General features: G+C 40.2%; 48 protein-coding genes and 1 riboswitch (1 of these 49 running past the window's edge). Of the genes, 32 read left to right on the top strand and 16 right to left on the bottom strand.

Translation table 11 applies throughout. The features are described from left to right. From JF53_RS02415 to lhgO, 5 genes are all read left to right on the top strand, one after another. Positions 1–815, top strand: partial view of a TAXI family TRAP transporter solute-binding subunit gene (locus JF53_RS02415; protein WP_047981814.1) — the 3' portion only. 169 nt of this gene lie to the left of the window's left edge; the window shows 815 of its 984 coding nt (coding positions 170–984); its start codon lies beyond the left edge, outside the window; the stop codon is at positions 813–815. Between the two features lie 19 nt (positions 816–834). Further along, the gene (locus JF53_RS02410) at positions 835–1,326 is read left to right on the top strand and encodes a DUF1850 domain-containing protein (protein ID WP_053071953.1); all 492 of its coding nucleotides are present in this window, start codon (positions 835–837) and stop codon (positions 1,324–1,326) included. 20 nt (positions 1,327–1,346) lie between these two features. Continuing rightward, positions 1,347–3,317, top strand: a complete 1,971-nt coding sequence (locus JF53_RS02405) for a TRAP transporter permease (protein ID WP_047981813.1) — start codon at positions 1,347–1,349, stop codon at positions 3,315–3,317. A 116-nt stretch (positions 3,318–3,433) separates the two neighbouring features. Next, complete coding sequence (locus JF53_RS02400; RefSeq protein ID WP_047981812.1) at positions 3,434–4,879, top strand: SLC13 family permease; 1,446 nt, start codon at positions 3,434–3,436, stop codon at positions 4,877–4,879. Between the two features lie 37 nt (positions 4,880–4,916). Continuing rightward, positions 4,917–6,116, top strand: coding sequence for an L-2-hydroxyglutarate oxidase (gene lhgO, locus JF53_RS02395; RefSeq protein WP_047981811.1), 1,200 nt, complete (start codon positions 4,917–4,919; stop codon positions 6,114–6,116). A gap of 59 nt (positions 6,117–6,175) precedes the next feature. Here lhgO and JF53_RS02390 read toward each other — a convergent pair whose 3' ends face one another. From JF53_RS02390 to JF53_RS02380, 3 genes are all read right to left on the bottom strand, one after another. Then, the gene (locus JF53_RS02390; RefSeq protein WP_047981810.1) at positions 6,176–6,967 is read right to left on the bottom strand and encodes an SDR family oxidoreductase; all 792 of its coding nucleotides are present in this window, start codon (positions 6,965–6,967) and stop codon (positions 6,176–6,178) included. A 230-nt stretch (positions 6,968–7,197) separates the two neighbouring features. Next, positions 7,198–7,458, bottom strand: coding sequence for a DUF3006 domain-containing protein (locus JF53_RS02385; protein WP_047981809.1), 261 nt, complete (start codon positions 7,456–7,458; stop codon positions 7,198–7,200). Between the two features lie 18 nt (positions 7,459–7,476). Next, complete coding sequence (locus JF53_RS02380; protein ID WP_047981808.1) at positions 7,477–8,847, bottom strand: MBL fold metallo-hydrolase; 1,371 nt, start codon at positions 8,845–8,847, stop codon at positions 7,477–7,479. Positions 8,848–9,135: 288 nt separating this feature from the next. Here JF53_RS02380 and JF53_RS02375 point away from each other — a divergent pair, with 288 nt between their 5' ends. Continuing rightward, complete coding sequence (locus tag JF53_RS02375) at positions 9,136–9,549, top strand: DUF3006 family protein (protein ID WP_047981807.1); 414 nt, start codon at positions 9,136–9,138, stop codon at positions 9,547–9,549. Positions 9,550–9,630: 81 nt separating this feature from the next. On the opposite strand, the gene JF53_RS02370 is transcribed toward JF53_RS02375, so the two are convergent. From JF53_RS02370 to corA, 6 genes are all read right to left on the bottom strand, one after another. Next, on the bottom strand, positions 9,631–10,857 hold the full coding sequence (locus JF53_RS02370; RefSeq protein WP_047981806.1) for an EAL domain-containing protein: 1,227 nt from the start codon (positions 10,855–10,857) through the stop codon (positions 9,631–9,633). Between the two features lie 246 nt (positions 10,858–11,103). Then, positions 11,104–11,970 carry a YitT family protein gene (locus JF53_RS02365; RefSeq protein WP_047981805.1) on the bottom strand — a complete coding sequence of 289 codons (867 nt, stop codon included), beginning with the start codon at positions 11,968–11,970 and terminating at the stop codon, positions 11,104–11,106. A 348-nt stretch (positions 11,971–12,318) separates the two neighbouring features. Beyond that, complete coding sequence (locus JF53_RS17400; protein ID WP_157052445.1) at positions 12,319–12,771, bottom strand: hypothetical protein; 453 nt, start codon at positions 12,769–12,771, stop codon at positions 12,319–12,321. Between the two features lie 465 nt (positions 12,772–13,236). After that, the gene (locus JF53_RS02355; protein ID WP_047981803.1) at positions 13,237–13,845 is read right to left on the bottom strand and encodes a queuosine precursor transporter; all 609 of its coding nucleotides are present in this window, start codon (positions 13,843–13,845) and stop codon (positions 13,237–13,239) included. 52 nt (positions 13,846–13,897) lie between these two features. Beyond that, entirely contained in the window at positions 13,898–14,395 is a 498-nt protein-coding gene (queF, locus tag JF53_RS02350; RefSeq protein WP_047981802.1) for a preQ(1) synthase, read from the bottom strand. A 76-nt stretch (positions 14,396–14,471) separates the two neighbouring features. Then, a riboswitch (PreQ1 riboswitch) is annotated at positions 14,472–14,517 on the bottom strand. Positions 14,518–14,636: 119 nt separating this feature from the next. Beyond that, on the bottom strand, positions 14,637–15,587 hold the full coding sequence (gene corA, locus JF53_RS02345; protein WP_047981822.1) for a magnesium/cobalt transporter CorA: 951 nt from the start codon (positions 15,585–15,587) through the stop codon (positions 14,637–14,639). Positions 15,588–15,824: 237 nt separating this feature from the next. Here corA and JF53_RS02340 point away from each other — a divergent pair, with 237 nt between their 5' ends. From JF53_RS02340 to JF53_RS02330, 3 genes are all read left to right on the top strand, one after another. Next, the gene (locus JF53_RS02340; protein ID WP_047981801.1) at positions 15,825–16,415 is read left to right on the top strand and encodes an REP-associated tyrosine transposase; all 591 of its coding nucleotides are present in this window, start codon (positions 15,825–15,827) and stop codon (positions 16,413–16,415) included. A gap of 307 nt (positions 16,416–16,722) precedes the next feature. Further along, positions 16,723–25,863 carry a carboxypeptidase regulatory-like domain-containing protein gene (locus JF53_RS02335; protein WP_047981800.1) on the top strand — a complete coding sequence of 3,047 codons (9,141 nt, stop codon included), beginning with the start codon at positions 16,723–16,725 and terminating at the stop codon, positions 25,861–25,863. Between the two features lie 63 nt (positions 25,864–25,926). After that, the gene (locus tag JF53_RS02330; RefSeq protein ID WP_047981799.1) at positions 25,927–26,325 is read left to right on the top strand and encodes a hypothetical protein; all 399 of its coding nucleotides are present in this window, start codon (positions 25,927–25,929) and stop codon (positions 26,323–26,325) included. A 54-nt stretch (positions 26,326–26,379) separates the two neighbouring features. On the opposite strand, the gene JF53_RS02325 is transcribed toward JF53_RS02330, so the two are convergent. Then, the gene (locus tag JF53_RS02325; protein ID WP_047981798.1) at positions 26,380–26,838 is read right to left on the bottom strand and encodes a DUF2512 family protein; all 459 of its coding nucleotides are present in this window, start codon (positions 26,836–26,838) and stop codon (positions 26,380–26,382) included. 123 nt (positions 26,839–26,961) lie between these two features. Between JF53_RS02325 and JF53_RS02320 the strand changes: the two genes are divergently transcribed. Then, complete coding sequence (locus JF53_RS02320) at positions 26,962–27,222, top strand: YciI family protein (RefSeq protein ID WP_047981797.1); 261 nt, start codon at positions 26,962–26,964, stop codon at positions 27,220–27,222. 271 nt (positions 27,223–27,493) lie between these two features. Here the strand turns inward: JF53_RS02320 and JF53_RS02315 are convergent, their stop codons facing one another. Then, entirely contained in the window at positions 27,494–27,955 is a 462-nt protein-coding gene (locus JF53_RS02315) for a CoxG family protein (protein ID WP_047981796.1), read from the bottom strand. A gap of 326 nt (positions 27,956–28,281) precedes the next feature. Here JF53_RS02315 and JF53_RS17930 point away from each other — a divergent pair, with 326 nt between their 5' ends. The 3 genes from JF53_RS17930 to JF53_RS02305 all read left to right on the top strand — a co-directional run bounded on the left by JF53_RS17930 (position 28,282) and on the right by JF53_RS02305 (position 31,667). Next, the gene (locus JF53_RS17930) at positions 28,282–28,413 is read left to right on the top strand and encodes a hypothetical protein (protein ID WP_269083292.1); all 132 of its coding nucleotides are present in this window, start codon (positions 28,282–28,284) and stop codon (positions 28,411–28,413) included. A gap of 294 nt (positions 28,414–28,707) precedes the next feature. Next, positions 28,708–30,573: an asparagine synthase (glutamine-hydrolyzing) gene (asnB, locus tag JF53_RS02310; protein ID WP_047981795.1), complete on the top strand. Its 1,866-nt coding sequence runs from the start codon at positions 28,708–28,710 to the stop codon at positions 30,571–30,573. A gap of 53 nt (positions 30,574–30,626) precedes the next feature. Continuing rightward, positions 30,627–31,667, top strand: a complete 1,041-nt coding sequence (locus JF53_RS02305) for a C39 family peptidase (RefSeq protein WP_047981794.1) — start codon at positions 30,627–30,629, stop codon at positions 31,665–31,667. A gap of 125 nt (positions 31,668–31,792) precedes the next feature. On the opposite strand, the gene JF53_RS02300 is transcribed toward JF53_RS02305, so the two are convergent. Next, positions 31,793–32,107: a hypothetical protein gene (locus JF53_RS02300; protein ID WP_047981793.1), complete on the bottom strand. Its 315-nt coding sequence runs from the start codon at positions 32,105–32,107 to the stop codon at positions 31,793–31,795. Between the two features lie 217 nt (positions 32,108–32,324). Here JF53_RS02300 and JF53_RS02295 point away from each other — a divergent pair, with 217 nt between their 5' ends. The 3 genes from JF53_RS02295 (at position 32,325) to JF53_RS02285 (ending at position 35,266) form a co-directional block, all read left to right on the top strand. Next, the gene (locus JF53_RS02295; RefSeq protein ID WP_047981792.1) at positions 32,325–32,816 is read left to right on the top strand and encodes a hypothetical protein; all 492 of its coding nucleotides are present in this window, start codon (positions 32,325–32,327) and stop codon (positions 32,814–32,816) included. Between the two features lie 89 nt (positions 32,817–32,905). Further along, a complete protein-coding gene (locus JF53_RS02290) occupies positions 32,906–33,757 on the top strand; it encodes a hypothetical protein (RefSeq protein ID WP_047981791.1) in 852 nt (283 codons plus the stop codon). Positions 33,758–33,982: 225 nt separating this feature from the next. Further along, positions 33,983–35,266: an FAD-binding oxidoreductase gene (locus tag JF53_RS02285; protein ID WP_047981790.1), complete on the top strand. Its 1,284-nt coding sequence runs from the start codon at positions 33,983–33,985 to the stop codon at positions 35,264–35,266. Between the two features lie 37 nt (positions 35,267–35,303). Here the strand turns inward: JF53_RS02285 and JF53_RS02280 are convergent, their stop codons facing one another. After that, positions 35,304–37,334, bottom strand: a complete 2,031-nt coding sequence (locus tag JF53_RS02280) for an ATP-binding protein (protein WP_047981789.1) — start codon at positions 37,332–37,334, stop codon at positions 35,304–35,306. Positions 37,335–37,517: 183 nt separating this feature from the next. Between JF53_RS02280 and JF53_RS02275 the strand changes: the two genes are divergently transcribed. After that, positions 37,518–37,715 (top strand): alpha/beta-type small acid-soluble spore protein, encoded by a 198-nt coding sequence (locus tag JF53_RS02275; RefSeq protein ID WP_047981788.1) that lies wholly within the window; start codon positions 37,518–37,520, stop codon positions 37,713–37,715. A 337-nt stretch (positions 37,716–38,052) separates the two neighbouring features. Here JF53_RS02275 and JF53_RS02270 read toward each other — a convergent pair whose 3' ends face one another. After that, positions 38,053–39,057 carry a hypothetical protein gene (locus tag JF53_RS02270; RefSeq protein ID WP_047981787.1) on the bottom strand — a complete coding sequence of 335 codons (1,005 nt, stop codon included), beginning with the start codon at positions 39,055–39,057 and terminating at the stop codon, positions 38,053–38,055. A gap of 163 nt (positions 39,058–39,220) precedes the next feature. Between JF53_RS02270 and JF53_RS02265 the strand changes: the two genes are divergently transcribed. The 9 genes from JF53_RS02265 (at position 39,221) to dhaM (ending at position 49,684) form a co-directional block, all read left to right on the top strand. Continuing rightward, positions 39,221–39,934, top strand: a complete 714-nt coding sequence (locus JF53_RS02265; RefSeq protein WP_047981786.1) for a gamma-glutamyl-gamma-aminobutyrate hydrolase family protein — start codon at positions 39,221–39,223, stop codon at positions 39,932–39,934. A 421-nt stretch (positions 39,935–40,355) separates the two neighbouring features. Next, positions 40,356–41,315 carry a dipeptidase gene (locus JF53_RS02260; protein ID WP_047981785.1) on the top strand — a complete coding sequence of 320 codons (960 nt, stop codon included), beginning with the start codon at positions 40,356–40,358 and terminating at the stop codon, positions 41,313–41,315. A 257-nt stretch (positions 41,316–41,572) separates the two neighbouring features. Continuing rightward, positions 41,573–43,417: an asparagine synthase (glutamine-hydrolyzing) gene (gene asnB, locus JF53_RS02255; protein WP_047981821.1), complete on the top strand. Its 1,845-nt coding sequence runs from the start codon at positions 41,573–41,575 to the stop codon at positions 43,415–43,417. 324 nt (positions 43,418–43,741) lie between these two features. Continuing rightward, positions 43,742–44,989: a formaldehyde dehydrogenase, glutathione-independent gene (fdhA, locus tag JF53_RS02250; RefSeq protein WP_047981784.1), complete on the top strand. Its 1,248-nt coding sequence runs from the start codon at positions 43,742–43,744 to the stop codon at positions 44,987–44,989. A 234-nt stretch (positions 44,990–45,223) separates the two neighbouring features. Beyond that, positions 45,224–46,054: an MIP/aquaporin family protein gene (locus JF53_RS02245; protein ID WP_047981783.1), complete on the top strand. Its 831-nt coding sequence runs from the start codon at positions 45,224–45,226 to the stop codon at positions 46,052–46,054. Between the two features lie 30 nt (positions 46,055–46,084). Next, positions 46,085–47,581 carry a glycerol kinase GlpK gene (gene glpK / locus JF53_RS02240; protein ID WP_047981782.1) on the top strand — a complete coding sequence of 499 codons (1,497 nt, stop codon included), beginning with the start codon at positions 46,085–46,087 and terminating at the stop codon, positions 47,579–47,581. A gap of 95 nt (positions 47,582–47,676) precedes the next feature. Next, positions 47,677–48,666 carry a dihydroxyacetone kinase subunit DhaK gene (gene dhaK / locus JF53_RS02235; protein ID WP_047981781.1) on the top strand — a complete coding sequence of 330 codons (990 nt, stop codon included), beginning with the start codon at positions 47,677–47,679 and terminating at the stop codon, positions 48,664–48,666. Positions 48,667–48,681: 15 nt separating this feature from the next. Beyond that, entirely contained in the window at positions 48,682–49,299 is a 618-nt protein-coding gene (gene dhaL / locus JF53_RS02230) for a dihydroxyacetone kinase subunit DhaL (RefSeq protein ID WP_047981780.1), read from the top strand. 1 nt (position 49,300) lies between these two features. Beyond that, positions 49,301–49,684, top strand: a complete 384-nt coding sequence (gene dhaM, locus JF53_RS02225; RefSeq protein WP_047981779.1) for a dihydroxyacetone kinase phosphoryl donor subunit DhaM — start codon at positions 49,301–49,303, stop codon at positions 49,682–49,684. 284 nt (positions 49,685–49,968) lie between these two features. Here dhaM and JF53_RS02220 read toward each other — a convergent pair whose 3' ends face one another. Further along, the gene (locus tag JF53_RS02220; protein WP_047981778.1) at positions 49,969–51,336 is read right to left on the bottom strand and encodes a trypsin-like peptidase domain-containing protein; all 1,368 of its coding nucleotides are present in this window, start codon (positions 51,334–51,336) and stop codon (positions 49,969–49,971) included. A gap of 345 nt (positions 51,337–51,681) precedes the next feature. Between JF53_RS02220 and ggt the strand changes: the two genes are divergently transcribed. From ggt to JF53_RS02205, 3 genes are read left to right on the top strand one after another with little or no spacing between them, the layout of a single operon-like run. Further along, entirely contained in the window at positions 51,682–53,295 is a 1,614-nt protein-coding gene (gene ggt / locus JF53_RS02215) for a gamma-glutamyltransferase (protein WP_047981777.1), read from the top strand. Positions 53,296–53,325: 30 nt separating this feature from the next. Beyond that, complete coding sequence (locus JF53_RS02210) at positions 53,326–53,886, top strand: chromate transporter (RefSeq protein WP_047981776.1); 561 nt, start codon at positions 53,326–53,328, stop codon at positions 53,884–53,886. Continuing rightward, positions 53,886–54,416, top strand: a complete 531-nt coding sequence (locus tag JF53_RS02205) for a chromate transporter (RefSeq protein WP_047981775.1) — start codon at positions 53,886–53,888, stop codon at positions 54,414–54,416. The genes JF53_RS02210 and JF53_RS02205 overlap by 1 nt, the downstream gene beginning before the upstream one ends. Before the next feature lie 48 nt (positions 54,417–54,464). Here the strand turns inward: JF53_RS02205 and JF53_RS02200 are convergent, their stop codons facing one another. After that, positions 54,465–55,247 (bottom strand): Cof-type HAD-IIB family hydrolase, encoded by a 783-nt coding sequence (locus JF53_RS02200; protein ID WP_047981774.1) that lies wholly within the window; start codon positions 55,245–55,247, stop codon positions 54,465–54,467. 176 nt (positions 55,248–55,423) lie between these two features. Here JF53_RS02200 and JF53_RS02195 point away from each other — a divergent pair, with 176 nt between their 5' ends. Genes JF53_RS02195 through JF53_RS02185 form a run of 3 tightly spaced genes read left to right on the top strand, consistent with a single transcriptional unit; the run spans position 55,424 to position 57,448 of the window. After that, positions 55,424–56,299, top strand: coding sequence for a GNAT family N-acetyltransferase (locus JF53_RS02195; RefSeq protein ID WP_047981773.1), 876 nt, complete (start codon positions 55,424–55,426; stop codon positions 56,297–56,299). A gap of 20 nt (positions 56,300–56,319) precedes the next feature. Next, the gene (locus tag JF53_RS02190) at positions 56,320–56,871 is read left to right on the top strand and encodes a nucleotidyltransferase domain-containing protein (protein WP_047981772.1); all 552 of its coding nucleotides are present in this window, start codon (positions 56,320–56,322) and stop codon (positions 56,869–56,871) included. Positions 56,872–56,887: 16 nt separating this feature from the next. Next, positions 56,888–57,448, top strand: coding sequence for a GNAT family N-acetyltransferase (locus JF53_RS02185; RefSeq protein ID WP_047981820.1), 561 nt, complete (start codon positions 56,888–56,890; stop codon positions 57,446–57,448). Positions 57,449–57,671: the final 223 nt, after the last annotated feature.

Here is a 57,671-nt window from a genome sequence, read left to right as displayed (position 1 = left end):
CGATGGCAAAAATTTATCAAGAAATGGGTGCGAATGCGAATAGCCAATCGACTGCAGCATCTGCGGCTAATATTACTACGTTGAATCAGGGAGATGCTGAAATAGCATTCTCGATGGGAGATGCGGCCGAGGATGGCTATAACGGAATTGATAGTTTTGAAGAGCAGGGTGCACAGGAAAATATTCGCTCTGTAGCATCGCTTTATCCGAATTTCTTACAAATAGTTGCATCTGCTGAATCGGGAATTAAGACGGTAGAAGATCTTGCTGGAAAAAATATCGCAGTTGGTGCACCAGCATCTGGAACAGAAATCAGTGCGAAGCGTGTATTAGAAGCGTATGGGATGAGTTATGACGATATTAATGAGGATTTTCTATCGTTTGCTGAAGGCGTAGAAGGGATTAAAAATGGTACTGTTGATGCGGTAGTTATCTCTTCTGGACTTCCAAATGCAGGGGTATTAGAACTACAGACAACGAATGATATTGTTGTCGTTGAAATTTCTGAGGAAGTTGTTTTAGAAATGCAGCAGGATTATCCATCCTTTTTCCCAGCTACCGTTCCTGCGGATGTATATGAGTTAGATGCTGATGTACCAACAATCGGTGTAAATAATGTGTTACTGACCCACAAAGACGTGTCAGAGGATGTTGTGTATGCCTTAACAAAAGGATTTTTTGACAATCTAGATACTTTGAAAAACACGCATAATGCAGCAAGTGATATCGATATTAACAATGCCCTCAAAAATTTACCTGCACCACTACATCCTGGAGCGAAGAAATATTTTGACGAGCAAGGTATCACGGAATAAATCATAAGAAGGAATGTAAATGCTAAGAAAAATTTTGATAGCATTAGCGATTGTACTGATTGCTTCCGGGATATTTGTGATCCCGGTGCAGTCAGGATTTTTGCTTACAAATATGGATGGAAAAACCTATCATATTTTTCCGTGGAAAAGTAATACCTTAACTGTAGGATGGCGTCATTCAGTTGAGCTTACACCTTGGGAGGAAACGTATCAGATTAAGAAGGATGGAACACTGTCGTTTTTATCTACGACCTATAAATCCTATGGAGCGGGAACACCGGATACGGAGGGAAAGGTAACATTTTTAACGGATGGATATATCCAAGTAACAGGGATCGAACGTGATATTCCATATTATTCATTATTTTACGTACCCATCTCCCAGTATACGTTAGAAGATGGTACAACAAAATATCCTCTTAAAAACTATGTTCCAGATTATGAAACGGTTCAAATTCGTTATGGTGATATAACGGTTTATAGTTGGCTAAAGATGAAGCTTAATTTTTAAATTTGGGAGGGATGGGTGACATGAGTGAAGTGGTAAAAACAACAGAAGAATTGTCGGAAGAACAGAAGCAGAAATTAATAGAAAAATATGATGCCGAATCTAGATTTCGAAATTTAAATATTCGTTGGATGGCGTGGCTAGTTACATGTATTGCGGTTGGTTTAGCGTTATTTCATTTAATCACATCCTTTACGGGTCCATTGGTAACTTTAAAGCACCGAGCATTACATACTGGTGTCATATTAATTCTTGTGTTTTTATTGTATCCATCTCATAAAAAGGCGCCGCAAGAACGAGCATCTGTGGTTGATTTTCTTTTAGCTATTTTATCGGTAACGACTATCGCCTATATATTTATCGACTATATGGGAATTGTTAATCGAGCAGGCTTGCCAAATCAAGGCGACTTTCTCTTTAGCATCTTAATTGTAATCCTAGTGCTTGAGGGAGGGCGTCGTGTCGTAGGGAATGGCTTGACCATCTTAAGTGCATTATTTTTGCTATATGCTTATTTCGGTCCCTATCTTCCTAGAATAATTGCACATCGAGGATATTCAATTGAGGATATTACTACGTATATGTATTTAACGACTGAGGGGATATTCGGTACTGCCATTGGGGTATCGGCAACGTATATTTTTCTGTTTGTGTTGTTTGGTGCCTTTTTGAATCGTACTGGACTCGGTCAATTATTTAATGACTCAGCGATGGCGATTTCTGGTCATACGGCTGGTGGACCAGCGAAGGTTGCTGTTATTTCTAGTGGATTTCTAGGTTCTATAAATGGATCTGCAATTGCTAATGTTGTTACGACAGGATCTTTTACGATTCCGTTGATGAAGCGAACTGGTTACTCGAAGGACTTTTCTGGTGCGGTTGAAGCTGCGGCGTCTGTTGGTGGTCAAGTGTTACCGCCAGTAATGGGGGCTACGGCATTTATTATGGCGGAAACACTGGGGATGAAATATAGTGATATCGCAATCGCTGCAATTATACCTGGACTTCTCTATTATATGGGAGTTATAACGGTCGTCCATCTGCGCGCAAAGAAACGAGGATTACGTGGATTATCTCGGAATGAGCTACCGAATATGATAGAGGTTCTGAAGGAAAGGGGCCATTTACTCATACCACTCGTGGTACTCATTTACTTGTTATTTAGTGGTCGTACTCCAATATTTGCAGCTGCTTGGGCAATTATTGCTACCGTCGTAGTGGCAATGCTACGGAAAACGACTCGGTTAAATGTAAAGAAGCTTATCCAATCTTTAGAGGATGGGACACGTAGTGCAATCGGTGTAGCGATGGCTTGTGCAATGGTTGGTATCATTGTAGGAGTTGCTTCTTTAACAGGATTTGGTTTGAAGATGACTACAGCGATATTGGTGTTAGGCCAGGACACGCTGATTTTAACGTTATTTTTTACAATGATAGCATCTATCATTCTAGGTATGGGTTTACCGTCAATTCCAACCTATATTATTACAGCATCTATGGCAGCTCCAGCCTTAGTTCAGTTTGGAATTGAACCATTTGTGTCACATATGTTTGTTTTTTACTTCGGTATTCTTGCTAATTTAACCCCTCCAGTAGCATTAGCTGCCTTTGCTGGGGCAGGTATATCAGGTGGAAACCCGACCCGTACCGGATTTATTTCGCTAAAGCTTGCGGCTGCGGGAATTTTAGTACCATATATTTTCGTGTACTCGCCTGAGTTATTGATGCAAGGGACGAATGTAGTGGGAATAATCTGGATTACGATTACTGCTGTGATTGGTATCATTGCATTAGGTGCTGGGCTAGAGGGTTACTTGTTCAGTGCAATGCCGTGGCTGTTGCGTATCCTTTCTGTAGCGAGTGCGGTAACATTGGTTATTCCAGGATTTTGGACAGATGCGATAGGGCTCGGGTTACTCGTTATCATCGTTGTTTTTCAATTACTTACAAAACGAAAATCCAGTTCAGTAGAAGTAGAAAAACTAGCAAATTAATGCATTTTGAAAAAGTAGAGTATTAATGATGGGGTGCTATTTTAGCATCCCTTGAATTTTGCAGTCATCAGAATGTCATTAATTACATAAGTGTCTAGTTGAAAGGAATGGCAATCATGAGGCGACCGGGTTTTAGGGTAAGCGAATGGACGGGGAGTATAAATAGAAGGCATGTCATTAGTGTCCTACTTGCCATTGTTATATTCGGTGTTTTGATGATTTGGTTACCAGACACCTTTACCTACGAAGCGAGGCTCATGACAGCAATTGTTGGATTTGGTGTCGTGCTATGGATGCTAGAACCAATTCCAATTGGTTTAACGGCATTGCTGATTTTAGTGTTGATGCTTCTATTTAATCTAGCGGATAGCTCTGTTGTGTACAGTGGCTTTGCATCGCCAGCAACGCATTTGGTAGTGGGCGGTATGATGATTGCTCAAGCTGTTAATGCCACCGCACTTGTAAAACGAGTGAGCTATTTTATGGTGAAAAAATGGGGTGGAAAAGCAAAAGGCCTGCTAGGCAGCTTAATTATTGTCCAGCAGATTCAAGCGTTTTTCATTCCTTCCACTGCCGTACGTACTACGCTCGTTCTACCGATTACGGCTATGATCATAAAATCAATTGGAGCCAAGCCAGGAAGTAATTTGCGAAAAATGATCCTTTTAGGCGTGGCGTTTGGCGGAAATATTAGTGGGACGGCAATCCTGACTGCTGCTGTGGGTAATATTTTAACAGTAGAGCTTTTAGGGCGGTATGCGAACATAAAAATAACGTATTATCAATGGTTTCTCTATACGTTTCCATTATGGTTACTATTAATCCCTGCGATTTGGATACTACTGTATAAAATCTTTCCCTTACAGGAAAAGGATAAATTTTTCCCACAGGTACAGAAAGAAATGGGCGAGAAGTTAACGGAATTAGGTTCAATGAGTTTTCGGGAAATACGTTGTTTGATCATTCTTTGTGTCATTGTTGCCCTCTGGATAACGGAACCATTCCATGGGTTGCATCCTAGTGTTCCTGCCTTAGTCGGTGCGGTATTGATGGCGATTCCAGGTATTGGAATTGCTCGTTGGGATGACGTTGTGAACATTAATTATAATACTGTGCTGCTGCTTAGTGTGACATTGTCCATTGGTTACGGGTTAATTGATTCTGGGGCGGTGGATCGAATTGGAGACTATTTAAGTGTCGGATGGTTCTTGGAAAGTATGCAAAGTCCATTGCTGGCAGCATTTTTGATTATATTACTATCCCAAATATTTCATAAGCTTGTTTCCAATGTTTCGGCTGCGGTTGTCACCTTGATTCCCATTATGATTAGTGTTGCTTCTAATGCTGGAGTGGATCCGTTGCCATTAGCATTCACAGCAGGTGTGACTAGTTTATTCGGATTTTTACTAGTTGTGGAAACGATGCCGAATTTGTTGGTACATAGTACAGGATTAATTGAGCAGCGTGATTTCTTGCGACCGGGAATCTATGCCACGATTGTAACAGTTGTATTAACGATAGTGGTTGCTGCTACTTGGTGGCAGGTAATTGGATTTATGTAATTGTGTTGTGGGTATTGTCAGTGAGGAGGCGATTTGAATGTATGATTTTTTACTAGTTGGCGGTGGGATTGTTGGCCTTTCTGTGGGAATGACTTTACTAGAAAAGCATCCAGGCGCTAAGCTAGCCATCTTGGAAAAAGAAGCAGGTCTAGCACAGCATCAGACTGGTCATAACAGTGGTGTGATTCATTCAGGTATTTATTATAAACCAGGGAGCTACAAAGCCCGGTTTGCCAAAGCTGGTAATGGCAGTATGCGCAGCTTTTGCGAGATTCATAATATACCACATGATATTTGTGGAAAAGTAATTGTTGCGACTAATGAGAAGGAAATTCCGGAGCTGGCAAAACTGTATGAACGTGCTTTTCAAAATGGTCTTGATGCCAAATGGTTATCACGGGAAGAATTGTTGGAAAAGGAACCTTATGTGAATGGGCTCAAGGGAATCTATTTACCGTCAACCGGAATTGTGGATTATCAGGCTGTGTCTCATAAAATGGCAGAGATTATTCGGGATCGAGGTGGTGAAATTGTCACCAATGCCGACGTGTGTGCCATCGATGAAAGAACGGAAATAGTAACGATAGAAACTAGCACTAAAAGCTATTCGGCAAATTTTCTAGTCAACTGTGCGGGCTTGTATAGTGATCGTATTGCGAGACTGGCAGGCTATCATGTTGATGTAAAGATTTTCCCATTTCGTGGCGAGTACTATGCATTGAAACAGGAAAAGCACCATCTTGTGCAAAATCTGATATACCCTGTCCCAAATCCAAACTTCCCATTTTTAGGTGTACATGCAACTAGAATGATTAATGGTGAAGTAGAAGTTGGTCCGAATGCAGTGCCAGGATTTAAACGAGAAGCTTATTCCAAAACAGCCTTTGACTGGAAGGATTTCTATGAAATTATTTCGTTCCCGGGTTTCTGGAAGCTTGGATTAACCTATACCAAAGAGGGAATGGACGAAATGAGTAGGTCCATTAGTAAAAAGAGGTTTGTGGAAAATTTACAACAGCTCTTACCTAGTATTGAGGAAGAGGATCTGATCTCTGCACCAGCGGGTGTTCGTGCACAAGCATTGCAACGTGATGGCAGTTTAATCGATGATTTCTTTATCGTTAACGGTCGTAGGAGCATCCATGTCTGTAATGCCCCTTCGCCAGCAGCGACAGCTAGCCTCGAGATTGGGAAGGAGATTACTAGGAGAATTGCGACCAGAGTAGCAACCGATTAGTGAACGTAAAAGCCATTCTGTTTCGTGAATGAACAGAATGGCTATGTTTTTTATTTCAGCTATAATGCTTTGACGAGTCCACCGTCTACTAGTAGGGTTTGTCCCGTGACATATGTATTGGCACTGGAGCAGAGGAAGACGGCTTGACGTGCGAATTCTTCTGGCTTACCGTAGCGGCCGATTGGAATGCTTTTTTCGGTGTTACTACGGATTTCTTCATAGGATATACCGAGGCTGTTTGCTCGAATTTGATCAAGCTCTGCTACGCGGTCAGTTGCAATTCTTCCCGGTCCAATCGTATTGATTAAGATATTGTCCTTTGCCAGTTCTTGTGAAAGGCTCTTTGCAAGACCGACAACACCGGCACGGAATGTATTGGATAGGATGAGATTATCTAAGGTTTGTTTAATCGATGATGAGGTAAAGTTGATGATGTGTCCACGCTGTTGCTGCTGCATGTATGGTAATACTTCGCGGATTGCTCTAACATAGCTCAATAGATTTAGTTCGAATGCCTTTTGCCAAGCATCATCCTCGAATTTTTCAAAACCACCAGCCGGAGGACCACCTGCATTATTGACAAGTACATCGACAGTTCCGTTCGTTTCGGCTGTGAATTGCACAAGTTCCTTTATATCTGCGGGTTTGGTAACATCACAAGTTTTATAAAAAAGTTGACTTGTTGGTGTGTTTTCCTGAATCTCTGCGATAGTTGCTTTAAGTTCTGCTTCGTTTCGGCTAGCAATTACTACACGAGCACCTTCTGCGGCGAACTGCTGTGCGGTTGCCTTGCCAAGTCCCTTACTTGCTGCCATGACTATGACAGACTTATTTGCTAATCCAAGATCCATCAAAAAAACCCCTTTCACTAAACATCAACTAAATTATAGCATAGAACCACCAAATAAGGAAAATTCAGAAAATAAACCCGATTTACAATAACATATAAAAAAGCCCGGTATATAAGTAATACGTGAGATAAAGGTGTGAACAATACACTAATTAAGCGCTTCTAGACGGGTTAAGTACGCCAATATTCGGTTTTATCTTGGTATCAACACTTATGACCTAGGCTCATTCCTTAGTTCTTATTAAATCGGCTTCCATTGCTTTTAGCGCGTAGCTTTGCAAGTAAATCAGAAGTTGTTGCTTTTGCAACGTGTTCTTCTTTTTCGTCAATTCCGAGGATGTGAAAGTCATCATCACGTTGCTCGATTGAAAATACGGTGTTTACTTGGCTACCTTTAGGAAGTTTTTCCTTGTCCAAAATAAGCTCCTTCTGAACTTCTTCAATCAGTATGACGGCTAAGTTTCCCTCAAATCGGTCTAATACACCTTTCATGAAAATCCCACCAATCGCTTAGTTTACACAAGCAAGTCCTTGTGCTTGAATATCTTTGATTCGTGCCGGTCCAATTCCTGATATTTGGTCTAGATCACGTACAGAACTAAATGGTCGTAAATTAATTAAGTCCTGTGCTCGTTCTGGCCCGATGTGAATAATTTGTTGCACAGCTTCAACAGAAGCAGAATTTATGTTGACACAGCCTGCACTTGGTGCGGACTGCTTTGGTTCGGTTTTCTTTGTTTTAGAGCTATTAGTACTGGAACCTGAGTCTGCGCTTGTATTAGAATTAGATGCGCTTGAACTAGATCCCGAACTTGAATTAGAAGTAGAGCCTGACCCTGCGCTAGATCCCGAATCAGTACTTTTCCCACTGCTCTTAGGTGTTATCGTTCCATCAGTTTTCGTTATTATGGAATAATCATTTCCATCTGTTGTTACGATTATGGTTCCATGAACATCAGTACCATATAGTGTTATGCCTGCCTGTTGTATTCGTGATACGACTTCTGCGTGTGGATGACCATAGCTATTACCTGCGCCAGCACTATAAATAGCAACAGCGGGACTGACCTTCGCAATGAAGGACGGATCACTAGATGTGTTCGAACCATGATGTCCTAACTGTAAAATATCAGCATCGATAGTAATCCCTGTATTCATCATTCGTCGTTCTGCCTGTTGATCAGCATCGCCAGTAAATAGAAATTTTACCCCGCCGTACGTAAATAAAACAGAAATCGATTCTTCATTTGCTGCTCCAGTAATCGACTCAGGGTACAGAACGGTTAAATCCATGTCTCCTATGGAAAATTCTTCACCTGTTCGCGGTTCATGGTAATTGGCTCCACTATCTAAAACGGCTTCTAATCCACGTTGAAAAGTTTGTGAAGTACTTTCGTTCCCTGATAGCCATACTTCACTAACCGTAAACGACTTCATCACATTGGCTAACTGTCCAATATGGTCTGCATCTGGGTGGCTACCGATAACTAAGTCTAGTTTGCTTATTCCTTGTGATTGCAGGTAAGTTACTACTTCATCTCCACGCCAATCACCAGTGTCGAAAAGAATGCTATGATTGCCATATTGAAATAGCGTTGCGTCAGCTTGCCCTACATCAATATAATGTACGTTAAGCTTCGGTAGGTCTCCAGCTTTATGGTTGTCTGTATTTGTGTTGGAAGTTTCTGCGGTTTCTTTTGTGGCTTCCTCTGCCTTTTCAGTGTCAGAGCTTGAATCTTGTTCTTTTTCTTCCTCCGCTTGACTTGCCGTTTCTATCTCGACTGATTCCGCTTTATCTTCTTGATTTACCTGTTCCGTAACTTGACCACAAGCAGTTAAAAATATGACCAAGAACATGGAAAGCATTATTTTTTTATACATCTTTTTCCCCCGTAATTGATTCTTTCTCTACCTAATCCTATCAAAAGTAACACGATAAATCTACATGATTGGTAAGGGATAAAAGCCATTTTAAGGTAATATATTTCAGGCTTGTAATAAACTAACAATTTTTCAGTTTTGCTAATGGTAAAGGGCTATAAAATGCTATTTTCCATACGGGATAGTTCATTGATAAGGTTCTATCTTGGTGCGGAAATTAACGATTACACGTATGCACTTTTGAATAAATCCTGTCATACTAGAAAAAAAACTGTGTGGGGGATTACGATGCGGCTAAAATTTCCGGTAAGCAGATGGTGTAATTGGAAGCGTGTGATATCCATTTCTTTTTTACTATTTGCTTGTGGTGGTTTAGTAACCATCTTTGCAGAAAAAATGGCACTGGAACCAAGTAGTAAACCACCGGCGGAAGAACAGCACTTGAAAGTCGAACAGGTAAAGGGTGTCGTGGATAGGCTAGAAGGTGAAAAGAAAGCTGTTGTATTAGTAGAAAATTCGAATCGAGAATTCATTGTATCCTTGCGGGAATTTCCATTAGAACTAGAGGTGAATATGTGGGTAGATCTAACCATTGTTGCTGGAAAAATTACAGATTTATCAATGGATTGGGAGACTACTCGTAGCGAATTGGAGAAGGTACAGTTGTTAATAGAAGAACTTAAGGTAAACCATACACCATGAAAAAATAGCTACTTAAAGCATAGTTTTCCTGGGTTAGAGGATGTCTATCTTAAGCAGCCATTTTTTGATTAGTTGATTCACCTATAGCAAGCCATCTTGTTCATACAAATAGGTGTACGGAATGTCTAGAAAAATATAAAGTGTTTTGGATAACGGAAATGCATAGGTACGGATTTGTTCGTTTCGCATAATGTCGGTATACATGTCAGAAAGAATACCTTTTTTCTCTACGTTCATTCGTATTATATTTTCAAAGAAATATGGTCTCCAGCTCCAGTTCTTTTGCTTGCCTTCCTGGTGCAATTGCCATTCGCCTAGTTCATTTTTTTCGGCGTTCGATGATAGCTGAACACCTTCTTCATTCGTGATATACACCCGAAAGACAAATTCATCACATAACTGACCTACTTTGGCGACGATTATATCATAATCATCATCGTCGGAATTGATTGTTGGTAGTATCTTCTTGAACAGGTCATTGATTTGATTGGTAAACGTGAGCTGCGCTTGTACTCTCTTACGTTCAAACTGGACAAATCGTTGGAAATCACGATTCAGTCTATCCTGGCAAATGGTTGGGTCTACTAAATCAGGGCTATCCCCCATTAAATACTCCCCTTGGTAATAGCGGACACCATTCCGCCATGCATAATTAAGCTGATTATATGACCGAATGTCTTTGAAAAGCAGTGTCGCGCCAATCTTACGAGAAACCATGGACAGAGCATGATGGACATCACGATATAGGTGTGGTAATTCATCTTCTTTTAGAAAGCCCGCATCAACCTTAACGATATTCGGTTTTAATAATACTAGACGATCAAGATTACCGTTTCGCTGACCGACATCATCCAATGAAATTTGTATTCCGGTAGCATTCATATATTTTAATAAGGAACCGATTGTTTCCATTTCTTCTGTTATTTCAGTTTCTTTAATCTGCACGACGATCTTATCATAAGTAAAACCCCTAGTCGCATAGGATTGTAATATTTCCAAAAGGGTTTTAGCATTATCGTTAAACAAGAGCTGGACATTATAATTGAAAAATAGTAATGGTGAATCCTGCATTTCTATAAATCTATCTAATGTCTTTTCAAGTATGTAATTCGTTAGTTCTAATTGGAAATCCTCTGGAATGGAGGAATCACTGAAAAACCAGTCAAGGGATTGTTCGTCGTTTGTATCTGTATCATGGAAATACGGACAAACCTCGTAACCAATCACTAACTGTGAATCTGCACTAACGATTGGTTTATAATATGGAATTACATGCTCCAACTGAAGCATTATTTTCAATGGATCCATCTTATCCACCTCCAGATAGTAACGTTTGCATATGAAGACAGTATAGACAATTTCCTGATAATAGTTACATCTTATCTACCTAAAGACTTTCATATTTAGGTTATTATAGCACAATAATACCTTTGCAGAGCATGTACTCTTCAAGTGAATTTAAATAGGTAAGGAGAGGAATTTTCAAAAAAAGATTGCTGACGGTTGAAGGTCGCAATCTTTTAACGCTAATTTATGGTAGTGCTTCAATGTTATTTAATGGATGGCTGTTTTAAATTTCCCACCATGAACCTCTTGTGCGTCCATAATCGTAATAAAAGCATTTGGATCGGTATCATGGACAATTGATTTTAGCTTGGCAATCTCGAGGCGAGTTAAGACAACAAAAATAACATCTTTATCGTGATCCATATAACCACCTTGTCCATGGAGCTTTGTAATCATACGGCCGAGGCGTTGCGTTATTGCATCTGCAACTTCTTCATACTCATTTGATACAATCAGGGCTGCTTTTGTATCACCGGATAAGCCTTGTCCAACTAAGTCAATGGCTTTTGATGCAATAAAGTACGTAATGATGGAGTACATCGCTTGCTCCCACCCAAGGACAAATCCTGCCCATCCGAAGATAAAGATATTAAAGAACATTACAAATTCGCCAACCGAGAACGGGAATTTCTTGGACAGTAAGATTCCTAGAATTTCAGTACCATCTAGCGCTCCACCGTTGCGGATAACGATACCAACACCAACACCTAATAGAAGCCCACCAAATACTGTAGCTAATAAGGCATCATTAGTAAACGGTAAAATATGATGTAGAAAAGATTCGATGAATGCTAATGCAATAATACTAAACAGAGATGAGATAAAGAAGTTTTTGCCGATATGACGATAGCCGGCAATTAGAAATGGAATGTTGAAAATAAAGATTAAAATACCGAAGCTGAGGTTTGTTAGGTAATTAACTAGTAATGAGATACCGATGATACCACCATCGATGATATTATTTGGAACTAGGAATAATTCAATGGCTATCGCTGCCAGAGTAGCTCCAATAAGCATCATAATATGGCGGAAAATTAAATGGGATTTGGACTCCTTTTTATGCTGTTTTACCATACGCGAATTTCCTTTCAATTAGAATGATTTTTTTTACATATCTTTCATTATACGCTAACTATAGGACTTAATGTTGTCAGAAGTTGGGTTTTAATGTAATTAATTTCTAGATTGAAGTGTACGAGGATAGGCTTGGGAGAGGTGACATGAGGGGAAAGTAGTTATCTTTGTAAGGAAATGAACAGGCTGGAACATAAGTAAAATGAGAAGATAAAAGGACAAACAATGCACTGATTCAGCGAAGTATATTCCCGGAGCGGGTATCGTGCACCAACGTTCGGATTTTATCTAACCATTAACACGTATGTCCCAGCCGCGATTTTGATGGTTTAAAATAAAGAACCGTTATTATAGTTTTACACGGATTTGTGAGTCCTTCTTTCCTTTATAGTAGAATAATCCTTCTAATATAGATGAGTTTGGGATATCTAAGTTATTCCAGTAGAAGTGTAGGGCTTGGTTTAAATCGACTATTCGATTTAAATTAGGTAACGAAAGAATGGAATCTACATTTAATTGGTGTCCCGCTTCTAAAAATTTTAGGAAGAGTTTTAGCTTATCATAGGTTAAACGATTTTTTTCTTGGAAAACAGCTCGATATAGTAAAGTCTTGTAGCCTCGGAGCTTTGGATTTCGACTAATCTCATTTACGATATGCTGCCGATTATATTGAATAGCAAGCTCTTGGTATTTGTCAGGTACGGTTTCATCGATAATATATGGCAGAATTTCTTTTGTTGAGTAGCCGGTTTTTTCACTAATTATTGGTAGGTTATGCTTGGTTTCCCGTAGTAGCAGCATAATATATTCTCGTTTGAGTTTATAGTGTACATTTTCTTTTAAACAGGATTGGAGGAGTTTACATGTCCAATCAAGCTGGGAAAGCATGGGGATATCGACTATGTAAACAGGGATCATTTGTGATGGGTGAATGGTAAGGTAGGTATTGTATGCTTCAAGGCCACGATACAGTAATAATTCTCCTTTTTTAGTTCGGAATACATGGATAAATGGCCGATGGTTGTTTATGTAGAGTTGATACTGTATGGAGGCTGTCTGTTTCGTTGGGAGCTGACTATGTCGAGCTTTGATCTGTTGACATGAGACCCATTCAATTTTGATAAAATCCACATTCCTCAGTCCCTTTCGCGTTATTTGTATAGCGTATGTACAGTCGGAATTGTCCTATACCTTTGTCATCTTTTTGTAACGGTGAAGGAATGAGAATGGATTACATGAAATTTATAATATAAATAAAAGAGAGTGCTAGGCACCCTCTGTACGTTTTGCAAGTCTAACAATATAATAGGCAATTGGTGTATCGATGACAGCGATACAGAATTTAAATCCATATTGTGTCGCAATCATTCCAAGCAGGATAGCAATTGGAACGGTTCCCCAGAATGCGACGGTTATGAATATCGTTGTATCGATTAACTGGCTAGACATCGTCGATAAGTTATTACGTAGCCAAAGCTTCTTCTCGCCATGCTTCTCTTTTAACCAATGAAATATCGTTACATCTAAATGCTGGCTTGCCACATAGGCTAATAGACTGGCTACAATAACTCGGAAGCTTCCACCAAGTATTTGTTCAAATTCAAGTTGTGCTGTAAATGCTGGCGCTGCCGGAAGCTGAATGGCAATATAAATGAAAATTAAAGCAATCACTTGTGTGAAAAATCCAGCATGAACGGTTTTACGAGCAGCATCTTTCCCGTACACTTCCCCAATTATATCGGTGATAAGATAGGTGACTACGTATACAATAGCTGCTGCGGGTAGCATGAGGCTACCAATAGAAAATAGTTTTACTCCTAATATATTGGAGATTAATAGGAGTCCTACAAATAACGCACTTAAATAAATTTGCATATGAATACCTCTTCCTTTTTAGGAAAGGAAAAAGCTAACCCTCTGTCAGTTTTTAGCGATTATCAATTTTTTCGGGATACATATCATGGTTCATCATGCGATGATCAGCCATGTGCTCATACTTCGTTCCAGGTCTACCGTAATTACAGTAAGGATCGATGGAAATACCACCTCGTGGAGTGAATTTTCCCCATACCTCGATATATCTTGGATCCATTATCGTAATCAAATCGTTCATAATAATATTCATGCTATCCTCATGGAAGTCACCATGGTTGCGAAAGCTAAATAAATATAGTTTTAGTGATTTGCTTTCGACCATTTTAGTATCGGGAATGTAGCTTATGTATACGGTACCGAAGTCTGGTTGCCCTGTTTTCGGACATAGTGTGGTGAATTCTGGACAATTAAATTTAACAAAATAATCTCGGTTTGGGTGTTTATTATCAAAGGTTTCTAGTACTTCAGGTGTATAGTCAAATGCATAGGTGGTGCCTTGACTGCCAAGAAGTGTTAGCTCTGTTAAGTCTTCATCACGTCTTCCTGCCATTTTGTTACCTCCTTTGTTATCAATCTACTAAAAAAGCCATGTACCTAAGAGGCACATGACTTCGTAATCGCATCATCTGGCCTTAGTTTTTTATAGAGGGTATAGCTAAGAACCTCTCCAATCTTTAAATATGGATACATCAAATATCACTCGGCTAATTATAAAGACAAAGCATTCTAGTGTCAAGGAGGTGCCTGGCACCACCCGAATTTTGTCGAATAATCAATGTTTTAAACAGGCGCTATTTGAACCAGCCCTTCTTTTTGAACCAGAGAATCATGAATGCGCTAATCAATAGCATCACTGCAAGGATGAGGAAGTACCCGTAATGCCATGTAAGCTCAGGCATATTATAGAAATTCATGCCGTAAATTCCAGCAATAAAGGTCAGTGGTGCAAAGATAGATGTAATCACTGTTAGGATTTGAATGACTTTATTTTGCTGGTAGGAGTTTAAGGAAATGAAATTATCACGAATATCATTGGTAATATCCCGATTGGAATCAACCATTTCGGACAGCTTTAATAAATGATCATATATATCGAGAAAGTATTCTCTTCGTTTTTCAATCCCATCGAGATGATGTGAATTTAATATGCGATACAATAAATCTCTGATTGGGTGGATCGCATGCCTTAATCGCAAGAGCTGATGTCGTAATTCAAAGAGCGTATCTAGCAGGACATTCATCGATACGGCATGAGGATTTTGTTCTACTTCATTAATTTTATCCTCGAGCTCATAGATAATCGGGAAGAAATTATCCACCACTTTATCGAATACTTCGTAGAAAATACGATACTCGTCCCACCCTTCATAAGATGGTAATTGTAAAAAGGCATTCCAAACTTGATTAATTTCTTGCAGGTCATGTTTATGAAAGGTAACGATATAGTTTTTACCAATAAAAAAGTTTATTTCGAATGGTTTAAAGTTTTCGGGATCAAGTGTGTGCGTAACAACAAGTGAGTAGTCCTCATAATAATCTAGCTTTGGCCGCTGTTGGCCATGAATACAATCCTCAATCGCCAGTTGGTGGAAATGTAGAACGGTATCGAGCTTCTTAATCTCTTCCTCTGTTGGGTTATTAAAATCAATCCACCACCACTGATACTGCTCCAAATCCACCTCATCGATCGCCAAATTCATCACCCGCTCATCCATCTCTGAAATAGCAATTACCTGAATCAAGCCAATCCAATCCCCCTTTTGGGTGCCTGTCACCACCCGAATATTGTCGAATGAAATAATCATGTAATTTTGTCTTTTAACTAGTTCTGTTGCTAAATGATACAATTTCCTCTTAGGAATTTATGGATTTCTCGCTAATCATGAGGTGCTAATTTCGATTTATTTAGTTTAGACGGTTTTGCTTCTTTTTATTAAGGTAGAAGGGGAAAACACTATATAGAACAAAGGGGATTCATAATGGGGAGAAAGAAGAGGGAATGGTTGCCAGGGTATTACTATCATATTGTATGCCGTGGGAATCAGCGAGACGATTTGTTTAAGACGGAGATAGATTACCGGACATTTTTTTATTTGTTAAAGGAGGTTAAGCAAAAAACACCATTTGATTTAGCTGCATATTGCTTGATGTCCAATCATTTTCACTTACAGATGAGGTCGGATAGTCAGACGATTTCAAAAGTTATGTCGTTAATTAATAAACGTTATGCGGATTATTACAATACGAAAAACAATTTAACTGGACACGTGTTTGAAAAGCGTTACTTTGATCGCTTGATAAATACGGATCTAGCTATGCTAAGAGTAAGTAGATATATTCATTTGAATCCGCTGAAGGCAGGCTTGGTTGAAACCCCTGAAAGTTACCGATGGAGTAGCTATCGCTTATATTTACATACATCAGGGCATTCGATGTTAAATGTTAATGCGGTGTTAGATTGTATGGACGGGAATGCATTGGAGAAGCGGCAGAAATATCAGGAATTTGTAAATGAGGAGAAGGAAATTAAGGAGATGCCAATGGATGGAGGGGAAATTGTGTTTTTTTAGGATTTACAGGATTGTATATGCGCTTGTGAACTAGTGAGAATCGATAAGAAAGGCATTTGTGTTTAACGACGCAGGTGCTTTTTTTATTGCTTTGTACCAACAAGAATCGACAAAAACCGGGTGGTGACAGGCACCCAATGTTTGGTTCTAGGTCTTTGTTGGTTTTGGGATTACTTTTTGCCTATCTTGTGTGGGTTTATGTGCTTATTTGTTTGTTGTGATATTGTTAGATTATTTTAATAATGTTAACATAATTTAAATTATTAGTAAGAATCTGATTATTTTATGTGAAGGTGGAGGAGTTGGAATGCGGTTGATGAACAGAAAGTATCGCAGAATATGGGCGATTTTTGCGATTGCCTTAGTTTTATTTTCCTTGTTTACACCTCTGACAGTATATCATGCTGAAGGGACAGAAGCACCAGCACTAAACACGATAGAGGAAGATATGAAGCTAGAAAAGGAGCTGGAAGCTAGTGAGAAGAACACAGAGGAAGATTCGTCTAATAAGCAACTCGAAGTCACTAGTGAGGACGGGCTACCTCGGTTACATGACGGGCTAGAAATAGACAAGCCCTCCTATGACAGCAGCTCAACTAATACTGCTGAACAAACAGACAAAAATGCCATAGACAATCAAGCAAATCAAATTGTAATGGAGGGAAAGGTAGAGCAAAAAATTTACCAATCTCTAAAAGAAGAAGAGAAGGTTAGTGTCATTATTCACATGAAGGATGATACGACGAGTGCGAAGAATGTTTTGGCAGATGCTGAAAAGAAAACCAGTCGTGAGGAACGCTTACAGCATGTGCAAAATCAATTGCAACGTATTGCCGAAACATCACAATCAGCGGTGTTAAGGCAACTGGATAGTTTTTCACAAAAAGGACAAGCAGAAGAGATAAAGCCACTTTGGATTATCAATGGAATTGCTACGCGTGTGACAAAAGAAGCATTAGAAGAATTAGCAAAGCGTGATGATGTTGAAAAAATTTTACTGGAAAAAGTATTTGAGGTCCCAGAAGTTACAGTGAGTGATACAGCACCTCGTTTGCCTGAATGGGGGCTAGAAAAAGTAAATGCTACTGATGTATGGAGCCGTTATGGAATTGATGGCAACGGGGTTGTCGTCGGAATCATGGATACTGGTGTTGACGTAACGCATGAGGCACTCGCAGCTAATTATCGTGGTCGTGATGGCGACCACCAATATTCATGGGCTGACTTTTCCGGAGATGGTTACCAAACACCAGGTGATGGAAATGGGCACGGTACCCATGTTGCCGGGACAGCGGTAGGTGGAGGAGAAGGTGAACCAGTTGGTGTTGCACCTGGAGCAGAATGGATTGCTGCGAAAATCTTTAATGATAGCGGGTTTGCGACAGAATCAGGAATCCATCAGGCATTCCAATGGTTTATGGCACCAGGTGGAGATCCTGCAAAAGCACCACAGGTCGTTAATAACTCTTGGGGAAATCCCAATACAACAGACACCACCTTCCAAGCGGATGTTCAAGCATGGGTTGCAGCGGGTATTTTTCCACTGTTTGCTGCAGGGAATGATGGTCCAGCATCAGGCTCAATTGGTGCGCCAGGAAGCTTCCCAGAATCGTTTGCTGTTGGGGCGACAGATAGTAATGACCAAATTGCATATTTCTCTAGTAGAGGACCTGTCTATTGGGAAAATGAACGGATAATTAAGCCTGATGTATCTGCTCCAGGTTACGATATTTACTCGGCATGGCCAGGGAATGGCTATCACACAATTAGTGGGACGTCGATGGCAACACCTCATGTTGCTGGCGTAATTGCCTTGATACTAGAGGCAAATCCAGAATTGACCATTGACGAGGTAAAAGAATTACTGAAAAATACGGCACGAACAGAGCTTCACATGGGAGATTTACCGAATGATTTGTATGGAAATGGGATTGTAAATGCTTATGCTGCTGTTACGACAGCGGGATTTGCAGGTCAGGTAAATGGGACAGTTACGGATGAAAATGGCTCCCCAATTTCTGCGACAATTTTAATTCCAGAAGAGGATTTGAAAATAGTTGTTCCTGCAGATGGGACATTCCAATTCAACTTACGTGAGGGTACTCATACGATAACGGTTGAATCCTTTGGCTATGGAACTGAGGAATTTACAGTGACGGTTGAAAAGGACCAAGTGCTTGATGTTGCTTGGCAGCTGCCGAAGTCTGATCAGTATAACATTCAGGGAGTAGTAGAAACAACTGAAGGTGAGCCGGCTGTGTTTGCCTATGTCCGTGTGCAGAATACGCCAATTGGATTTGTCCGGACTGATGAAAATGGAGAATTTACGATTACAGGTGTACCAGAAGGGAACTATCAGCTTTCAGTAACTGGAAAAGGGATCACGAGCCAGACGGAATTGGTAGCTGTTACAGCGGATGTAAGTCTAGATATGACCGTAGCCAAAAATAACCCAACTTCAGATGAATTATGGAAGACGGGAAACAATAATAATGCTAGAAACCCGTTATCGAACGAGGACATTGCAATTGATTACCTGGAGCCTTCGTGGGATATCCGAGTTGGCGGGAACGTGGTCTTTTCTTCACCAGTTGTCAATGAAGACACGGTGATAATTGTAACGGAATCAGGCAATGTGCGGGCATATGATATCGAGACAAGTGAGGAAAAATGGAGTTTTCGAACAGGTGGAATGAACCGAAGCACACCTACGATTACCGATGACTATGTGTATGTTGCTGGTGGACAAGATCAAAAGCTGTATGCGTTAGACATTACAAGTGGGGTAGTGCATTGGAGTATTAACACGGAAAACTTCCCTGTCTATGAATCTCCAATCTATGAAGACGGGACACTCTATGTAACGTCAAGCTTCGAAGAATTGACTAAAGTGTCCGCCTTAAATGCAGAAGATGGTCGTGAACTATGGTCGACAACAATTCCGTCTAGTAGTTATTCAGGTGGGGCATTAGCAGGTGAACAGTTAATCATCGGTAGTGTTGAAGATGGTAAACTGCAGGCGTTGTCCAAGCAGGATGGTACCTTGAATTGGACATTCCAAGTAAGTGGGGGAGGTTTTGCCTCGTTCCCAGTGGTTGTGGAAAATACGGTTTATGCGTTCAGTACGGATTTTGATAGTAATGGAACGTTATGGGCGGTGAACGTAGAAACGGGTGAGGAATTATGGCATGTTGATGGAATTGGTGATACCCAAGCAGCATCACCTGTTATTTATGAGGACACTGTTATGGTTAGTTCCGCGTCTGTACCGTCCTTAAAAGCATTTGACCGAAACAGTGGGGAATTGCTTTGGGATAATAAAAATGTTAATACGACGGTGAATAATGGAGTAGTTACTAGCAACGGAATTTACTTTGTCGTTGATGGTACGTTTTCCCTTAAGGCTGTCGATGTCAACAGTGGGGAACTTTTAGATCAATGGAGCCTAAGTGGATCCAGTTCGTCTACGCCAGCAATTTCAAATGGACAAATTATTGTTGCAACACAAAATGGACTAGAACGATTCTTAGCCCCAGGAATTCTGGCTGGTACAATTCAGGATGGTGCAGGAAATCCTGTGGTAGGAACAGTGAGAATTGTTGGAACGGAGTTGAAAACCGACACGAATAGCAATGGGGAATTTGAAATGTCCTTGCTCCCTGGTAGCTATGATGTCCGAATTAGTAGCAATGGCTTGGAGCAGGTAGAATCGCAATTTGTCATTCAATCAGGCTACCGATTCAATCATACGTATCAGTTGAATCCTGTTGAACAGGGACAGCTCACAGGAACAGTTGTTGATAGTCGGAGTGGTAAAGCTGTAGCTGGGGTTCAGGTGACCGTTCAAGATACGTCTTTAGAGGCGACAACAGATGAGGAAGGAGTGTTCGAGTTTCCATCGATTTATGCAGGTAATTATGATGTGTTATTTGATGGAAGTGGGTACGTTAAGGAAAGTCAACCAGTTACAATCAGTGCTGGTGAACAGTTTGCGTTATCGGTTGAGCTTAATCCAATCGATGTTGCCGTTTTAAATGACTATAATGCTACCATTGTCAATCTATTAAATGGAAATGGTATACCAGCAGAAGAGCGTACTTGGGAGGATATCCAAGGGGAAATTGAGAATTACAGCCTGCTATATCTAAATGGTGCTTACACATCTGGTGGCTGGACTCCTAGTAAAGCGGAATTAGATGCTTTATTGGCAGAAGCATTAGTCGCTGATGTCAGTGTTATTTTTACCGATGTTTGGGGACCAAGTTATGGCTCTATTAGTGATTTAGTTACCCATTATCAGGACCCAGTTTCCTTAGAGAGCGACTTTAATGATGCATCTATTTCGTTAAAAGTTAGTCAGGATCACCCAATCTTTGATGACTATAGTCAGGGAGACGAAATTCCCATCATGAATAGTGGAAAAGGAAGCTGGTTTAATGGATTCTCAGGTAGGAACTTAGCTACTGTCATTAGCGGTAGATTAGGAAATGTAGGTGCAGGGGTTGCGTATAAAGCAGTTTCTGAAAATAGTGCACACTTGTTGTTAGCAAATAATTCAACTGCTTCCTGGAATCTTCCTACCCAACACTGGTTACAGCCACAGCATAATGTACTCGTAAATTCGGTGCAGTTTTTATTAGACGATGCAGCTTTTGGAAAATTAACCGGGCAAGTCACCGATCAACAAGGAAATCCTGTACAGGCACGTGTTCAAGTAATCGAAACAGGCGTCCAAGTGAAAGCAGATGATCACGGTCAATTCGAGCTGTTCCATGATGAAGGAACTTATGAATTAGAGGTTCGTCTAACAGGCTATGAAACAGAAATCGTCGAGGTTACCTTTGAAAACGGTCAACCAATCACAGAAGCGATTCAGTTAACTTCTTCAACTGATGGCAAACTATCAGGTATCGTTACGGATGCTATGTCTACGAATTCAGTCGCAAATGTTCAAGTCCTGTTGAAGAACGAATCAGAGGAACTTGTGGCAGAGACAACGACAGGGACGAATGGCTATTATGAATTCGATGCGCTTCCGGCAGCCATTTATACGATCGAGTTTAATCACGATGAATATGTACTTAGTCAAAATGTGTTGGAGTTAAATGGACCGCCGGTAGAATATAATCAGGCATTAACACCAGAGCCAGAGCTAGCTATTCTTGGAGACAAGACTTATGGCTATACACTTGATATGCTATTTGCAGAAGCGAATATTGATACAACGAATTATACGTCCATTGCGACGTTGACTGAAGAAATTGATGCTTATGATGTCGTGTTTTTCAATAATGCTAGTGGTGTGACGGAGGCGAGTCTGAAAAATCTAGAACAAGCTGCAGACGAGCAAGGTGTAAGTATTATCTATGGGGATTCCTATTTTTCCGGCGGGGGGATTTATGCGTTGACAAACGCTAGAAAGGATCCTGCCACACGGGAAACTGTTAATGTTCGAACAAGCGCTGCGCAATATGTTGTCCGTGAAGAAAATCCATTGTTTGGGGAGCTTGCAGCTGGAGAAACAATAGATTTACTTGTTCCGGATGGTAGTCGTGTTTCCTCGTTTAATGATTATTCTGGCTATGTCCTAGCAGATATAAAACATGCGGGCAATGAAACGGTTCATGGGGCTGGTGTTGGGTTTAAACCACGTACTGGTGACAGCATGGAGTTACTACTAAGTGGCCATAGTGCAGAGCTTGCTCATGATGGTGAAGATTATACAGATAGCGGAAAGCAGCTTTTTATTGATTCTGTAATATGGGCGGCATATGAAGATTTTAATGTGTTCCGTGGTAGCATTACGAATGAAAATGGAGAAGCGATTGAGGCTGACGTTACATTAGAGATGGATGGGGTTGAAATGACAGCAGAAACAAGCCCAGAGAATCCTGAATTTAACATTGCTGCTTTAGATGGTGATGCAACGATCACATTAGCTGCCTATGGCTATGTGACACAAACCTTTACTATTACCATTAGTGATGCACTGGAGCCAATGAATTTGGAGATGGCATTACAGGAGGATGTTGGTGTATTAAAGGGTCAAATTACCAACCAGGCACAATTTTCCGCTATCCCAGAAGCGTATGTAAAAGTAGTTGGCTATCCACGTGAAGCATATACGGATGAATTAGGCTACTATCAAATTGACGATTTGGAGCCAGGTACCTATGACGTAGAGATATCGAAGGACGGATTTTTAGAAGAAAAGTTAACGATTGAAATCGGTCCAGGTGAAACCAAAACATATAATACCGCATTACGACCTTCCCCGACAGTTGGTATAGTCGTGGATGCCCAGTCGGCTTCTTACGGAACTGTAGCAGCGTATTTGAAGGAAAAGGGCTATAATACAGTATCTATGTTCTATGATGATGTGGAGATGTTGGACGAAGTTGATTTAGTGTTTGCAAATTCGGATTATAACAATGATTTGATACCAGATGAAGAGACGTTTAAAGCATTTGTAAAAGCACTTGATGAAACGGAAACATCAGTCATCTGGACGGGCCAACATGGTGGTAAAGGTAGTATCCGCTACTTATATGACTATTTCGGTGATCCGGGAGTTGAGTATCGTGGTAGTGGCAGTGGCATACAGACAGCAACTATTGTACAGGACCATCCTATTTTTGAAGGAGTGCCAGAAACGTTCCAATTTAATGGGAACAGCGGATATTACTACGGCTTTGATGACTATACTGGTACGATGCTCATGGATTATGAGAAGGAAGGCGTAGAGGAAGAAGGCTATATGGTGGGCTTTAAAGGGCGTACTATTAATAGCGTAGAAATATTACTTGGTGGCATGACATTTGGTTATGGTTACTATCCTGGCCAACCAGCATTTGATGAAAATCGTGAAAAAATCATTAGCAATGCTGTTCTTTGGGCGATTGACCATGAAGGTAGCTATGCTGGTGAGATTAGAGGACAGGTAATGAATGATTTGGATGCTGTGATTCAAGCGGAGATTACGGTGGAGGAAACTGGTCAAACAGTAGAAACTGATAATAATGGTAATTTCTTTGTTGGTCTTGCAGAAGGATCCTATACGTTAATGATAGCGGGATTTGGTCATGAAACGAAACAATTTAACGTCCAAGTAGAAAACGGAAAAATCCTAGAGCAGAGCTTTGTGCTACAGTCAGATGCAGTTGGGGAGCTCTCAGGAATCGTGCGTTCAAGCGCAACTGGTGATGTCATTGCTGGAGCGGTAGTGGAAGTGCTAGGTACACCGTTAAAAACAGAAACGAATGAGAACGGCACATTCCAATTAGTCGTACCAGAGGGTGTGTATGATGTACGCGTAACAGCTAGCGGGTTTCAGCCACAAACGAGTTCGGTTACCCTGATAGAAGGGCAAACATCATCGTTAACCATGACGCTAGCAGATTCACAGGCGATTGCGGTCATCGCAACTAGTGCGAATCATGGAAGATTGACTCCGTTCTTAGAGGAAAATGGGTATGAGGTTGTGGAATTTGATCGTAATGAACACGGGCTAGTTAAGGATAGAATAGAAGATTTTGCGCTAGTTATTTTCAACGATGCGGCTACAAGTATGACAGAGGCAGATTTTCTAGCTTTAATTAATGCTGCTGATGAGGCGCAGGTTAGCATGATTTTTCCAAATCAATATGGCACTGGCTCAATCAATCATTTACGAGACTATTTAGATGACCCAGGGTCTACGAATACTGATTTTGTTACAGATTCAGTTGAATATGAAGTGTTGGAAGAGCACCCGATATTTAGGGGATATAATGTAGGCGATCAAATTACAATATTGGAGAGAAAGGATAGTACACAACAATATGGTGTGTTTGATGATTATAGTGGCACAACCATTGCTGATTTACGACATGTTGATGAAGGACGCTTAGGCAGCGGAATTGCATATGATTTCCGATCCAGTGGACATGTCCATCTATTGCTTAGTGGTTTGGCATCAAGTATCTACGGGTCTCCGGGAGAACGGTGGACGGACGATGCAAGAAATATTTATATCAATGCAGTAGATTGGGCAATCCATGCGTCCCTTGGAGAAATTTCGGGTGTTGTCCAAACAGAGGACGGAGAACCAATTGAAGGTGCAACTGTCCGAATACCGGATGAGAATATTTCGGTCCGTACTAATGATCAGGGACGCTTTACGATCGGGGTTGGTACGGGAGAGCATACAGTTTCCATTACTGCGATTGGCTATGAACCAGTACAGGAAACAGTTGTGGTGGAAAATATTGGAGATGCAGTAGAACTAAACGTCACCCTCCAAGCATCAGAGCGTATGACGATTTATGGGCAAGTGACAACACCAAACGGTGAAGGATTATCCGATGTGACGATTACTGCCACAAATCAAGACGAAGCACTGGAAATGACAGCTACATCTGATTCGGACGGAAACTATCAATTAACAGAGCTTTTAGCTGGTGAGTATGTTTTAACATTTGAAAAAGATGGCTATCTGACAATGACTGAAGCAGTGACGATTGAAAATGGGCAAAACGTGGAGTTAAATGCTTCCATTAGTTCCTATAATATTGCTGTACTCGGTGATTTCAAGGGAGAAATATCGAATGTACTACAGGAAAAAAATCTAGCAGCAGAGCAGGTTAATTGGAATGTGCTGGATAATGTTAATTTGTACGATGTAATCATTGTGAACGCTAGTGATGCAGAACCAGCCGATGTCGAGGCGTTAGTTGCTGCCAGTGATCAATATCAGACGAGCTTAGTATTCCTTGATACGTGGGGAACGACTGGGTCTATTCCATTACTGGAAGGGGCGTTAGGATATCCAGCATTACATGAACAGGGATACGATGAGGGCGAGGTGTTTATCCAAACAGATATGACTGATCACCCGATATTTGAAGGGTTTGAATCTGGTCCAATTCCAATTTTGGCTGCGAAAAGTCCTTATGCGACCTTTACCGATTATCGTGGTATGACACTTGGCAATTTAGCAGTAGATGAAGCGGATAAAGGGTCATCCATTGCCTACACATTCCGTAGCAATGAGCATATGCATTTACTATTATCGGCCTTTGCGGTTAATAATATGGTTGGTCCAACAAGAGGATGGACAGAAGAAGGAAAACAACTATTTGCCCAAGCGGTGGAATGGGCAAAAGATGCAACAGGCCAATTACCATCAGCACCAGTTTGGAAGAAAGAATCTGATGAGCAACGAGACGGTGCACCAATCGTTATAGGTGGAACAGCTGATCCAAGTACGACCATCCGCATTTATGATGGAGACACACTAGTAATTGAAACAAAAACAAATCCAGGTGGCGTCTTTAATGAAAAGCTATACTTACCACAAGGTGAATACCAACTGGTAGCAGAAGCAGTAAATGAAGATGGCTTCACCCAAAGCGAAACAGAAATGACCATTAATATAAGACCAAGAAATAACATTATGACCAAAGAGTAAGCTTGTAGAGGTGCCTGTCACCACCCGAATTTTGTCGAATGGGTGTGTGGTTGGCACCTCTTTATGTATATCATTTCTATTTTAGGAAATTACTTTACTGAGGTTATTCTATTTAGTGTGGTGATGATGTTGAGGTTGTTATATTTTCGAATTGGGATATTGTTGCTTGTATGGATGGCTTTAACGGGATTTGATTATCGTGTGGCTAACCTTGAGATGATGGAGAGAATCCCGACTTCATTAGAAGAGCATAATTGGCAGAAATCCAGTGTTGATTATAATGTCATCGAGGTAGGGACACATGACTATACATACTGGAAAAATTTTATGAAGCGAACACGAACCTGCCATATTTCACACCGAATCAAAACGGTGGTGTACTATTGTGATATTCATAACCATACGAAATCGGAGACGTCATTAGAAGAGATTATTCATAGTGAGCGCCATCGATTGGAGTAATGTAAAAATGCTACGAAAAGGAGTGAGCCAATTCGTAGCGTTTTTATTTGCCTATTATTTTCTTGGGTCTCTATTTGCGGGCTTATTCTTCGTCCTATCCAGTGTTGAGGTCTCTTCGCCAAACTCGGTTTGAAACCGACGATTTGCTGTTCTACTGGTGTGTCTCTTTTCAGTTTTAGATTTTTCGATTAAGTAAGTGTGCAAAAATGGTTCGGTAAGTGCGAGGAAAAAGGCTGCGAACAATGCTGCAAGGACAATGGGCATGTCGGTTTGAATTAAAATACTACCAAGGGCAGCTAATGATATAAAAGCAAGTCCGAAATCTGCAATTGTCGCTATCGTATTGCCAAATCGCGGTAAGAGAATGCGGTCACCAATGAAATATGCAAGTAGTGTGGAAAGTATACTAATCCAAAATAGATTCAATAAGGAAGCATCATAAAAAATACCGAAGATAGAAAATACAACAATAATATTGATAATTAATTTGATACCTAGTGCCTTATAATTCATCTAGAATTACTCCTTTCAAATACGAATATGTACGTTCTTACTTATTAGTATTTGGCAATTCTGTTAGAATTATGATAGCAATACAGTTTAAGAAAAAATCGTAAAAGCAAAGGGGAGCCGCATATGAAATATTTTGCAGTGTTTTTACCAATGAAGGATCAAGAAAAAAGTACACGATATCGAGCGGAGCACTTAGCCTATCTAGAGGAAAAACAACAGGAAGGGCATATCTTTGCAAAGGGCAGATTTACTGACGGTGCAGGTGGATTAGTTATCTACAAAGCAGTGAGCTTAGCGGAGGCTGAAGCGATGGCAGTAAAGGATCCATATATTGAAACTGGTGCAAGAGGGTATGAAATTCATGAATGGGAAATGAAGCAGTAGGAAGTACGTTTCTCAGGTTAATAGGTAACAAAAACAACTAGATAAAAACGAAGAGGGACAAATGTAAATGAGAAGATAAAAAGTCGAACAATACACGATACTCTCGGATCACGTATCGTGCACCAACGTTCGTATTTTATCTTACCAACACTTTTGTCCCTTTTCGTTTTGGTGGTCATGGATATCCTCACGTAAATAGAGCGAGATTAGATTACGTCATGATGACCCAAAAGCCACTATCTTTCAAAAAAATAATAACGAATCATAATTGCTATCCTCTTGCCATCACTCGCTGATTTTCAACTAGCTGGGTTGCAACTGCTTCGGTTAATTTTTGGGTTGTTTTCGGGATCAATGTTTTTAATACGGGATTTATCACCGGACCCATAATACCTTTTGCAGTAACATTAAGGTTTCCAGTCATCTTTGTCTCCAAATCAGTAATGCTTTTCGCTTCGAAATATCCATTACCAGTGACGTTCTCACTAATACCAGTTAATGTGAATCGAACTTTTGTTGGTTTTATCCATTCGGTAATATCAATTCGCATACTAATTGTTTTCTGGAGCTTACCGATATCGCCTTTAAATTTCCAGGTCGACTGTCTCTCGTTAAGAATCTTATGTTCGATATAGCCAGGAACTAAAGGTGCCCACTTATTCATATCACTTACAAAATCCCAAATCATCTCAATTGGCAAATTTAATTCCGTTGAAAAAGTGCTACCAGGCATTTAACACCCTCCTTTAAGTCATGTTACCAAGTATATTAAGGAGGAAGTATTTTATTCAAGAAATCTTTGTGAAATTTAGGTAACATAGACATTTCCATGAGGTTCCAATCACTCTTGTCGAAATTTGTTGAACGAAAGAAGTAAATTTATTTTCATAAGAAAATTTCGCTTGAAAATCAAATAATTAATGAAAGTATCTCGGAATATGATTTTTTTATAGCATTTATACTGTCGAAATAAGTCAAAAAACATAAAAATAGAAATTAGTCTAAAATACCCATTTGTGATACATATAAAGGCAAGGGATAGAAGGGAGTGAATCATGAATGAATAAAAGTGAATTTCAAGAGTTGAAAAGGAGGGTGGAGCAACATGAGAAGACGATTGTACAGTTATTGGAAATCATTGCTGCAACCAATCGTCGTTTGGCAGAAATGTCATATAGACCACCTGCATGATAAACATCCCCTCTTTATATTCCTTCTCTATTCCTCATGTCTCCACGCTTGGCCCCTTCACGTACCCAAGGAAGTAGTTCACCCCCGGACTACTTTCTTTTTTTCGTATTAACGGTGAACCTGAATCTACTCCCTGAAAAAATAAAGCTGGAGGCTGTCATAATTAGGCTTGTGATTGTGTCACTAACTTGATAAAATTAGTAGGTATGAAATGAAAGAGAACATGTTTACACTACTAGATAGATAAGTTAGTAGGATACCGGATATTATTTCAAACTAAGAGGAGATCATGCTATGTGCGGTATAGTTGGATTCGCGACTAATACAATCGATATAGATAAATCAAATGTAATACAAGAAATGATGAATACGATAGGACACCGTGGTCCTGATAGTGACGGCTTTTTTGTGGATGGAAATGTTACGTTAGGGTTTAGAAGACTACAAATCATTGACTTAACAACAGATGCTAGTCAGCCAATGTTTAATGAAGATGATTCCGTTTCGTTGATTTTTAATGGGGAAATTTATAATTATCAGGCATTAATGGATGAATTAAAGGAAAAAGGTCATGTGTTTAAGAGTCAAAGTGACACAGAAGTTATCATTCATGGCTATGAAGAGTATGGTGTGGATATTTTACAAAAATTACGTGGAATGTTCGCTTTTGCCTTATGGGATAAAAAAGCAGAAACATTAGTTATTGCGCGTGATTTCTTTGGGATTAAACCACTTTATTATACACAAAATACAACAGATAACTCGTTATTATTTGGATCAGAAATTAAATCGTTTATGAAATTCCCAGGTTTCCAAAAAGAATTAAATAAACAAGCATTGAAGCCATACTTGACATTCCAATATTCTGCGCTTGATGAAACGTTCTTTAAGGGTGTATACAAGCTTCGTCCTGGGCATTATATGCTTTATAAAAATGGAGAAATGGAAATTAACCAATATTGGGATGTTCCGTTTGAAACCGAAGAAAATTCCCTTGAATTTTATGTGGAACAGATTAAAGAGACGATGAAGGAATCGGTTAATTACCACCGAATTAGTGATGTGAAAGTTGGATCTTTCCTATCTGGTGGGGTAGATTCCAGCTATATCACTGCATTACTGAAGCCTGACAAAACCTTCTCGGTTGGATTCAAAGACTATGAAGGCATATTCAATGAAACTAATATTGCTGCTGACCTTTCGAAACAGCTAGGCATTGAGAACCATAAGAAAATAATTAGTGCAGATGAGTTTTTTGATGTGATTCCTACCGTGCAGTACCATATGGATGAACCACAATCAAACCTATCCTCTGTACCGTTGTATTTCTTAGCAGAGCTTGCTAGTAAGCATGCGACTGTATTACTTTCTGGTGAGGGTGCAGATGAAATCTTTGGCGGTTATGCTTGGTATGAAACGTCAAAAGAAATGCGTGCATATGAGAAAATCCCGTTCTTCTTACGCCGTATGGTATACCATGCTGCGAAGGTTCTTCCTGAAAATCGCATTACTACCTTCTTCGTAAAAGGGGGACAAAGGGTTGAGGAAAAATTCATCGGACAGGCTAAAATTTTCGATGAGAAGGATGCTTTGTCTGTTTTGAAAGATGACTATAAAAATGCACCAACACCTGTTGAGATTGTTCGTGAATCCTATCAACGTGTTGCGGGTAAAGATAATGTGACGAAAATGCAATATGTAGATATGAAGCATTGGCTACCAGGTGATATATTACTAAAAGCAGATAAAATGAGTTCAGCCCATTCCATTGAGCTTCGTGTTCCATTTTTGGATAAAGAAGTGATGGAAATGGCAGGAAAAATTCCAGCGCATTTAAAAGTAAATGATATCGATACGAAATATGTACTTCGTAAGGCTGCGAATGAAGTATTACCAGACGAATGGGCAAAGCGTCCAAAAGTTGGTTTCCCAGTACCATTCCGTGATTGGTTGAAGCAAGCGAAATACTATAGTCGTGTACGAGAAATGTTTGAATCAACTATCGCAGAAGAGTTTTTTGAAGTTGATGAGTTGCTTAAGTACCTTGATGAGCACTATCATGGCCAAGCAAATCGTGCTCGATATATTTGGACAGTTTATGTATTTTTAGTGTGGTACAAGCGTTTCTTTGTGGATATGGAAACGGAAATATCATCATAATCGGAAGCGGGAAAATGCAAGTTATTACAGGAATCCGGTAGGGAGATCTCTCAATGAAATTGATTTTGCGAAATTCATTCCTATTATTTCTCTTGTTTGTTAGTGTTCTTGTAATAGCTACGCAAGGTGGGAAGCTATACGCTTCGGTGAAAGGGTTCTTTGGGAATAACACTGGAGTCCTTACGATTTTTAGTGTCGATGCTGAAAATGGTTATCCAATCAAATCTGCAACCTATCAGTTGATAGATCCTGTAACAAATGAAGTCATACAAGAACTTTCAACCTCCGATAAAGGGATTGCGCAATCAAATGAATTCCCAGTAGGTACTCACTTACAAGTAGTTCAGACGAATGTGATAAGTCCTTATCAATTGAATACTGAACCAGAATTAATAGAACTTGCTCAAGAAAAGGAAACACTTAAAATTTCGAACGAGCTACGTGCAGACATTCTAGCTTTTGAGCGGACAGCTAATCGTGAAATCGTCCCTACCGAGATGAATTTACCAGTAGAAAAGCTCTTGCAAAAGCCCGAGCTACCTAATGGATGTGAAGTTACTGCCCTTACTGCTGTATTGAATTTTTATGGCTATGAAGTGGAGAAGACAACACTTTCCGATCAGTATTTACCAAAAGTAGCCTTTGAGGTTATGGATGGTAAATTATATGGTGCAGATCCGTTTAAGGCATATGCAGGCGATCCTAGAAGTGCCTATCAAGGCTTCTTTAGTTACACACCACCAATAATGGAAACGGTCAAACGCTATTTTACCAAAGCGAATGGTACTCATCAGCCAGTGGATGTTAGTGGTAGTAGTGAGGAAGAATTATTGGCACTTATTAAACAAGGCATACCGGTGATTATGTGGATGACAGTCGATTTAACAGAGCCGCTTCAAAATTATTCTTGGTATATTACGGGTACCGAGAAGCGTATAGATGTGTTGAGAAATTCACATACTGTTGTACTAACGGGTTTTAGTGAACAGGACGTATATGTGATGGATCCATTAAAAGGTAATGTAGCGTATCCAAAGGATCGTTTCTTTGATATTTATGAAAAAGTGGGTAGTCATGCGATGATTATCCAGTAAAAATAAAACAGCTCCAATTAGCGTAGTGCTAGTTAGGGGCTGTTTTTTATATGGTTAATTTTACTTGTCATTTTGAGCAAAGAAAAAAGACTCAATTATGTCATGAGTCTTAGTTGTCTAAACGATTAACCAGCAACTACTCCGTTAGAAGCGTTATCAGGTTTTGCTGCATTGATCATTAGGAAGATTGCAGATAGGATATGCATTACCATTCCAACTCCTGGGATCCAACCAACACATGATGTGATGATTCCGAGGATACTTCCTGTTGAAGCTCCGCCATCCTTCTTCGTAAGTACTAAAGTAATGATGTGAAGAACTAGCATGATTAATAGTGGAGTCCAAGCAAGACCAACTATGATAACTGCGCCTAAAACTGGAATACCTAATAATGCTTCAAGAGCACCAGTTACCCATTTCAAAATTCTTGATACTGACATTTGTTTCACCTCCATAGAACATATGTATGAAAAAATATAATTGCTTTAAAAGCATAGCACAACTTTTTACCTATGTCGACAAGATTTTGACATATTTCGAGTTTTTTCTACAATCTCACCTAGCTTACAATTGACTTTTCCCAATGTACTACTTATATTTAATTATTTTGCTGAATAGTTATAGTAGTAGTCCAAGTAATAGGAAGAGGGAAACGCGATGATACGAAATCATAACAGGAAGCTGTTTATTAGTCTTTTCCTAGTTTTTTTTGTATTATGTATGCTATTTATTTTGGTCTTTGTTTTCATTATAAATTCTCCGTCTAATCAAGCAGAGAAGGCGGTAAAAAAGTTTTATACGTATGAACGAAATGGGGAATTCGCTGAGTCATGGGAGATGTTCCACCCACTAATGAAGGAACGGTTTGAAAAAGCGGAGTACCTGCAGGATCGAGCGCATGTGTTCTTCAACCATTTTGGTGTGAATACATTTACCTTTTCGATTGAAGATACAGAACGAATTCGAAATTGGCAATTAGAAGAGGATGCTGAACCAATTGATAAGGTGTATCGCGTAACTGTGTATCAGTATTTTCAAGGGACATACGGGAATTTTACAATCGTCCAAAAAGTCTACGCAACCAGTCTAGACGGGGAATGGACGGTACTTTGGGATTATAAAAAAACGAAAACAGCGTCGGAAACTTAGGTATTCTTCACCTTTTAAATGAAAGGACTTTCTCTTATCATGATTAAATAACCTGTCTACATGCGCTTAAGTTGAAAAGGAGGAGAATGATGAGTCAAAAAATTGCTGTATTGATTCTTCATGGTGCTGGTACTCCTGAAGAGGATTTTGCAGATAAACTAATCAGTCTTATCCGAAAAGGGTTCAGAAAGAAACTTTCCAATAAACAAATTGATTCAGAGTTAGTATTTGAGCCAGTTTATTGGAACGCTATCTTTGCCCCAGAACAGGTAACGTTATGGGATCAGCTGCGAGAAAGTCACAAGTTAGATTTTGGTAGATTAAGACGGTTTGTGCTTGAGTTTTTAGCAGATGCGGTAGCTTATCAACCTACAAGAATAAAAGATCAAAATTATGATCGAATCCATGCCCTGGTCGCGAAGTCTATTCAGCGACTCCGGGAAAAAGCGGGTCAGCATGCCCCCTTATGTGTGATTAGCCATAGTCTAGGGACGATTATTGCTAGTAATTATTTTTATGATTTACAAAACAACAAGAAGAATATAGGACCAGAAACAAGCTGGTGTACAAGTAATAATCCGATGGAACAATGCCAAACATTGACTCTTTTTTATACCATGGGTAGTCCGATGGCAATGTGGTCATTACGCTATATTGATTTCGGCTCCCCGATCTCGGTTCCTGCACCACAAGTGAAGGAATATTATCCTAAGCTACGGGGGGAATGGTTAAATTTTTATGATAAGGATGATATTCTTGCTTTTCCGTTAAAGGGTATTAATGATGCCTATGCAAAAGCAGTAACAAAGGATGTAGAAGTTAATGCCGGTGGATTATTAACTAGCTGGAACCCTTTGTCCCATTTGAAATATGATACAGATAGAGAAGTAATTCAACCAATTGTAGATGGATTAGTACGGACATGGAAGGCGATTAATTAGGTAGATGTAAAGTATGGTTTTACGATAAGAAGGATTAAGTTGGGGGCTGTAGTAATTACGGCCCTTTTGTGCTCCATAAAATATATACCTCCGTATACATTACACCTATCTGGTTATATGTTAAGCTTACTCTAATTTCAGGTGATAAGAAGTATAGTCATTTGATACATGGGTAATGGGCTGGGCGTACTCACCTTGTAAAAAAATGATAATGGGGGGATTTCAATGGGGCAAAATGTAAAGCTTATTAAGGTCCAAAAGATAGAAGTTGATCATCCTTTCAACAGTGGAACTCATAAGGAAATGGACGGATATAGGAATTCGTATTCTACTGTTATGTTTACCTGTAAAACAGAGACAGAAGTAATCGAAGTGATAAAAAAAGTTTCCCAACCTGGTCAAAGGCTTATCATACCAGATGGAAGTTTTGATGAAAATATAGTCTCCGATAATAATGAACTGGCAATTATTGATTTATCCAGCATGAATGCCGTACACATAGACGAGGTTAGTAAAATAGCAACAATTGAAGCGGGCGTGACAGCTGCCCAGCTTAATCGTGAGACGATGGCATATGGACTAGTAACGCCACTAGCGCCAATTTCCAAGATGAAAATTGCGTATATGGTCACCAGTGGTGGATTTGGATTTTTAAGAGGGCTCTACGGTTTAACTAGTGATAATGTAGTAGGACTAAATGTAGTAACGGCAACTGGTGAGCTGTTGTACGTAAATCGTTTCGAACATCCAGATTTGTTTTGGGCAATTAGAGGTTCAAGGAAGTCCTTTGGAGTCGTGACAAAGCTTGAACTTAAACTATACCCGTTAAAGACGAACATCCTAGCGATTGATGTGCTATATGACGTAAAAGATTTTCAACAGATTATCCAAAGGGCTGAGGAATATCGGAACAATGCTGTAGATGAAATAACATTCCATTTCGTTCTTACGAATATGAGGCAAACGAATAAAAATAATTCTGCTAGTAAGTCTATTCGATTAATTGGTGTATTTGCTGGTGAACTAAATAAAAAGGTAGAAGAAGAATTAATTCAACCATTGCTAGAACTCGCAACGCCTATTGCGGACAATACGGAGGTAATTCCTTACGAGGAAATAGAGAGTAAATACGCACAACTTTTTGATGGCACCAACGCTATGAGAAAGTATTTTTTTATGACGGAATTGCAAGGCGAAACATTACAGATGGTGAAAGACTACGTAGAACAAGCATTGATTCCGGTAACGATTCATTTACTAGCGTTACATGGTCAATTAAAGCGAACGTCTCGGTTGGATTCCGCCTTTAAATTCCGTGATGCCAATTATTTAGTTATTGTGGAGCTAAATCATAACCAATCACCCGAGAAAGCGCAGGAATGGCTTGCAGCAGTATCAGAAATAGTAGAGGCCGATGTGATTACGCAGAAAAATAGTAGTGAGGACTTTACTCTGAATAAAGTATTGGAAATGAAAATAAAATATGATCCAGCTAATCAATTTGATTAGCTGGTGGTTTATGTGACGGAAAGGTAGGCTGCGGACGTTATATAATTTCCATCATTCGTTTCATGAACTGGATACGATTTTTGACGTTAGCTTTTTGATAGATACGACTTAGTGCCTTCTTAACCGTGATTTCTGCCAAATATAGTTCATTAGCAATTTCGATGGTCGGTTTTTCCTCTAATACTAATCTCACAATATCTTGTTCTCGGTCAGTTAATGAAAATTTCTCAGCTAGCAATTTCAGTTCATCCTGCTGTGAAATTTGATTGAGGAATTGCTTCAAGTAAGAAATAAGGTGCGGACCACTTAGATCCAGCAAAAAGGTAGGTGTGGCTATCTCCTCGTCGTAATCATAATGCTGGGCACCTGGTACTTCCTGAAAACCGAATTTAACCAATAAGTCCCGAAACAGTGGTAACGGTGTCGAGGTTAGTATCTTTCCTCCATGGAATAGTAATGGAAATAGGCTATACAATAAATACGAACGAACATAACTATCTGATGCGTCCTTATATTCGAGATAACGGATATAATGACCAGCTGTTTGATTTGGTGGAACACGATAGTATGTCTTCTCTGCTTCCGTTAAATTTGTAAAATAAGATCGGGAAATGGGCTCTTTTTCGAGGTGTGACAAGGTACCTTCGTGAATCGGAACAATGATAGATAACCCGAGACTTTCACCGCTTTCATCCTTCAATAAACTAGCTCCGGTATAGTTAATTTCTTTAATATATTCAGGACCAATTAATTCAAGCTCTCGCTTATTGTGAGCTAATGATGCATTAAAGTGAAAAGTGGTATTAGTTGTCCGATTGTAAAAATCAGCCGAGCTTTTTGATACATGTTTTTTTACATAGTCAAAGAAATCCTCTGCTTCATGAAAATTGTAAGGTCCAATAGGCTCTAAGTACAAGGAACTGTCCTTTACCGATTCCTGAAAAAAAATAGATTGAATTAATTCATCTCCTATGTGATAAAAAAAGGAGGCAATATCCTCTTTTCTGGAATGTTTAATAATTCGATGGTAGTAGAATTCAATTATTTTTTTAGTAAAATAATCATATCGATCTGGATTCCGTTGCTTTAGCTCGAATTGGATGGCATCTCGAATAAGCTCGTGAATACTCCATCCACGCCGTGTCGCTTTAATAAACGATAATGATGTAAGCTCACGGAATTCTTGATTCGTAATTTCTTTATGGAGGATTTCGGATAAGCAATTTTGATCGAATTCATTAAAAAGTGCAGCGACTTCAATTAGACTAAAGAGCTGCTGATGCTTTACTTCACTTAGCCATCTTTTGGTTAGTTCTGTTAAGATCCCGGATGTGTTACCTGTGAGTACGGTATTATTTTTATTCAAAATATCACTCATCATGGCCAGGGATAAGGTAAGTGGATGGCCTTTTGTAAATTGCCAAATTATGTTTATATCCCTTTCCTTGGTTATCCCATTATTGAGTAAATAATTCACAGTTAATTCGAAGTCAAAAGGTTTAAGTTCCATAACTCTTGTAAGCTTGCGCCAGGCAGGGGATTCCTGCCATTCACCTGTTAGCTGCTTCCGACCAGCTATCATGATGGAGCAATGTGTACTTAACTTCCGTACAAACGTGTTCCGAAACCATCTATCTAAATCCTCCATTTGCTCGTATGTATCTATGGCAATAATGATTTTAGTTGATTGCTTATTTATCAATTGTAGGCAGGTTTTCATGGATACAGACGACGTATCTTGTTCTGTATGAGGGAGTATGGACAACAGATACGAATGTAAGTATTCAATAAAACCTTGCGCTGTATGAGTAAAATCGTGGCTGTCTAACAGGATAAATGGAATATTATACTGGGCAGCGATTCTAGCAAATTCTTGTAACAGATAGGTTTTCCCAATCCCACCATTACCGTAAAGGTGTAGAATTTTTTGTTCAGGATTTGTTGTTTTAATGTATTCATGAAAGTACTTCAATTCATCGTTTCTACCAATAAAATACGATTCTTCTACCTCTTGGATAACCTCATGTATAGCTTTATCCTTCCTTGAAGTGCCTTCAGAAACGTTCAACGATGTACCCCCTTTTTAAAATTAAATAGAAAGAAAAGTCTCGCAATTAAAAATATAAAGTAGGGAATAAGAACTGTCAAGACATATGTGAACCGTTGTGCCCGTATAATAATATAGTAGGAATCGTAACCTAATCGGAGAACAGAGTAATCTGTTCGATATACCCACTAGGAGGGATCAGTGATGGCTAGAAACAATAATCAATTATTGGTGCCAGGTGCAAGAAATGCAATTGACCAAATGAAGGAAGAAATTGCAAATGAACTTGGTGTACAGCCCGGAGCAGACACGACTGCACGAGAAAACGGATCCGTGGGTGGCGAAATGGTCAAACGAATGATTAAAATCGCCGAACAGAGTATGCAAAACGGCAACAAATAGCATGCATGCTCGGAAAAGGGGCTCTTTTGGGGAGCCCCTTTTTGCTTGGGATAAAAGAGGATATGCGCTATTGGACATTACTTGTTATATAGGTGATGGTTTTGTCTAATAGCGTTGTTCTAATGGTCAAAAGGATAATGTAGGTGAATGGAAATGTCTAATAGAACGGTGTTAATGGACAAAAGCTAACTTATTATGAGTTGGAATGTCTATTAGAGTCACTGTAATGGACGTAAATATCTAAGTAAGTCCAATAACTGTTGATTATCTCCAATCACCTTGAAGCAAATTCTAAATCCTAGCGGAAAGAATGTATTTATGTAGCGGAGTTTTCCTATTAAAAATATTTACGAGCAAGCTCGGCTACCATTTCGGGGGATTTGTACGTTAGCCCTTCATCATGCATGACTTGAAAATAATTGAAATCACTCGTATTTAATTCGCCAAAATTTAAACGGGGGATTAATCGAACATGAATAGAGGTCTCCTCTAAAATATGAACGGCCAAATTAAAGGCGCGTAAACCTTGTTCGATCAGTGCTTTAAATATGGCTTGTAGACCAACAGCAACGTTAGTCCAATCTTCTGTCGTGATATCTGTTATGGAATTTTTACCACGAAAAATTGCGATAAAATCATTATGACCCTTCGGTGAAAAAGTAGTTAACCATGCAATCTGACCGTGCTCCCCAATCCACCGTTTCCCAAGCTGCCTTTCTTTTTCGTATAAAAAATCTAAATAGTCTACCCCATGATTGCTGGTGAAGGAACGTGATTTACGAATGAATAAACTTTGGTAGTTCGTTGCCGATTCCGAAATAATCACTTGCAGATGTGGATGTAGCTGACTGCCACCTGAATAGGGGAGGTAATTCCAGTTAATTGATGGATAAATACGATTTACTTCAAGCTTCCTCACTTTTTTGATAAAGGTTTGACAAGCGAGAAACGCATCACGCAGCAATTCAACAGTGAAATTTTCTAATTCGATAATATGGTCTTTCGAAAAAATAGCAATTCCATTGTACTTACTATAAGGATATAAATTAGGAAATACGGTGGCATCCCCATGATTAATTTGACCGTCAGGCGTGATTGTTTTTGAAAATGTCGGCGTTTTAGAAGTAAGATTCGGTAGACAAAAAGGACAATTCGTTGCCGATGTCTGTTTTGCGTTATTGCTATATTGTGGTGGTGTGATGTTTATACCAGGATCATACACGACCCGAGATGATTCGCCAGTGAGCGGGTCATAGCGAATTTCCGTCTTACGCGTTATCTTATTGCCATTAGGGTCATAAAAACTAGATAGTTCGATATGTGTTTGAAAAAGGGAATCCATAACATATTTCCTCCATAAATACCTTTTGTTTTCCATTATGCTCAAAAAACAGTAAGAAATATCGATTTGATTTTTGTATTTGGTAAGATGGTACTAGATCAAGAATTCAACAGCCTTTGCATAAAGTAGGTAGTAACGGAATTTAAGTTGAGGAGGAATGGATTTGAAACCAGTAATTGGTATTGTTACATCTACAGAGACAGATCAGGATGTGTATGCTGTTGCTACGGATAATGTGAATGCCATTTTGAAAGCGGGTGGTCTTCCAGTGTTACTCCCGTATTTTCAACAAGAGGAAGATCTACAAGAAATTGCTGTGAAAATTGACGGGTTCTATGCGACTGGGGGATATGATATTGATCCAACACTATTTGGGGAAGAACCACATCCGAAATTAGGGACCATTATTCCAGCCAGAGATGAATTTGAAATAGCCCTAATGAAGAGATTGCTAGAAATGGATAAACCAATTCTTGGCGTGTGTCGTGGTTGTCAAACATTGAATATCGCAACCGGTGGCGATATGTATCAGGATATTTATTCCCAAATAGATGCGGCATTATTGCAACACCGTCAAAATGCACCAAAGGAACATGGCTCACATTATGTGAATGTTACGAAAGACTCCCTATTGCACCGGTTAACTGGAAAAGCTAGACTGAGAGTTAATAGTAGACATCATCAAGCAAATCGAAACGTGGTTTCGCCTATGCAAATTAGTGGGCTTGCGAATGATGATGTGATAGAGGCGATTGAAAGCACAGCACACCGGTTTGTCCTTGGCGTACAATGGCATCCAGAAAGCATGCTAGTAGCTGATGATGAGGCTTCTTTTGGAATTTATAACGGGTTTATTGCTGCATGTGTTGGGGATTAGTATTAACGGTGACATCTTATTTTAGCGGAGTATCGCTCGAACTGGCGAAGTATCGCTCGAACTGGCGAAGTATCGCTCGAACTAGCGAAGTATCGCTCGAACTGGAGAGGTATCGCCCAAACCAGCAAAACATCGCCCGAACTGGAGAGGTATCGCTCGAACTAGCGAAACATCGCCCGAACTAGAGAGGTATCGCTCGAACTAGCGAAACATCGCCCGATCTAGAGAGGTATCGCCCAAACCAGCAAAACATCGCCCGAACTGGAGAGGTATCGCTCGAACTAGCAGAATATCGCCTGAACTAGCAAAATATCGCCCAAACCAGCAAAACATCGCCCGAACCAACATAAACATCGCTCAAATTACCAAACAACTCCATGAACTACAACACTATATTTCACTAAGGAAGGGACTAGTAAAATTGAAAATCATTGATACGCATTGTGATGCATTGTTCCGAATCCAGCAGTCAAAAAGAAGAATGATTTCGAAGGAGCCCCTTCGATTCAATACATCACCAGAGCTGAATACTAATTTAGCCTATTTGAAAAAGGGAGAAGTAACGGTACAGTTTTTTGCTATTTTTATAATGCCTGATATCCCATCTGACGAGAAGTGGCAGCATGCATTGGAACAAATTGATATTTTCTATACAGAAATTCTTGGTGAAGATCCGGAGATGAAACATATCAAATCATGGTCTGATATCGATCAGTTACAAGACGGGGAAATCGGTGCCGTGCTGACATTAGAAGGAGCGGATGCATTTGGCAATGATTTGACGAAGCTACGCTTGCTATACCAGCTTGGTGTACTTTCCATAGGCTTAACGTGGAATAATGCTAATCTATGTGCAGATGGAATTGGTGAGCCTAGAGGTGGTGGGTTAACGACGCTAGGTAGAGAGGTTGTCACATTAAATAATGAACGTGGCGTTTTGACCGATGTGTCACATTTGTCCCTTCAAGCGTTTTGGGATGTAATGGAGCTTGCTGCCTACCCGATTGCAAGTCATTCGAATGCGTATAAGCTTTGTGCAAATCCTAGAAATTTACGTGATGACCAAATTAAAGCGATGTTTGAACGAGATGCGATGATTCATGTGGTGTTCTGGCCACCGTTCATCAATCATAAACGGAATGATGCGAGCCTCGATGATTTGCTTCGGCATATTGACTATTTATGTTCGCTTGGTGGAGTTCAGAATATCGGATTTGGTTCAGACTTTGATGGGATATCATCCTTTATTACTGGATTGGAGGATTCCTCGAAATATCAAAACCTAATTAATGTATTGTTGAAGCATTTTACCGAGGACGAGGTGAAGGGATTTGCATTTCAAAACTTTCTCAACCATCGCCCGAAAACAAGCTTAAAATAGTCTAGCTATTATTTTGTATAACAGAAACTGCTTTCGCTAAATGAACTGAAAGCAGTTTCGTTTTTTTGTAGTAAAGGATAAATTCTCTTTTTCCCATGCATAAACAAGTTTTTCCATCATATAATGTTATGTTGCTAGGAATGTTTAGGCTCTCGTTTGCATAGTATGGTTTGAAGAGTATTTTCCCTAAAGTATAGTTTAGGAAAAATACCGGTGTGAAAATAATCACCATTCTACGAGGAGAGGATTATGCAGCTATGTGTGGAATTACCGGTATTGTAAACTGGAAAAATTACGTTAGAGAAGAGCGAGAAACATTAGAAAAAATGACAGAAACATTGTCATTAAGAGGACCAGACGATACAAATGTATGGTTGGATACGTTTGTTGGATTTGGACATAAGCGGTTGGCTGTCGTAGATTTAGAGGGTGGAAGACAGCCCATGCAAAAGAAATCAAATGGGAATACTTACACAATCGTCTATAATGGCGAGTTGTATAATACAGAGGATCTACGGCAGGAATTGCTGCACAGAGGCTATACCTTCCAAACGACCTCCGATACCGAGGTACTGCTTACTTCGTATATCGAATGGAAAGAGGACTGTGTAGATCATTTAAATGGCATATACGCTTTTGGGGTATGGGATGATGCAGAACAGAAATTGTTTATGTCACGCGATAGGTTAGGAGTAAAGCCATTATTTTATTTAGAGAATCAGGAGCATTTTATTTTTGGCTCGGAGTTGAAAGCAATACTAGCACATGACGCTGTAAAAGCTGTGGTTGGATATGATGGTTTAGCAGAAATATTTGGGCTCGGACCATCTAGAACTCCTGGTCATGGGATATTCAAAAATGTTAAAGAACTCCGTTCAGGGCATTCACTCACATTTTCTAAGGACGGCTTAAAGGTTTGGCGATATTGGAATGTTGAGAGTAAGGAGCATCAGGATTCCGTTGAAGATACTATCGCACGAGTGCGGGAATTGTTTGTTGATGCAGTGGAACGTCAATTAGTGGCAGATGTGCCTGTCTCTACTTTTCTATCAGGTGGTGTTGATTCGAGTGCGATTACCGCAATTGCATCTGAATACTTTAAAAAACAAGGCAAAGCCCCACTTGCTACGTTTTCCATTGATTATGAGGGAAATGACAAGTACTTTGTGGTGAGTAAGTTTCAGCCTACAAGTGATCAGCCATTTATTGAAAAAATGGTGCAGGCGTTTTCGACAAATCACCATGATGAAATCATTTCAGGAGGAGAGCTTGCTTATTTCTTGAAGGAAGCGGTAGTGTTACGGGATCAACCTGGTATGGCAGATATCGATTCCTCACTGTTATGGTTATGCCGAAAAATAAAAGAGCATACGACTGTTAGCCTATCTGGGGAATGTGCAGATGAAATTTTTGGGGGCTATCCGTGGTTTCATGATCCTGACTCAGCTGCAGATGGATTTCCTTGGGTGCGATCGCTAGATTCTAGAATTGATTTGTTGCATCCGAAGTGGCAGGAAAAGCTAGACTTAAAGACGTACGTTTATGACCGCTATCAAGAGACGATTGCGGAAACTCCTCGACTAGAAGGAGAAGGGAAACAGGATGCCAGAAGAAGAGAATTATTTTACTTGAATATGCATTGGTTTATGCAGCAGTTGCTTGATCGGAAGGACCGCATGAGTATGGGGGCAAGTCTAGAGGTGAGGGTTCCGTTTGCTGATCATCATCTAGTTGAATACGTATGGAATATTCCGTGGGAAATAAAGATGTATAACAACCGTGAAAAGGGGATTCTTCGAAAGGCATTAGAAGGAATTTTACCTGACGAAATTCTATACCGAAAGAAAAGCCCGTATCCTAAGACGTTCCAGCCGGAGTATACAAAACAGGTGATTGCTTGGATGGACGATATTCTGTCCGATTCCCAGGCACCGCTATTTGAGTTTTTAAGTCGGGATAAGGTAGAGGCAATTGTTCGTAGTGAAGGCAATGAATTCAAGGATCCTTGGTTTGGGCAGCTCATGAAAGGTCCACAATTGATCGCCCACCTTTGCCAAATTGATCATTGGCTCCGCACATATCAAGTGGATATTGTTGAGTAATTAATAGCAAAATTTAGATGAGGGTTCCTTCCTACGAGGGGCCCTTATTTTTGTTTGTTAGAACGTTACATAACCAGTTAAAGTACAATTTTACATAAAAATATCTGCTTTTTTCTGCCTATTTCTACGCTAGTAGACGTCACTATCTGGTTGACTTGGAAAGAAAATATGCCCTATCTGTCGAAAGAAGAGAATTATAGTCTAATAATAAAACAGGTAATCAATTTACAGACTATTGAAAATAATGGTACGGAGTGTTATGGTTGGGATAGATTGAAAGTGCTTACAAATTTGCACCCATTAAAATTTTAAGGAGTGGTCAATGTGAGTAACAAAGCAGTCGTGTATGTGAAGCCAGGTGAGGTAGAGGTTCGGGATATTGGGTACCCGGATCTAGTTTTACGGGATGGTCCAGGTGTTTACCCACTTAATGTCGGTCGGAAGTGTAACCATGGGGTTATTCTGAAGGTTATTACAACGAATATTTGTGGTAGTGACCAGCATATGGTTCGAGGTCGTACAACAGCACCAAGTGGATTAGTACTAGGTCATGAAATTACAGGAGAAGTTATTGAAGTGGGTAGTGATGTAGAATTTATTAAAAAGGGTGATATTGTATCGGTACCATTCAATATTGCTTGTGGACGTTGTGAGAATTGTAGAAAGCAAGATACACATATCTGTACGAATGTTAACCCTGATCGTCCTGGTTCTGCTTATGGTTATGTAGACATGGGAGGTTGGGTTGGTGGACAATCTGAATACGTTATGGTTCCGTATGCAGATTTTCAATTATTACGATTCCCAGATCGTGAGCAAGCATTAGATAAAATCTTAGACTTAACTATGCTTTCTGATATTTTCCCAACTGGCTATCACGGAGCGGTAAGTGCTGGTGTCAAAACTGGTTCCACTGTTTATGTTGCTGGTGCTGGTCCGGTTGGATTAGCAGCTGCTCATTCTGCGCAATTACTAGGTGCGTCAGTAGTCATTGTTGGGGACTTGAATGAAGCGCGTCTTGAGCAAGCAAGAAGCTTTGGTTGTGAAACAATCAACCTTCGTGAGCATGATAATTTGGGAGAACAAATTGAACAAATTCTTGGTGTTCCCGAGGTAGATTGTGCGGTGGATGCGGTTGGTTTTGAAGCAAGTGGTCACGGAAAGGATGCTGGAGAAGCACCAGCTACCGTATTGAACTCGATTATGGGCGTAACTAGAGCGGGCGGACGCCTTGGTATTCCAGGACTATATGTTACTGGGGATCCTGGTGCAATTGATACAGATGCGAAAGAAGGTACTTTAAAAATTCGCTTTGGCTTAGGCTTTGCAAAAGCACATATTTTTGTTACTGGTCAAACGCCTGTAATGCGATACAATCGTGATTTAATGAAGGCAATCCTTAGTGGCAGAGCACAAATTGCCAAAGCAGTTAATGCAACACTTATTTCGATTGATGAAGCTCCAGATGGTTATAAGCAATTTGATGGTGGTGTATCTCGTAAGTTTGTCATTGATCCACACGGTTCCGTTCGTAATCGTATCGCAGCATCTGCTAGTGCTGTTGCCAAATAAATAGAAAGTTACATGACCTACACGTAGGCTTGGTTTACTTGAATGGCGTAAATCAAGTCAGTGTAGGTCTTTTTAAGCCAAAGTGATTACGAGTTTTTCTAAAGAATTAGGAATGTATCAATTTTAATAGGAATATAGTGTAATAGAAAAATTGGTACTTGTATCCCTAGCAATACAAGCCAATTTTCCTAGGAGCATTGATTGATAAATTTTAGCAAAGGGGTGTTGTTTACGATGTCGGAATTTATGGCAGAATTAATTGGTACGATGATTCTCATTATTTTTGGTGGCGGTGTCGTAGGTGGAGTTGTATTAAAAAACTCAAAAGCTGAAGGTGCTGGCTGGATTGTCGTAACGGTTGGTTGGGGGCTCGCGGTTGCCATGGCAGTATATGCTGTAGGTGAGATTTCTGGGGCACATGTTAATCCAGCTGTTACCATTGGGTTTGCTGCAGTTGGGGAGTTTCCGTGGGATCAAGTTCCGTTATACATTACCGCGCAAATGCTAGGTGCGATTATTGGGGGAGCAATTGTTTATTTAACCTATCTTGCTCATTGGCGGAAGACAGATGATCCTGCTGCAAAACTAGCTGTATTTTCTACTGCTCCGGCAGAACGAAGCATTTATGCAAACTTTTTAACAGAAACGATTGGTACATTTGTCTTATTAATGGGATTAATGTTTATCGGTGCTAATAACTTTACCGAAGGATTGAATCCATTAATAGTAGGGTTATTAATTGTAGCAATCGGTGTATCGCTCGGTGGACCAACAGGATATGCTATTAATCCTGCACGTGATTTAGGACCAAGAATTGCGCATGCCATTCTTCCGATTCCTGGAAAGGGTGACTCGGATTGGGGATATGCATGGATCCCGGTGTTAGGTCCAATATTTGGTGGTGTCTATGGAGCGGTCTTCTATCAAGCGGTTTTCTTAGGGGATTTCTCGGTATTATTCTGGGTGATGAGTGTGCTCATGCTTCTAGTTATTGTAGGAGCGGTTAATGATGAGCTGAAACAGGGTGATAACACGGTAGTTCAAGCGAATAAAGAGGCAGTTTAGACCAGTATTTTTCAAAAAAGGAGTGGTAGTATGGCAGAAACGTATATCTTAGCATTAGACCAAGGCACAACAAGCTCACGGGCAATCTTATTTAATCATAAAGGACAGATCGTAGAGACCGCCCAAAAAGAGTTTGAACAATTTTTCCCTCAGCCAGGATGGGTTGAGCATGATGCTAATGAGATTTGGACATCGATCACAGCTTGTATAGCAGAGGTTTTGCGAAAGTCAGATGTAGAGCCTAGTCAAGTTGCTGGAATCGGAATTACGAACCAACGGGAAACTACTGTGGTTTGGGATAAAAACACGGGGAAACCAGTGTATAAAGCGATCGTTTGGCAATCAAGACAGACAGCAGATATTTGTAAGGATTTGATTGAAAGGGGTTACAATGATCTTTTCCGTGATAAAACAGGGCTGCTGATTGATGCATACTTCTCCGGCACGAAAGTTAAATGGATTCTTGACAATGTAGAAGGGGCTAGGGAAAAAGCGGATAATGGTGATCTGTTATTTGGTACTATTGATTCTTGGTTAGTCTATAAGCTGTCAGGTGGAAAAGCCCATGTAACCGATTATTCGAATGCATCTCGTACATTAATGTTTAACATTTATGATTTAGCATGGGATGAGGAGCTTCTGGATATTCTTACTGTACCAAAGAGCATGCTACCAGAGGTCCGTCAATCCTCGGAGGTTTATGCGAATACAGTTGATTATCATTTCTTTGGTCATGAGGTACCGATTGCTGGTATTGCAGGTGATCAGCAGGCAGCACTGTTTGGTCAAGCATGTTTTGAAAGCGGAATGGCAAAGAACACGTATGGAACAGGTTGCTTCATGTTAATGAATACCGGAGAAAAAGGGGTTAAATCGGAGAATGGTCTACTCACAACATTGGCATGGGGTGTAGATGGAAAGGTCGAATATGCACTGGAAGGTAGTATTTTTGTAGCGGGATCAGCTATTCAATGGCTACGGGACGGCTTGAAAATCATTGATAGTGCCCCTGAAAGTGAAGGACTAGCGACAAGTGTAGATTCAACCGATGGTGTCTATCTCGTTCCAGCGTTTGTTGGCTTAGGAACACCATATTGGGACAGTGATGCACGCGGTGCTGTATTTGGATTAACTCGTGGTACGTCAAAGGCACACTTTACCCGTGCAACTCTTGAATCATTAGGGTACCAAACAAGGGACGTATTAGACGCGATGATTGCTGATTCTGGCATTGAGTTAAAAACGTTACGTGTTGATGGAGGAGCAGTTAAGAATAACTTCCTCATGCAGTTTCAAAGCGATATCCTAGGTGTTCCGGTTGAACGACCAGTTGTCCAAGAAACAACGGCACTAGGAGCGGCATATCTTGCTGGATTAGCGGTTGGCTATTGGCAGGATAAAGAAGAAATTGCTAGTCAGTGGCAAAATGAGAAGACATTTGAGAATACGATGGATGATGAAAAACGAGAAGTGTTATATACTGGCTGGCAAAAAGCGGTAGAAGCAACTAGAACCTTTAAATTATAACGTTCGAACAAAAAATACAAGGACCCTATCGATAGCCTGACGTTAGGGTCTTCTTTGTGAAGAAGTGGAATAAATTGTACAAAGGGGGAATAAGGATGAAAAAAATAATCAATGATCCGAATCAAGTCGTTCAGGATATGGTAGATGGTTTAATTGCAGCAAACCCAACAACTCTAAAACAAGTTCCCGATACATTCGTTGTGGCAAGAGCAGATGCGCCTGTCCAAGGAAAGGTCGGGCTTGTGAGTGGTGGAGGAAGTGGCCATGAACCAGCACATGCAGGCTATATTGGTAAAGGAATGCTAGATGCAGCTGTTTGTGGCGAAGTGTTTACCTCACCAACTCCTGATCAGGTATTGGAAGCGATTAAGGCAGTGGACAGTGGTAATGGCGTCTTTTTGGTCATTAAAAACTATACCGGTGATGTGCTAAATTTTGAAATGGCGGCAGAATTAGCTGAAGCAGAAGGAATTCAAGTGGAGCATGTGATTGTTAATGATGATGTAGCGGTGGAAGACAGCTCCTTTACTACTGGAAGAAGGGGAATTGCAGGAACCGTATTTGTTCACAAAATTGCTGGTGCCAAGGCTGATACCGGTGCTAGCCTTTCAGAAGTGAAAACTGTTGCCGAAAAAGTGGTGGCAAATGTTCGCTCGATGGGGATGGCCTTAACGCCTTGTACAGTACCTGCTGCAGGAAAACCAAGCTTCCAATTAGCGGAAAACGAAATGGAAATCGGCATGGGAATCCATGGTGAGCCAGGAATTAACCGCACAACCATTGCAACGGCAGATGAGATAGCAACTACCTTAACAGAAAAGGTTCTTGAGGACTATGATTTTTCAGGTGAAGTTGCGGTGCTTGTGAATGGATTAGGAGCTACGCCAGAAATGGAGCTCTATATTATGAATAAAAAAGTCCACGAACTTTTAGCAGAGCAAGGAATCGCTGTATATAAATCATTTGTTGGCGAGTATATGACCTCACTCGAAATGGCAGGTTGTTCGGTCACGCTATTGAAACTAGATGATGAGCTAAAAGAGTTGTTAGATGCAGAATCAATGGCGCCTGCTTTTCGTAGCTAAGAAAGGGGAGATTCCATGGAGTTAAATGGACAGGATATCGTAGCATGGTTCGACTATACGAATGAAAAAATTCAACAACATAAGGAATACCTTACCTCGCTTGATCAGCCAATTGGCGATGGTGACCATGGAATAAACATGGCAAGGGGCTATCAAGAAACAGTTAAACGCCTAGCGGCAAAGGAATACTCGGAGCCGTCTGAAGTATTAAAGGATGCATCAATGACTTTGTTATCTAAGGTTGGTGGTGCGTCTGGACCGCTTTATGGAACAGCTTTTTTAAAGATGTCTATGGCGGTGAAGGGATTAGAAACAATAGATCAGGATGCACTTGTTAAAGGATTGGAAGCGGCACTAGCTGGGTTAAAGCAACGAGGAAAATCGGAGGTCGGGGAGAAAACACTACTCGATGTTTGGGGTCCGGTAGTGGAATATTGTAGCGGTAACGATTTGAAGGTGGATGTGCTTTTGGATACAGCTCGGACTGCCATGGAAAATACTAGTGGATTACAGGCTACAAAAGGCAGAGCAGCATACTTTAAAGAGAAATCAATCGGACATATTGATCCTGGCTCAGCGTCGTCTTTCTATGTTTTTGAAGCATTAGCAGAAGTCTTAAAGGAGAAGCTGTAACATGAACTATGTTGGAATTGTGCTAATATCTCATAGTCCTAAAATCGTTGAAGGGTTAAAAGAGATTATCCGGCAAGTGATTATGGATGTTCCTATTGAAATCGCAGGTGGAACGGATGAGAATGAAATTGGAACAAGTGTTGAAAAAATAATTACTGCGATAACCTCTGCTGATACTGGGAAAGGTGTTCTCGTATTCTATGATTTAGGCAGTGCTAGGATGAATGCAGAAGTAGCGTTAGAGATGCTGGAAAGTACTTCTGCTAAAATTGTCAACGCACCTTTAATCGAAGGGGCTTATGTAGCCGCAGTTGAATCCAATATGGGAAAAGACTTAGAAGATGTTTATGAGGCAGTATTAAAAGAATTGAAAGCAGCATATTGATTTGTTCAATAGTAAGTTTTCAATCTATTAATCTAAAAATGAGAAAAGGTTGGGACATAAGTAAAATAAGGAAGATTAAAGACGAACAATATATACTATTTCAGCGTAGGGAATATACTTAGACTCCTGCGGGAGGAAGGGCAACGGTGAGCCTCCTCAGAGCTATCGCTATTCCGGGGTCTCACCAGCCCCCCCGCGGAAAGCGAAGTTTATTCCCGAAGCGGCTATAGTGCACTAACGTTCGGATTTTATCTAACCATAAATACTAATATCCCAACCTCCTTCTATTCATATGGCAAGTACTGTTCGGTTGCCTCATCATAGTAATACCACAAGCCATCTGTTTCATTATAGTACGTCCATGTTCCTTCATAGCTATCGTAGTAATACCATTGATTTTCTTGTTCATCATAATAGCTCCACTCACCGGTTGCCTCGTCATAGTACATATTTTCATCTACAGTGAACCCTTCATTCCATGGCTCCTCTTGATAAGAATCAAAGGATTCCGGATCAGACCAATCTTCCTCATACGACTCGTAATTTTCATTGTCAAACCAGTCTTTGTAATACGAATTTCCTTCTCCGATATATTCCTTTAGTGCATCGCCAATTTCAGACCAAAAATCTTCATAGCTATATTCCCAGTAATCATTATACTCCCCGTCCTCGGTATAATCGCCACCGTGGAAGTAGCCGCCACTATTACCATCACCCCATGTGTCACCATAGTAGGAATCACCATTTGCATCATAAAATTGCGCGAGTACTTCTTCTTCATTCATTGGTTGGTTAATCCAAGAATCGATCAGTGGTTGAACGGTATATAACGGGATGCTGAATCCAATTTCTGCATCTTCTATGCTTTCTGCTGAATTGATGGCCACAATCTTTTCGTTAGTTTTTGAGATTAGCGGTCCACCACTACTTCCTGGTGAGATAGGAGCAGAAATTTGATATAAGTTTTCATACGTATAAGGTTCGATAACAAAATTGCGATCTTTCCCAGTAATATAGCCCATCGTTGCTGTGTTTTCTAATCCAAGCGGGCTTCCTAATGTTATCACTTCTTCTCCGATATTAGCTGGTTCTGTGACCTCTAATGCGAAAGGTTCTTTTCCGACTAAATCAGGAACTTGAATAACGGCAACATCTGTTTCGTTCGAATAACCAATGATCGTACCAGCATACTCTGCGCCATCAGTTGTTTTAATATAAACAACGGTTTCCCCTTCTACAACATGTGCATTGGTTACAACTGCGCCATTGTTATTATATAAGAAGCCAGACCCTTGACTGTAAGGCGTGAAAACAGTAAAGACGGAATCCTGCGCATTCGCAATAATTTCGGTGAATTCCTGCTTCTGTTCGTCCTCCAATTCCTGCTTCTCAGTAGTAGGAGGAGTGGAGAGTGTTGTGTCAACATTTTCGGTAGGTTCTTGTTCGGTTTGTGTGTCCACAGAGGCCAACATTTCCGGTAGGTGAGAATAAAAGCTCTTCACAATAAATACACTACCAATGATGGTACCTGTTAATAATAAAATTAAAAAAGTACTCATTAACGGGTGAAGTTTTCGCTTTTTCTCTACCCCACAATTTGGGCAGAAATTTGAGTTTGGGCGGCGTTCCGTACCACAGGTATGACAGTACATATGTGACCTCCTCCTCAGATGTTAGTTAGTAGTATTATAGCATGAAAGTTAAATTCCAAAATGGCTATCTCGGAATTTTTCAGATAAATAGTTTAATCTATAATGCCACCTTATTGCCAAAGGTTTCGATTATATAGAGAATAGGAATGCTGATGAAAAATTGGACTCAAATGAATACAGGATAATAGGGAATCTTTCCTAATGTAATGCCTGCCAATAGATGCAGTTTTTACATAAAAAGCAGCCATAAAAATTCTCAGATTTATAGAGCGCTAGATTGACACAGTGAAATTTATTTCGTACTATGAAATAAATTTAGAAGTCACTGAGGGGAGTTTTTTTACGATGCTTTCATTTGATCACCAGTCACACCCATATGCCAATACAAGACATTCTACATATGGAAAGAACGGCATGGTAGCAACTTCTCAGCCACTTGCCGCTCAAGCAGGACTTGAAATATTGAAAAAGGGTGGAAATGCGATTGATGCAGCTATTGCAACAGCCGCATGCTTAACAGTTGTAGAACCAACGTCAAATGGAATTGGCGGAGACGCATTTGCTTTAGTTTGGACAAAGGGAAAATTACATGGATTAAATGCGAGCGGAAAGGCACCTAAAAGCATTTCGATTGATGCGGTAAAAGAAGCAGGACATGAGGAAATTCCAACACATGGTTGGATTCCGGTTACAGTTCCTGGGGTTCCAGGTGCATGGGCAGAGCTTTCAGCGAAATTTGGAAAGCTTCCACTAGCAGACGTATTGGAGCCGGCAATTAAATATGCAGAGGAAGGATATCCAGTCTCACCGACACTCGGAAAATACTGGAATAGTGCCTATAACATCTATAAGCAAAAGCTAACTGATGACGTATTTACCCATTGGTTTGACACCTTTGCACCAAAGGGAAGAGCACCGAAGATTGGGGAAGTATGGTCATCCAAAGGGCATGCAGAGACACTGCGCTTGATTGGTGAAACAAAGGCAGAGTCATTTTATCGTGGCTCACTTGCTGAGAAAATGGCGAGTTTCGCTTATAAAACCGGTGGCTATTTAACGGCTGAAGATTTAGCGGAATTTGAAGTAGAATGGGTTAATCCGATACGTGTTAACTACCGTGGCTATGACATTTGGGAAATCCCTCCGAACGGACAAGGAATTGTTGCATTACAGGCATTAAACATTCTAAAAGGGTACATTTTCCATGAGAAAGATTCTGTTGATACCTATCATAAGCAAATTGAAGCTATTAAACTAGCATTTGCCGATGCACAAACCTATGTAACAGATGAAAACCATATGAAGGTATCGGTAGAAAGCTTGTTGAGTGACGTGTATGGTGAAACACGTAGAAAATTAATTGCTGATGAAGCATTACTTCCGGAAGCAGGCGATCCAGCATCGAGTGGTACCGTTTATTTAGCCGCAGCTGATGGCGAAGGGAATATGATATCTTATATTCAAAGTAATTATATGGGATTTGGATCAGGTTTAGTTGTGCCTGGAACTGGGATAGCGTTACAAAATCGTGGGCATAATTTTTCTATGGATAAGCATCATGCCAATGCATTGGAGGGTGGTAAACGAACGTATCATACCATTATCCCTGGCTTCATGACGAAGGATGACAAACCTGTAGGACCGTTTGGTGTTATGGGGGGCTTCATGCAGCCACAAGGACATGTGCAAGTTGTCATGAACACGGTTGATTTTGGACTGAATCCACAAGCAGCACTGGATGCGCCACGCTGGCAATGGATGAAGGATAAAGTGGTAGAAGTAGAGAATCGCTTCCAGCATCATATAGCACAAGGGCTTGCTCGAAAAGGGCATCAAATTAAAATCTCGCTTGAGCCGAATAGCTTCGGCCGCGGTCAAATTATATGGCGCGACCCGGAAACAGGAGTCCTAGTTGGTGGAACAGAATCACGAACAGACGGAACGGTTGCTGCATGGTAATCGGTCAATGAAAGGTGAATACGCATTACAATGAAAACACAATGGCAGTTATTTCTAGCTTTTTTTCGGGTAGGAATCTTGGGCTACGGTGGTGGCCCCGCTTCCATCCCGCTTGTACATAAAGAAGTTGTTGATACATATAAATGGATGAGTGATGAAGAATTCGGCGATATGCTTGCATTAGCAAACACACTTCCGGGACCAATTGCAACTAAACTTGCAGGTTATATTGGTTACCGGGTAGCGGGAGTTATTGGCTTACTAAATGCATTAATAGCCACGGTGATTCCTACTGTATTATTGTTAATTATATTGTTATCAACGCTCTCTTCTTTTAAGGATATTGATTGGGTAAAAGGCATGACAGCTGCAGTAATACCTGTTGTTGGGATGATGATGGCAACCTTAACTTGGCAGTTTTTTGATAAAACACGCCAGGGGATGGGATGGATTCCTGCCCTCCTGATGACAGCGGCAGTGTTTGTTTTGTTATCCATTTTAAATGTTCACCCTGGAATCATTATCGGCGTTTTAATCGCAATCGCCTTATTGATTCGTGATAAGAAGCAAGAAAAAGGGGTGAATTCCTAATGCTAGTCTATTGGCAAATTTTCCTGGCATTTTTTATCCCAGGTATCTTAGGTTATGGGGGCGGACCAGCTTCCATACCATTAGTAGAAAATGAAGTAGTTGGACGCTATGAGTGGATGAGTGTGCAAGAGTTTAGTGAAGTTCTAGCTGTTGCAAACTCCTTGCCTGGTCCAATTGCGACGAAAATGGCAGGATACATCGGGTATGAAGTAGGTGGTCTACTTGGCGCAATACTTGGCGTCTTTGCTACTGTGGCACCATCTTTGATCATCATGATTGCACTATTAGGTGTGTTGTATAAATTCAAGGATTCACCAAAAGTGAAGCGAATCACCTTATTTGTTCGACCGGTAATTGCTATTTTACTTGGATTAATGGCTTGGCGATTTTTCTTTGAATCGTATGAAGGGATCGGGATAATACATACTGCTGTAATTACGATTGTCAGTTATTTATTAATCGAACGGATAAAGGTGCATCCAGCATTCGTGATACTTGGTGCCTTTGTGTATGGAGCATTTTTGTTATAAATGTTAAAAACTACGCATTCCAATTGGGTGCGTAGTTTTTGTGTTCTATTATTTAACTAATCCAAGCTTCTCTAACCCACTAAATACACCAGCTTCTGATACGGTAGTTGTTTTATGATTAGCATATTGGAATAGGTCTGGATGGGCATTACCCATCGCAAATCCTTCTCCTACTAGTTCCAGCATTTCTTTGTCATTCATACCATCACCAAATGCAATTGCTTGCTCCTTTGGAATGTTTAATCGATTAAGCACCGTTCTAACAGCTTCCCCTTTATTAACTGCTTTTCGAATGACATCATAACAATTCTCTGCACCATTTACATTTACTTGTGCGAGTCGAATATCATCGATTTCATATCGGGAAGTTTCCTCTGGTGGAACATTTAATAATGTTGCGCCAAGAACATCGTCGAGAATGTCCTCCGTTATTAAATTCTTTTCAGTTAACTGAAACAATTCCATAAAACGTATCATATATGGTGAATCCGTTGAAGTAACATAATTTCGTTCACTTGTATATAAGATGATTTCATGACCGGATTCTTTTGCGATTTCTAAGTATTTGATTAGTGTTTCTTTTTTCATCGGTTCGTCTAGGATTGTTTCGTCTTGGTAAACCGCATATGCACCATTATAGCCGATGTATGATTCTACCTGTAATTCTTCTGCCAGTTCACTAAGCTCATGGGCGGGTCTTCCAGTAGCTAGAAAAACCTCCATACCCTGTGACTGTATTTGCTTAATGGCCTCTTTGGTTTTGGGGTGATAGGTGTGGTCTGGTTTTAGGATCGTTCCATCGATATCTAGAAATAAAATTTTGTAAGTCATGATTGTCTCCTTTTCAACTGATTATAAGGATAGTGTATCACAAAAATATGAACGAGAAGATAAGGGAGTGTAAAGAATTCGCGGGACAATTATTTGTAAATTCTTACTTATGGTATTCTAGTAATAAGAAATGAAGCGGTAGAGCGTAAGAAGAATAGCTGCAAGGGGGAGTTCTGATGAAAATTAACGTGTTGGAAAAAGAAGCAATTGGTGAAGTTGCGAGATTTATAGCGCAATTAAATAACATAGATGAGTCTCATATAGGCTTTTGTGGAAAGGATCCAGAAGAGATTGAGAACTTTATGGTGAATGAATTGACCGATGTTTTATACAACAATAGCTTTGTCTGTGCATATGATCAGAACCAATTAGTTGGTGTGGTTGGCTTTGATGCGGATCTTGAAGACAGTAGTGCTGAAATATGGGGGCCGTTTATAGAAGCGGATAAATGGCAGATTGTGCATGAGCTATGGCGTGAGTTGGAAAAGTTATTACCTGCTAACATTCATTCGGTAGCGGTGTTTCCGAATGTGAAAAATCATCATGCGATTCAATTTGCCAAAGAACTTGATTGTCTTCAGCATGAACATGCTCAAATTATTTTAACGGTGAACCGAGATGACCAAAATCACTGGCTTGATGAGGAGCCGATTGAACTAACGCAAGATTTACATGAAGAGATGATAAACCTACATGATCAAGAATTTCCGAATACTTATTATAGTGGGCAGGAAATTATTAGTCGTTTGAATCCAACTAGGAAAGTATTTGTTGTCACGAATACGGAAGGCTTAACTGGCTACATTTATGTAGAGGCAGAGCCTGAGTATGGTGAGGCTAGCATCGAGTTTTTCTCGGTAAATAGTTCGGAACGAGGAAAGGGGATTGGGAAGCGATTATTATCAGCTGCTCTGAACTGGCTATTTACCATTGAATCGATGGAGGAGATTAGCCTGTGTGTTGATTCTAGTAATGAAGCTGCGATTAATCTATACGAAAAAGTAGGCTTTAAACGAACCCATGATTTATTTTATTTTACAAAAAAACGATAGAGACGCTAGGGAGATGGAAAATGCTTAATACACTTGTGAGGATTGGAAAATGCCTGCAAAATGTGGAAATTACTTGGGGGGTTGGTGGCTCCCTTTTGCTGAATTTCCACCAGCTAATCGACAAACCAAATGATATTGATATTTTAGTTGATGAACGGAATGCTAGTCGACTAATGGAAATTATATCGCCACTTGGTCGTATGAAGGAAGCTAAGCGTTCGGAGCCTTTTCGAACGGTTTATTTTAGCAAGCTTGCGATTGAAGAAGTTGCTATCGATATAATGGGTGGATTTGCCATCAGTCATCAAGAGGGAGTATATCACTTACCACTCACAGCGGACAGGATAGTAGAATACAAGACTATTAATGGCGTGGATATTCCTTTGTGTGCACTGGAGGATTGGTATATTCTGTACAGCCTGATTCCTGGGAAACAAGAGAAAGCGGTCCTGATTGAAAACCATTTTCGAACAACGGGAGTAAAACATCCCAACTTATTAGAAGAAGCACTTAAACGTCCTTTGCCACAAGAGGTACGAGGAAAAATAATTGAATGGTTAATTGAGGGGTGAGGGAAGCGTGGAGAAAATGAACGAGATTATTAAAGGGAATCGAATCGCATTAAAACCAATTGAAGAAAAGGATATTGTCACGTTATGGAATTATATTTACGGAGAAGAAAATCCTGAATGGAAGCAATGGGATGCACCATATTTTCCGTTAGAAAAAGTTACACTTGAGGATTATGAGCAAGCAATGAAGAAGAGGATTGAAGCTGGATTAGATGAGCGAAGGGTAATCACCGTTGACAATGAGATAATTGGGATTGTGTCATATTATTGGGAGCATAAGCCGTCAAACTGGCTAGAAATTGGAATCGTAATCTACTCGCCTAACTATTGGAATGGTGGATATGGTACCGAGGCACTTAAGCTCTGGATAGACTATCTATTCAATTCGCTTTCGATTCATCGAATAGGTCTGACAACCTGGTCTGGAAATGAACGAATGATAAAGGTTAGCGAAAAGCTAGGGATGATCATCGAAGGTAGAATTAGAAAAAGTCGAACCTATCAAGGGACGTATTATGATTCCATTAAAATGGGGATGCTACGAGAAGAGTGGATGGATAAAAAAGCATCGGAATAAATAGATGGGGCTGGGACATAAGTGTTAATGGTTAGATAAAATCCGAACGTTGGAGCACGATACCCGCTCCGGGAATATACTTCGCTTTCACTTCCAGCACAGGGGTGACATCTGCTCGAAACTACCTCGCAGTGTCTACCTTGCCGCGGGGGCTTCTGAGCTTCTCGCGCTGAAAAGCAGTGCGCCTGTGTCTGCTAGTATCGCTTCGGAGTATGCTTCCTCA

The sequence above is a fragment of the Ornithinibacillus contaminans genome, assembly GCF_001038425.2.
GTDB classification, from domain to species: domain Bacteria; phylum Bacillota; class Bacilli; order Bacillales; family Amphibacillaceae; genus Ornithinibacillus; species Ornithinibacillus contaminans.
The sequence above is the reverse complement of the archived record's forward strand: the minus strand, read 5'-3'. Positions and strand labels throughout refer to the sequence as shown.

What these genes read in the sequence shown, in the direction of transcription:
- JF53_RS02410 (WP_053071953.1), top strand. Translation starts at nt 835, where the DNA reads ATGCTAAGAAAAATTTTGATAGCATTAGCGATTGTACTGATTGCTTCC.
- JF53_RS02405 (WP_047981813.1), top strand. Translation starts at nt 1,347, where the DNA reads ATGAGTGAAGTGGTAAAAACAACAGAAGAATTGTCGGAAGAACAGAAG.
- JF53_RS02400 (WP_047981812.1), top strand. Translation starts at nt 3,434, where the DNA reads ATGAGGCGACCGGGTTTTAGGGTAAGCGAATGGACGGGGAGTATAAAT.
- lhgO (WP_047981811.1), top strand. Translation starts at nt 4,917, where the DNA reads ATGTATGATTTTTTACTAGTTGGCGGTGGGATTGTTGGCCTTTCTGTG.
- JF53_RS02390 (WP_047981810.1), bottom strand. Translation starts at nt 6,967, where the DNA reads ATGGATCTTGGATTAGCAAATAAGTCTGTCATAGTCATGGCAGCAAGT.
- JF53_RS02385 (WP_047981809.1), bottom strand. Translation starts at nt 7,458, where the DNA reads ATGAAAGGTGTATTAGACCGATTTGAGGGAAACTTAGCCGTCATACTG.
- JF53_RS02380 (WP_047981808.1), bottom strand. Translation starts at nt 8,847, where the DNA reads ATGTATAAAAAAATAATGCTTTCCATGTTCTTGGTCATATTTTTAACT.
- JF53_RS02375 (WP_047981807.1), top strand. Translation starts at nt 9,136, where the DNA reads ATGCGGCTAAAATTTCCGGTAAGCAGATGGTGTAATTGGAAGCGTGTG.
- JF53_RS02370 (WP_047981806.1), bottom strand. Translation starts at nt 10,857, where the DNA reads ATGGATCCATTGAAAATAATGCTTCAGTTGGAGCATGTAATTCCATAT.
- JF53_RS02365 (WP_047981805.1), bottom strand. Translation starts at nt 11,970, where the DNA reads ATGGTAAAACAGCATAAAAAGGAGTCCAAATCCCATTTAATTTTCCGC.
- JF53_RS17400 (WP_157052445.1), bottom strand. Translation starts at nt 12,771, where the DNA reads ATGCTGCTACTACGGGAAACCAAGCATAACCTACCAATAATTAGTGAA.
- JF53_RS02355 (WP_047981803.1), bottom strand. Translation starts at nt 13,845, where the DNA reads ATGCAAATTTATTTAAGTGCGTTATTTGTAGGACTCCTATTAATCTCC.
- queF (WP_047981802.1), bottom strand. Translation starts at nt 14,395, where the DNA reads ATGGCAGGAAGACGTGATGAAGACTTAACAGAGCTAACACTTCTTGGC.
- JF53_RS02340 (WP_047981801.1), top strand. Translation starts at nt 15,825, where the DNA reads ATGGGGAGAAAGAAGAGGGAATGGTTGCCAGGGTATTACTATCATATT.
- JF53_RS02335 (WP_047981800.1), top strand. Translation starts at nt 16,723, where the DNA reads ATGCGGTTGATGAACAGAAAGTATCGCAGAATATGGGCGATTTTTGCG.
- JF53_RS02330 (WP_047981799.1), top strand. Translation starts at nt 25,927, where the DNA reads ATGTATATCATTTCTATTTTAGGAAATTACTTTACTGAGGTTATTCTA.
- JF53_RS02325 (WP_047981798.1), bottom strand. Translation starts at nt 26,838, where the DNA reads ATGAATTATAAGGCACTAGGTATCAAATTAATTATCAATATTATTGTT.
- JF53_RS02320 (WP_047981797.1), top strand. Translation starts at nt 26,962, where the DNA reads ATGAAATATTTTGCAGTGTTTTTACCAATGAAGGATCAAGAAAAAAGT.
- JF53_RS02315 (WP_047981796.1), bottom strand. Translation starts at nt 27,955, where the DNA reads ATGCCTGGTAGCACTTTTTCAACGGAATTAAATTTGCCAATTGAGATG.
- JF53_RS17930 (WP_269083292.1), top strand. Translation starts at nt 28,282, where the DNA reads ATGAATAAAAGTGAATTTCAAGAGTTGAAAAGGAGGGTGGAGCAACAT.
- asnB (WP_047981795.1), top strand. Translation starts at nt 28,708, where the DNA reads ATGTGCGGTATAGTTGGATTCGCGACTAATACAATCGATATAGATAAA.
- JF53_RS02305 (WP_047981794.1), top strand. Translation starts at nt 30,627, where the DNA reads ATGAAATTGATTTTGCGAAATTCATTCCTATTATTTCTCTTGTTTGTT.
- JF53_RS02300 (WP_047981793.1), bottom strand. Translation starts at nt 32,107, where the DNA reads ATGTCAGTATCAAGAATTTTGAAATGGGTAACTGGTGCTCTTGAAGCA.
- JF53_RS02295 (WP_047981792.1), top strand. Translation starts at nt 32,325, where the DNA reads ATGATACGAAATCATAACAGGAAGCTGTTTATTAGTCTTTTCCTAGTT.
- JF53_RS02290 (WP_047981791.1), top strand. Translation starts at nt 32,906, where the DNA reads ATGAGTCAAAAAATTGCTGTATTGATTCTTCATGGTGCTGGTACTCCT.
- JF53_RS02285 (WP_047981790.1), top strand. Translation starts at nt 33,983, where the DNA reads ATGGGGCAAAATGTAAAGCTTATTAAGGTCCAAAAGATAGAAGTTGAT.
- JF53_RS02275 (WP_047981788.1), top strand. Translation starts at nt 37,518, where the DNA reads ATGGCTAGAAACAATAATCAATTATTGGTGCCAGGTGCAAGAAATGCA.
- JF53_RS02270 (WP_047981787.1), bottom strand. Translation starts at nt 39,057, where the DNA reads ATGGATTCCCTTTTTCAAACACATATCGAACTATCTAGTTTTTATGAC.
- asnB (WP_047981821.1), top strand. Translation starts at nt 41,573, where the DNA reads ATGTGTGGAATTACCGGTATTGTAAACTGGAAAAATTACGTTAGAGAA.
- JF53_RS02245 (WP_047981783.1), top strand. Translation starts at nt 45,224, where the DNA reads ATGTCGGAATTTATGGCAGAATTAATTGGTACGATGATTCTCATTATT.
- glpK (WP_047981782.1), top strand. Translation starts at nt 46,085, where the DNA reads ATGGCAGAAACGTATATCTTAGCATTAGACCAAGGCACAACAAGCTCA.
- dhaK (WP_047981781.1), top strand. Translation starts at nt 47,677, where the DNA reads ATGAAAAAAATAATCAATGATCCGAATCAAGTCGTTCAGGATATGGTA.
- dhaL (WP_047981780.1), top strand. Translation starts at nt 48,682, where the DNA reads ATGGAGTTAAATGGACAGGATATCGTAGCATGGTTCGACTATACGAAT.
- dhaM (WP_047981779.1), top strand. Translation starts at nt 49,301, where the DNA reads ATGAACTATGTTGGAATTGTGCTAATATCTCATAGTCCTAAAATCGTT.
- JF53_RS02220 (WP_047981778.1), bottom strand. Translation starts at nt 51,336, where the DNA reads ATGTACTGTCATACCTGTGGTACGGAACGCCGCCCAAACTCAAATTTC.
- ggt (WP_047981777.1), top strand. Translation starts at nt 51,682, where the DNA reads ATGCTTTCATTTGATCACCAGTCACACCCATATGCCAATACAAGACAT.
- JF53_RS02210 (WP_047981776.1), top strand. Translation starts at nt 53,326, where the DNA reads ATGAAAACACAATGGCAGTTATTTCTAGCTTTTTTTCGGGTAGGAATC.
- JF53_RS02205 (WP_047981775.1), top strand. Translation starts at nt 53,886, where the DNA reads ATGCTAGTCTATTGGCAAATTTTCCTGGCATTTTTTATCCCAGGTATC.
- JF53_RS02200 (WP_047981774.1), bottom strand. Translation starts at nt 55,247, where the DNA reads ATGACTTACAAAATTTTATTTCTAGATATCGATGGAACGATCCTAAAA.
- JF53_RS02195 (WP_047981773.1), top strand. Translation starts at nt 55,424, where the DNA reads ATGAAAATTAACGTGTTGGAAAAAGAAGCAATTGGTGAAGTTGCGAGA.
- JF53_RS02190 (WP_047981772.1), top strand. Translation starts at nt 56,320, where the DNA reads ATGCTTAATACACTTGTGAGGATTGGAAAATGCCTGCAAAATGTGGAA.
- JF53_RS02185 (WP_047981820.1), top strand. Translation starts at nt 56,888, where the DNA reads ATGAACGAGATTATTAAAGGGAATCGAATCGCATTAAAACCAATTGAA.